Here is a 57,671-nt window from a genome sequence, read left to right on the forward strand (position 1 = left end):
CCTCTGTTCACGATGGTGTGGGCGGTGCGTACGGCGACGGGCGGGGCAAGGGGAGCCGGTGGCGGAACAGCCGGAGTACGTGAAGGTCGAACGGCCGTTGATCGAGCAGCTCGAGGCCATGGGATGGGAGCACCTGCGGGGCGCGCCCCCGGGACAGCCCGCCACCCGACCCGAGGACTCCGGGCGCAGGTCGTTCACCGACGTCGTCTACGCGGACCGGTTCCGCAACGCCGTGGCCCGGATCAACGTCCGCCCGGAGGACGGCACCTCCTGGCTCACCGCCCAGCAGCTCGACCACGTCCTCGACCGCGTACGCGGCACCGCCCCCGGCCAGGGCGCGGCCGGGCGGGGCGTCACCGCGAACTTAGAAGTCACCCGGCTGCTGAGGGAGGGCATTCCCGCCCGGACGATCCCCGGCTGGACCAAGGGCGACCCCGAGCACATCCAACTCGTCGACTGGGACGGACGGTTCGAGGACGGCAACGACTTCCTGGCCGTCTCCCAGTTCCGGGTGGAACGTCCCGGCGCCACAGCCGCCACCCCCGACCTGGTGCTGTTCGTGAACGGCCTGCCCTGGGTGGTCGTCGAGTGCAAGGCGCCGGTGACCAGCAGCCGGAAGGACGCGCGCTTCGCCCTCGACCAGGCGGTCATGGAGGTGATCGCCTACGCGGGCACGGACGCTCCCGACCCCGTGGCCGACTTCACCCGCTTCGCGCAGCTGCTCGTCGGCACCGACTGGGCACACGCCGAACTCGGCACCGTCACCGCCGAGGCCGAGCACTTCGCGCCCTGGCGGACCGTGGCACCCGCCCGGGAGGCGGAGGTCAGGGCGGAGACCGGGGTCCCGGAGGGCCGGGAACTCTCGGCGCAGCAGACGCTGGCGGCCGGCGTCCTGCGGCCCGCCCATCTCCTCACCCTTGTCAGGGACTTCACGACCGAGACCCGGCACGGCTCGCGCACCGTGAAGGCCGTCGGCCGCTTCCAGCAGTTCCGGGCGGTCCACGCGATCGCCGCGACGCTCCGCGAGCGACGCCGGGCCCTCGACGCGGGGGAGGACGTCCACCAGCGCGGCGGGGTCGTCTGGCACACCCAGGGCTCCGGCAAGAGCCTCACCATGGCCTTCCTCGTCCGCCACCTCAGGAGCACCAAGGACCTGCGCGGACACAAGGTCGTCGTGGTCACCGACCGCATCGACCTGGAGAAGCAGATCCGGCGCAGCCTCGCCGCGGCCGAGGAGAAGACCTACCGCTCACGCACAGTCGAACAGGCCCGCCAGTACCTCGCCGTCGACGTCCCCGACGTCACCTTGGTGATGCTCCAGAAGGCGCGCCGGGACGACACCGCCTGGGACGGCCGCGAGGAGAAGCTCGCCGAGACGCCGGACGAGCAGGACGTGGTCCGGAATCACGTCGCCAACCCCGGGCACGACATCGTCGTCCTGGTCGACGAGGCACACCGGGGGCACCTCGCCTGGCAGCACGCCCGGTTGCGCGCCATGCTGCCGAACGCCGTCCTGGTCGGTTTCACCGGCACCCCCATCCTCAGCAAGGCGCGCAAGACCACCGAGGACATCTTCGGCGACTTCACCGACACCTACACCCTGCGCGACGCCGAGACCGACCGGGCCGTCGTCCCCGTGCGCTACGAGGCCCACCACGTGCGCCTCGAAGTCATAGAGAAGGCCGTCCTGGACGCGTCCTTCGACGTGGAGGTGCCGGCCGACCCGGAGCGGCGGGAACGGGTGCTGCGGAAGTTCGCCCGCAAGAAGGAAGTCCTCGAAACACCGTCGGTGATCGCGGACAAGGCCGAGCACATGCTGCGCCACTGGGCGCGCACCGCACTGCCCGACCGGTTCGGCGCGCAGGTCGTGACGGTGTCCCGGAAGGCGGCCGTCCGCTACCGCGACGCGCTGCTGGCAGCCCGCACCCGTCTGGTGGAGGAGATCGACGCGCTCGACCCCCACCTGGCGCACGACCCGAGCGGCTACGACACGGCCTCGCCCGAGGAACGGGAACTGCTGGACCTGCTGCCCCACAAGACCCTGCTCCGCTCCATCGACGCCGCGGTGGTCATCTCCCAGGCCTCCTCGGGACAGACCCCGGACCCGGAGGACTGGAAGACCTGGACGGCGAAGTCCCGGCAGGACGCGTACATCGCGCGCTTCAAGCGCGGACTCGGTGATCCGCGTGCCGCCGCGGACGATCCCTCCTGGGAGGCGACGACGCACGGCAGACCCGTGGATGTCACGTACCCCGGAGGCCCTGGCACGTCGGGCGACCCGTGGCACGCCGACCGGCCCGACGCCCGGGACGACACAGCACGGGCCGAGGACGACGACCCGATGGCCTTCCTGGTCGTCCAGTCCATGCTCCTCACCGGCTTCGACGCCCCCGTCGAGCAGGTTCTCTACCTCGACTGCCCGCTCTCCGGCGTCGGACTGCTCCAGGCGGTGGCCCGCACCAACCGCCTCTACCCGCACAAGGCATGGGGCCAGATCGTCGACTACATCGGCGTCGGACCCGAACTCGCCCGTTCTCTGGCCGAGTACGACGAGGCCCACCTGCGCGCCGTGTACGGCTACGAGGACCTGTCCCTCGACCACCTGAGGCCGGACTACGAGGGTGACCAGCCGGTCCGCGACCGGATGTGGCTGGAGACCGAGGCCGCCGCCGACAGCCGGCTGGCCGACCTGCGCACACAGATCACCGAACTCCTCACGGACCGGGGCGTCACCTCGCTCACCGACCGGCGGCAGCGTGACGACCTGCTCGCCGCGCTCGCCGACCCCCTGCTGCTGGGCGAGTTCGACGAACTCGTACGCGACTTCCTGACCGCGCTCAACGCCGTCCTGCCGAGGCCCGCCGCACTGAAGTACGAGACCGACGCGCGCCTGCTGGGCGAGGTCCAGTACCTGGCCCGTCAGCGCTACCTGGACGGACGCGACGACTTCAGCCCGCGCCGCTACGGCGCCAAGGTGCGTCGGCTCATCTCCCGCCACCTGCGGGTCTCGGGCATCGAGGAACGCGTACCGTCGGTCGAACTGTCGGCGGCGGACTTCATGGAGAAGGTGGACGCCAACCCGGACCCCCGGACCAGAACCGACTACATGAGGAGCAGGCTCCGGCTCCACATCGACGCCCGCCTCGGCGCCGACCGCACGCTCCACCAGCGGTTCAGCGCCCGGCTGGAGGAGATCGTCCGCCAGATGGGCGACGACTTCGAACAGGCCGCGGCCGCGCTCGCGGCCCTGCGCACCGATGTCCTCGCGGCCGAGGACGGGGATCACGTGGACGCCGACGACGACCGGGTGCGCGACCTCGACCGGTGGACCGAACAGCCGGTCCACCGGCTGCTGAAGGAGGCGTTCGAGGAGACGGGGACTCCGGAGGGAGTGGACCTCGTCCGGGGGACCCTCGACCTCACCGCCGAGATGGCGCGGCTCGTCGGCTCCCAGGACTTCGTCGTCCTCGCGGACACCCAGATCAGGGTGCGCCGGGAACTGCGCGTCTACCTGGAGGAGAACCTGCACATGGACTGGGAGCGGGGCGGCCCGCTCGCCGGGGACCTGGTGGAGCTCGCCCGTGACCGGCACGCCGACTTCCTGCGCTACCGGCGCCGGACCGACTGACCCTACGGACCACCCTCACCCGGGCCTTTCCGCGCGGTGGTAGGAATGGCGGGTGACCGGCCCCGTCCATCCCGCCCAGCAGGCGATCGCCGCGCTGCCGCTCCCCGACGAGTGGGAGTGGGAGCTCGTCGTCCGTCCCCGGCGCCGGACCCTGGGCATCGATGTCGCTCCGGACGGCGGTGTGCGCTTCGCCGTGCCACCGGACGCCGATCCCCGCGAGGTGGCCGCCGCCGTGCGGTCCCGGCTGCCCCGGCTCGCGGACGAGGTACGGCGCCGGCGCGAGCGTCCCTCCGAACAGGTCAAGGAACTGGTGGACGGGACGGGCTTCGCCTACCTCGGCCGCCGTCACCGGTTGCGGATCGTCCCGGCGGGCGAGGGGCGGCGGGTGCGCCTGAACCAGGGTTGGCTCGAACTGCCCCGGCCCGCCCACCGGCGGGCGGGCGGGAAGGCCATCGCCGAGTGGTACAGGGCGTGCGGAGGCCGGTGGCTCGCCGTGCGCGCGCCCTCGTACGCCGGAACGATCGGGGTGTCACCGGCGGCACTGGAAGTGCGCGACCTGGGTTCCCGCTGGGGCGCCTGCGCCCCCGACGGCACCGTCACCGTCCACTGGGCCGTCCTTCAGCTGCCCGCCGCACTGGTCGACCTCGTTCTCGTCCACGAACTGTGCCACCTGCGGACGCCCGGACACGGTGCCGCGTTCCGCGGACTGGTCCGGCGCACACTGCCGGACGCCGACGAGCGCGAGCGCCGTTTCGCGGAACAGGAACCGGAACTGTGGCGCGGCGCGGTGAAGTAGCACGGCCGCCCCACCGGCGGACCGCACCCACACCGCTCACCGCGTGAAGAACTCCGCCAGGACCGGGGCCAGGACGTCCGGTTCGACCATATGGGTCTGGCCCTCCAGGGTGCGGTACGTGCCCCGGGGGACGGACTCGGCGATCGCCCGCGCGGCCTTGCGCATCCACGCCGGGCTCGCGTCGCCCGCGATCGACAGCACCGGCACCCGGACCGACGCCAGCAGCTCGCGCGGCACGCTCCCGTCGCCCATCACGGCGTCGTCGTACGCGAGGCTCGGCGCGAGCGACTCCATCCCGGCCCACATCGGCGACTGCCGCGCGCCCTGGATGACCTCCTCGCCCAGGCCGGTCAGCCGCAGGAAGAGCTCCACCGCCTCCCCGCGCCGCCCCTCGGCGAGCGCCGCCGTCAGCCGCTCGGTGTACCGTGCCCGCTCCCCGAGATCCTCCTCGGACATCGCGTACGGCGTCTCGTACACGGCGACGTGGTGCACCGGAAGTCCGCTCGCCGCCGCCCTGAGCGCCAGCGCACCGCCCGAGGAGACCCCGTACAGCGCGGCCTCGCCGCCCACCGCCCCGATCAGCGCCGCCAGGTCCTCGACCTCGCGCTCCACCGCGTACGGCGCGGTGTCCCCGCTGCCGCCCCGGCCCCGGCGGTCGTACACGACCACCCGGAACCGCTCCGAGAGGCGGGCCGCCAGCGGGGCCACCGTGCCGCCCGTCGACATCGCGCCACTGACGAGAACGACCGTGGCACCCCGCCCGGCGCTCTCGTACGCCAGGGGGGTGCCGTCACGTGAAGAGATGTTCTTGTCCATGTCACGCCAGACTGCCGCACGGCACGGCGTTGGCCGGTGAGGCGGGCGGCGCGTTCGCCCAGCACAACCCGTTTACGTGATCAGCCGACTTCCACCTCGTAGAAGCAGAGGTGGTCCTTGATCCGCGCGACGTCCGGCTTCGGCTCCGGGTACGCCCAGACCAGGTCCGCCGCGTCCGGCAGCGACCAGTAGGAGGCGGTGCCCTTGAAGGGGCAGTACGTGTGCGTCTCCGAGGGCGTCAGCAGGTCGAGCCGTACGTCCGCCGGCGGGATGTAGTACCGGTCCGGACAGCCCGTCTCCCTCAGCAGCAGCGCCCCGTCGCTCTCCGCCAGCACCTGCCCGCCGCGCACCACGCGCACGTGCCGGTCACTGTCCTCGATGGTGATGCGGTGGCCCGTGGTCACGATCGTCCCTCCTCGGGTGGCCGATTCCGTGAGTACAGCGCACGCTGGAGCGGACTTCTTCCCGAGGAGGATCCGCAGGAGGTACCCATGGGAGCCGAGGACACCGGCCGGAACCGCGGCACCCTCGCCCACCGGGCCCGCTACGCCCTGCGTCATCCGGGGCGCGTCCCCGCCCACGCGCGGCGCGCGCTGCGCGACACCTGGCTGCGGCTGCGCCACCGCGACCACATCGCCTACTACCGCGCGGTGATGGCCTGCGACACGGCCCGCGGCGCCGAGGCGGCGGTCGGCCACAACCCCTCGCGCGAGCAGTGGGCGCGTATCGGCCGGATGCAGTTCGACTACCTGCTGCGGCACGGCCTGGAGCCGCACCACCGGATGCTGGAGATCGGCTGCGGCAACCTCCGCGCGGGACGCCACTTCATCGGCCACCTGGAGCCCGGCCACTACTACGGCATCGACATCTCGCCGCACATCCTGCTCGCCGCCCAGGACACCCTCGTACGCGACGGACTCCAGGCCAGGATGCCGTACCTCGCCCTCGCGGACGACCTCACCTTCGCCTTCCTGCCCGACGGGCACTTCGACGTCGTCCACGCGCACAGCGTCTTCTCGCACTCGCCCCGGCACGTCATCGAGGAGTGCTTCGCGCACGTCGGGAGGGTGCTGGCGCCCGGCGGGTTCTTCGACTTCACCTTCGACCGCACGGAGGGCGAGGAGCACCAGGTGCTGCACGAGGACTTCTACTACCGGACGGAGACGCTGGTGGACCTGGCCGCCGGGTACGGCCTCACCGCGCGGTTCATGGACGACTGGGAGGAGCTGCCGCACCGGCAGTCGAAGATGCGGCTGACCGTGATGTCCGACCGGGCCCGTACTGTGGGTCCGTGAACATCTGTGTCTTTCTCTCCGCCGCCGACCTCGACGAACGCTACACACGCCCCGCGCGGGAGTTCGCGCGGCTGCTCGGCAAGGGCGGGCACACGCTGGTGTGGGGCGGCTCCGACGTCGGCCTGATGAAGGTCGTCGCCGACGGTGTGGAGGAGGCGGGCGGCCGGCTCTGCGGCGTCTCCGTGGAGTTCCTCGCGGCGAAGGCGCGCGACGGCGTCGACGAGATGGTGATCGCGCGTGACCTCGCCGAGCGCAAGCGGCTGCTGCTGGAGAAGGCCGACGCGGTGGTCATCATGGTCGGCGGCACCGGCACCCTCGACGAGGCGACCGAGATCCTGGAGCTGAAGAAGCACGGACACACCGAGAAGCCGGTGGTGCTGCTCAACACCGCGGGCTTCTACGACGGCCTCAAGGAGCAGTTCCGCCGCATGGAGGACGAGGGCTTCCTGCCCCGCCCGCTGACCGACCTGGTGTTCTTCGCCGAGGAGCCGACGGGCGCGCTGGCGTATCTGGAGGAGAGCCTGGGCGTGGAGTGACCGCCCGATGATGCGAGCATGGCGGGCATGGCTACACATGTGATCACCGGAGCGGGCTCCGGCATCGGCGCGGCCGTCGCCCGCCGCCTGCACGCGCGCGGGGACGAACTCGTCCTGCACGCGCGCGACGCGGGCCGGGCGAAGGAACTGGCGGCCCAGTTCCCCGGCGCCCGCACCCTCGTCGGCGACCTGGCGGACCCCGACAAGCTCTCCTGGGCCTTCTCCCACCAGTCGCTCCCGGACCGGGTGGACTCCCTCCTGCACATCGCCGGCGTGGTCGACCTCGGCCCGGTCGGCGAGCTGACCCCGAAGACCTGGCGCCACCAGCTCAACGTCAACCTGATCGCCCCCGCCGAGCTGACCCGGCACTTCCTGCCCCAGCTCCGCGCGAGCCGGGGCCACGTGATCTTCGTCAACTCCGGCGCCGGCCTGGCCGCCCACGCCGACTGGTCCGCCTACGCCGCCTCCAAGCACGGCCTGAAGGCCCTCGCGGACTCCCTGCGTCACGAGGAGCACGCGGGCGGTGTCCGTGTCACCTCGGTCTACCCCGGCCGCACCGCCAGCCCCATGCAGGCCAAGGTCCACCAGCAGGAGGGCAAGGAGTACGACCCCGCGCGGTGGATCGACCCCGAGTCGGTCGCCACGACCATCGTGACGGCTCTGGACCTTCCGGCCGACGCGGAGATCAACGACCTGACGGTCCGACCGGGGCGGTGATTTTCAGCCCCTCCGGCGTTTGAGGAGCGGGGGTCCGGGGGCAGCGCCCCCGGGATGGGACGGGTAGGGGCGGCGGGGGCGGAAAACCTCCGTACGCTCTACGGGTGAGCGAAAACAGCCAGCCCCCCTTCGGCCCCGCCACCGGCATCGGCTCCATGCCGGGCGGGGACGCCCGAGAGGCCGCCAGAACGGTCACCGGCAGCTTCGAGACCTTCCCCCACCTCCCCGAACTCCCCGCCCGCGGCCCCGGCGCGGACATGATCGGCCGCACCGCGGGCCTGCTCGTGGAGCTGTACGCCCGCGTGGAGCCCAGCGGCTGGCGCCTCGGCGACCGCCCGGGCCGCGACACCAAACGCGCCCGCTCCTGGCTCGGCGAGGACCTCGACGCCCTGGAGGAGTTCACCCAGGAGTACCAGGGGCCCCTGAAGGTCCAGGCGGTCGGCCCGTGGACGCTCGCCGCCGCCCTGGAGCTGAGGAACGGCGAGGCCGTCCTCTCCGACCCCGGCGCCTGCCGCGACCTCGCCGCCTCCCTCGCCGAGGGACTGCGCCTCCACCTCGCCGAGGTGCGGCGGCGCGTGCCCGGCGCGCGGCTCGTCCTGCAGCTCGACGAACCCTCCCTCACCGCCGTACTGCGCGGACACGTGAAGACCGCCAGCGGCTACCGCACCCACCGCGCGGTGGACCGGCAGATCGTCGAGTCCACGCTGCGGGACGTCGTCGGGGTGCACGACGGCGGGCCCGTCGTGGTCCACTCGTGCGCACCGGACGTCCCGTTCGCCCTGCTGCGCCGGGCGGGCGCGGCGGCGATCTCCTTCGACTTCTCCCTCCTCACCGAGCGTGACGACGAGGTGATCGGGGAAGCGGTGGAGAGCGGGACCCGGCTGTTCGCCGGCGTCGTCCCGGGCACGGACGGACCGTTGTCGGACCCGGGCGGTAGCGTCATGGGTGTCAGGACGCTCTGGCGCAGGCTGGGGCTGCGGCCGGGACTCCTCCCGGAGGCGGTCACGCTCACCCCGGCGTGCGGACTCGCGGGGGTCTCCCCGGAGTACGCGCGCAGGGCCCTCGCCCAGTGCGTCCGGGCGGCGAGATCCCTCGCGGACAACCCAGAGTGACGGGAGGACACACGGTGGCCGGCGACAAGCAAGCGGAGACGACGAGCGTGCCCGCCGAGGCGCGGGAGAAGCACGCCAGGCTCGCTGAGCAGATCGAGGAGCACCGCTTCCGGTACTACGTGAACGACGCCCCCGTCATCAGCGACGCCGACTTCGACCGGCTGCTGCGGGAGTTGGAGGCGCTGGAGGAAGAGCATCCGGAGCTGCGCACCCCGGACTCGCCGACCCAGAAGGTCGCGGGGGCGTACGAGACGGAGTTCACCTCCGTGCGGCACGTCTCGCGGATGCTCTCCCTCGACAACACGTTCAACGACGACGACCTCGCCGCGTGGGTGGACCGCATCCAGCGCGAACTGGGCACGCAGAAGTACCACTTCCTGTGCGAGCTGAAGGTCGACGGCCTGGCCGTCAACCTCACCTACGAGCGGGGGCGGCTGGTCCGCGCGGCGACCCGCGGCGACGGCCGCACGGGTGAGGACATCACGCCCAACGTGCGCACCATCGCGGAGATCCCGGACCGGCTGAAGGGCGACGAGGTTCCGGACCTGGTGGAGATCCGGGGCGAGGTCTACTTCCCGATGGAGAAGTTCCAGGAGCTCAACGCGCGGCTGAACGCGGCCGGCGACAAGCCCTTCGCCAACCCGCGCAACGCGGCGGCCGGTTCGCTGCGCCAGAAGGACCCCCGGGTCACCGCCTCCCGCCCGCTGCACATGGTGGTGCACGGCATCGGTGTCCTGGAGGGCTACAAGGGCATGACCCGCCTCTCCCAGGGCTACGACCTGCTCAAGAGCTGGGGCCTGCCCACCTCCGAGCACAACAGGGTGGTCGACGACCTCGCCGGCGTACGGGAGTTCATCGCGTACTACGGCGAGAACCGGCACTCCGTGGCGCACGAGATCGACGGGGTCGTCGTCAAGCTCGACGAGATCTCCCTCCAGGGCCGTCTCGGCTCCACCTCGCGCGCCCCGCGCTGGGCCATCGCGTACAAGTACGCGCCCGAGGAGGTCAACACCAAACTGGTCGACATCCGCGTGGGGGTGGGCCGTACGGGCAGGGTCACGCCGTACGCGCAGGTCGAGCCGAAGACGGTGGCCGGATCCGAGGTCGAGTTCGCCACCCTGCACAACCAGGACGTGGTCAAGGCCAAGGGCGTCCTCATCGGCGACACGGTGGTGCTGCGCAAGGCCGGTGACGTGATCCCCGAGATCCTCGGTCCGGTCGTCGACAAACGGGACGGCAGCGAGCGCGAGTTCGTGATGCCGGCCGAGTGCCCCGAGTGCGGTACGCCGCTGAAGGCGATGAAGGAGGGCGACGTCGACCTGCGCTGCCCCAACGCCCGTACATGCCCGGCACAGTTGCGGGAGCGGCTGTTCTACCTGGCCGGGCGCAAAGCGCTGGACATCGAGCACTTCGGCTATGTCGCCGCAGCGGCGCTGACCAGGCCGCTGGAGCCCGCGGAGCCGCCGCTGCGGGACGAGGGCGACCTGTTCGACCTCACCATCGAGCAACTGCTGCCCATCAAGGCGTACGTCCTCGACCAGGACAGCGGGCTGCCCAAGCGGGACCCGAAGACCGGTGAGGAGAAGGTCGCCACCGTCTTCGCCAACCAGGAGGGCGAGCCGAGGAAGAACGCGGTCGCGATGCTGGCGAACATCGCGGCGGCCAAGGAGCGTCCGCTGGCGCGCGTGCTGACCGGTCTGTCGATCCGTCACGTCGGCCCGGTCGCGGCGGAGGCGCTGGCCCGTGAGTTCCGCTCCGTCGACCGCATCGAGCAGGCCACCGAGGAGGAGCTGGCGGGCACCGAGGGGGTCGGCCCGACCATCGCCGCCTCGCTCAAGCAGTGGTTCGCCGAGGACTGGCACCGGGAGATCATCCGCAAGTGGAAGGCGGCCGGTGTCCGTATGGAGGACGAGGGTTCGGGGGAGGACGAAGGGCCGCGTCCGCTGGAAGGGCTCACGGTCGTGGTGACCGGAACGCTGGAGAACTTCACCCGGGACGGCGCGAAGGAGGCGCTGCAGAGCCAGGGGGCGAAGGTGACCGGATCCGTCTCCAAGAAGACGTCGTTCGTCGTTGTGGGTGACAACCCCGGTACGAAGTACGACAAGGCGATGCAGCTCAAGGTGCCGGTTCTGAACGAGGACGGATTCGCCGTCCTCCTCGGACAAGGGCCAAAAGCCGCGGCGGAGGTCGCTCTTTCGGCCGAGGAGTAGCGGTTGAAGGTCGGCCGATCGGCGCATATCAGATGCATACGGGTGGCTGGGGCGCATTCGGGCAACCGTCGGCGACCGGTGCCCGTACAGGCCTTCCGCGGCCTACTGTTGAGATGTGCGCCTGCCGTGCCCAGCCGCGGTCGGAGCAACCCCGTACTCGTGAGGGGTCCGGGGTAAGGGCTTTCCACCGCGGAGCCGCTGAGAGTCGTCGGGCATCGGGCCGCGTGGCGTGGGCACCGCCGGCTGGGAGAGGGACGGGAATGGAACCGACCGAGAGCGCCGCCCCGGCCTCACGGCCGCGCCTGCGCCGCATGGCGGTCGCATGGCTGCGCGGCCGTGAGGACGGGCGGCCCGCGGGGCGGCCGGGCGCACAGGGGCGCACCGGGGCGCGTACCGCGGACGCGCGCGGGACGGACACGCGCGGCGTCGGGCAGCGGGCCGCCGGGCACGGTCCCGGGCTGGCCGAGTTGTCCGAGGCGGACGCGGAACGGCACCCGTCCTGGCCCGCGTTGCCCACGGCGGTCGTCGCCGCGGCCGGTTTCGTGCTGGGCGCCGGCTTCCTGCGGGCGTTCACCGGAGGGCACGCGCTCTTCCCGTCCGGCACCGTCGGCTGGTCGCTGGCGGTGCTGACCGGAATCATCGTCGGTCATCTGGTGATGCTGGGCCGCTCCCGGTGGTGGGGCGGTACGGGTTCCGGCGCCGCCCTCACTCTCGCGGTGCTGCTGTCGTACGGGTGGGTTCCGGCCGGGATGGTCAGCCTCACCGTCGTCGTGCTGGTCGGCATAGCCCGGCGGGGCCGCTGGCGGCAGGGCGTGCTGCACGGTGCGGTGGACCTGCTCGGCATCGGCGCCGGGGCGCTGGTGCTGGCCGCGTTCGGCTGGGTGCCGTCCGTCGAGTCGCCGTCGGCCCCGGACACCTGGACGCCGTACACCGCCCCGGGGGTGGTGCTGGTCGCCGCGGTCTATCTCGCGGTCACCCGCGGTCTGCTGTGGTACCTGCACACCCCCCGCGCGGGGCTGCCCACCGTGGCCCGTACCGCGCTGGCCCGGCAGGGTCTCGTCGCTGTCGCCCTGCTCGGCATAGCGCCGCTGGTGTGTGTGGTCGCCGACGCCAAACCGGTGCTGCTGCCCCTGTTCTCCATTCCGCTGATCGCCCTCGACTCCACGCTGTGGATAGCCCGCGCGCGGGCCGAGGAGCAGCTGCGCGATCCGCTGACCGGACTGCCGAACCGGCAGTGGCTGCTGGAGCGCATCTGGACCGCGCTGGACGACGCGGAGCGGATCGACGCCCGCGCCGCGCTCATGCTGATCGACCTGGACCGGTTCCGGTCGGTCAACGACACCCTCGGGCATCTCGCCGGTGACCGGCTGCTGCTGCAGATAGCCGACCGGCTCAGACTCGCCCTGCCGCGCGGAGCGGAGGCCGCGCGGCTCGGCGGTGACGAGTTCGCCGTCTTACTGCCCGTCGCCGAATCCACGACGGCCGCCACCCGCGTCGCCCGCTCCCTCGTCGCCGCCCTCAGCTCCCCGCTCGACCTCGACGGGCTCACCCTCGTCCTGGAGGCGAGTGCGGGGGTCGCCGTCTTTCCCGACCACGCGGACGACGCGGAGGGGCTGTTGCGGCGGGCGGACGTGGCGATGTACCAGGCCAAGCGGGACCGTACGGGGGTCGAGGCGTACGAGTCCAAGCGGGACTCCAACACCCCTGACCGGCTGGGGCTGCTGGGGGATCTGCGGCGGGCGCTGGACGCCCGGGAGGTCGAGCTCCACTACCAGCCGAAGGTGCGCTTCGACGGGCAGGTCGCGGGGCTCGAGGCGCTGGTGCGGTGGGTGCATCCGGAGCGGGGGAAGGTGCCGCCGGACGAGTTCATAGCGATCGCCGAGTCGTCCGGGCTGATGCCGCACCTCACCGAGTACGTGCTGGAGACCGCGCTGGGGCAGGTCGCGCGGTGGCGGGCCCAGGGGCTGTTCGTGCCGGTCGCCGTGAACGTGTCCCCGCGCGACGTCCATGCGGCCGGTTTCGCGGGGTCCGTGGCGGCGCGGCTGGCCCGGCACGGGGTGCCGGCGGGGGCGCTGCAGCTGGAGATCACCGAGCATGTGCTGCTGGAGGACCCGCAGCGTGCGGCCGACACGCTGAACGCGTTGACCGGGCACGGGGTGAAGATGTCGCTGGACGACTTCGGTACGGGGTACTCGTCGCTGGTGCATCTGCGGCGGCTGCCGGTGAGTGAGCTGAAGATCGACCGGTCGTTCGTGGCCCGGCTGGCCGTGGACACCGAGGACGCGGAGATCGTGCGGTGCACCATCGATCTGGCGCATTCGCTGGGGCTGCTCGTCGTCGCGGAGGGGGTGGAGGACGACGAGACGTGGGAGCGGTTGCGCGATCTTCGCTGTGACGCGGTGCAGGGCTGGCTGGTGGCGGCGGCGATGCCGCCGGACGAGACCACGGCCTGGCTCCTCGCCCGCGGCTCCCGCGGCTGGCAACGCCCGGCCGCCGCGCTCCCGGCCGCGACGACCACGGCCGACGAATAGCCCAACCCCACCTTCGGCCCGCACCAGCACGGGGCATCGCACAAGACGCCGGGCTGCGAAGCCATCCCGCCCGGCGGCGACGAGGGGCGCTGCCCGCCGCTCCCGCCGCGGGCGGGGAAACGCCGCGCGACGTCCGGCAGGGCGGGCCCCCGGGAAAGGGTTTCACGGGCACGGCTCCCCGCCCCATAGGATTGGCCCCAAACCACACACACTCACCCCAGAGGATCGCTGCATGCCTGGCATCACGCGCGAGGAGGTCGCCCACCTCGCCCGGCTGGCGCGTCTGGAGCTGAAGCCCGAAGAGCTCGACCACTTCGCGGGCCAGCTCGACGACATCATCGGCGCGGTCGCCCGCGTCAGCGAGGTCGCCGACCAAGACGTACCGCCGACCTCCCACCCGCTCCCGCTGACGAACGTCATGCGACCGGACGAGGTCCGTCCCTCGCTCACCCCCGAGCAGGCGCTCTCCGGCGCCCCGGCCCAGGAGCAGCAGCGTTTCAAGGTGCCGCAGATCCTGGGGGAGGAGTAACCCGCCATGAGCGATCACATCATCAGGCTCACCGCCGCCGAGACCGCCGAGAAGATCGCCTCCGGTGAGCTCACGGCCGTAGAGGTCACCGAGGCGCACCTGGCCCGCATCGAGGCCGTCGACGAGAAGGTGCACGCCTTCCTGCACGTCGACCGCGAGGGCGCCCTGGCACAGGCACGCGCCGTCGACGAGAAGCGGGCCAAGGGGGAGAAGCTCGGTCCGCTGGCCGGCGTTCCCCTCGCCCTCAAGGACATCTTCACCACCGAGGGCATCCCGACCACCGTCGGTTCCAAGATCCTCGAGGGCTGGATCCCGCCGTACGACGCGACGCTCACCAAGCGGCTGAAGGCCGCCGACGTCGTCATCCTCGGCAAGACCAACATGGACGAGTTCGCCATGGGGTCCAGCACCGAGAACAGCGCCTACGGGCCGACCGGCAACCCGTGGGACCTCACCAGGATCCCGGGCGGGTCCGGCGGCGGGTCCTCCGCCGCACTCGCCGCGCACATGGCGCCGCTCGCCATCGGCACCGACACCGGCGGTTCCATCCGCCAGCCGGCCGCCGTCACCGGCACCGTCGGTGTGAAGCCGACGTACGGTGCCGTCTCCCGGTACGGCATGGTCGCCTTCTCCAGCTCCCTGGACCAGGGCGGTCCCTGTGCCCGTACGGTCCTGGACGCCGCCCTGCTGCACGAGGTGATCGCCGGGCACGACCCGATGGACTCCACCTCCATCGACGCCCCGGTCCCGCCGGTCGTCGAGGCCGCCCGCAACGGCTCGGTCGCCGGCATGCGCGTCGGCGTCGTCAAGCAGTTCCGCGGCGAGGGGTACCAGGCCGGTGTCGTCCAGCGGTTCGACGAGTCCGTCGAGCTGCTGAAGGAGCTGGGCGCCGAGGTCGTCGAGCTGGACTGCCCCTCCTTCGACCTGGCGCTCTCCGCGTACTACCTGATCGCGCCCTCCGAGTGCTCCTCCAACCTCGCCCGCTTCGACGGCCTGCGCTACGGCCTGCGGACCGGCGACGACGGCTCGCACTCCGCCGAGGAGGTCACCTCGCTCACCCGTGAGGCCGGCTTCGGCGACGAGGTCAAGCGCCGCATCATGCTCGGTACGTACGCCCTGTCGAGCGGCTACTACGACGCGTACTACGGCAGCGCCCAGAAGGTCCGCACCCTCATCAAGCAGGAGTTCGAGCGGGCCTTCGAGCAGGTCGACGTGATCGTCTCCCCGACGACCCCGACCACCGCCTTCGCGATCGGCGAGCGTGCCGACGACCCGATGGCGATGTACCTCGCCGACCTGTGCACCATCCCCACCAACCTGGCGGGCAACGCGGCCATGTCGCTGCCCTGCGGCCTCGCCCCCGAGGACAACCTGCCGGTGGGTCTGCAGATCATCGCCCCCGCCATGAAGGACGACCGGCTCTACAAGGTCGGCGCCGCCGTCGAGGCCGCCTTCGTGGAAAAGTGGGGCCACCCGCTGATCGAGGAGGCACCGTCGCTGTGAGCGCACTGTCCAAGGCCAAGGGCTTCAAGAGCTCCAAGTCCGGTCTGTACGTCTCCATGGCCACCTCGGCGTTCGGCGCCGTCGGTGTGTACAAGCAGATCAAGAAGGCGCGTGGCGAGAGCGACACGCTGCGGCTGCTCGACGCCGTCGTCACCGGTGCCGCGGTCGTCACCAACCTCGCCATCCTCTACCGCGAGCTGAAGCGCCTCGGCGACGACGACGTCCTGCTGGGCTGAGAGGGAAGTTTCACCGTGACCACCACGACTGACCTGGTGTCGTACGAGGACGCACTCGCGTCGTACGACCCCGTCATGGGCCTCGAGGTCCATGTCGAACTCGGCACCCGGACCAAGATGTTCTGCGGCTGCTCGACGGCGCTGGGCGCCGACCCGAACACCCAGACCTGCCCCGTCTGCCTCGGCATGCCCGGCGCGCTCCCGGTCGTCAACGCGACCGGCGTCGAGTCGGCGATCAAGATCGGTCTCGCGCTGAACTGCGAGATCGCCGAGTGGTGCCGCTTCGCCCGGAAGAACTACTTCTATCCGGACATGCCGAAGAACTTCCAGACCTCCCAGTACGACGAGCCGATCGCCTTCGACGGCTACCTCGACGTGCAGCTGGAGGACGGGGAGACCTTCCGCGTGCAGATCGAGCGCGCCCACATGGAGGAGGACACCGGCAAGTCCACGCACGTGGGCGGCGCCACCGGCCGTATCCACGGCGCGTCCCACTCCCTGCTGGACTACAACCGCGCCGGCATCCCGCTGATCGAGATCGTCACCAAGCCGATCGAGGGAGCGGGCGAGCGGGCCCCCGAGGTCGCGCGGGCCTACGTCCGTGAGCTGCGCGAGCTCATCCGTGCCCTCGGCGTGTCCGAGGCCCGCATGGAAATGGGCCAGATGCGCTGCGACGTGAACCTGTCGCTGCGCCCCCACGGCACCGAGAAGTTCGGCACCCGCAGCGAGACGAAGAACGTCAACTCGCTGCGGTCCGTGGAGCGTGCCGCCCGGTTCGAGATCCAGCGCCACGCGGCGGTGCTCTCCTCGGGTGGCACGATCATCCAGGAGACCCGGCACTTCCACGAGGACACGGGGTCCACGACCTCGGGCCGCGTGAAGGAGGAGGCCGAGGACTACCGGTACTTCCCGGAGCCCGACCTGGTGCCGGTCGCCCCGTCCCGCGAGTGGGTCGAGGAGATCCGTTCCGCCCTGCCCGAGCTGCCGCTGGTGCGCCGCAACCGACTCCGCGAGGAGTGGGGGATCTCCGGCACCGACATGCAGTCCATCCTCAACGCCGGCGCGCTGGACCCGATCGTCGCCACGATCGACGCCGGTGCCGACGCGGCCTCCGCCCGCAAGTGGTGGATGGGTGAGCTGGCCCGCGCCGCCAACGAGTCGGGCAAGGGCCTCGACGAACTGGCGATCACCCCGGAGCAGGTGGCCCGGGTCGCCGAGCTGGTCGTGAAGGGCGATCTGAACGACAAGCTGGCCCGTCAGGTCATCGAGGGCGTCCTCGCCGGTGAGGGCACCCCGGACGAGGTGGTCGACAAGCGCGGTCTGAAGGTCGTCTCCGACGAGGGTGCCCTGGGCACCGCCGTCGACGAGGCCATCGCCGGCAACCCGGGCATCGCGGACAAGATCCGCGGTGGCAAGGTGGCCGCGGCCGGTGCCCTGGTCGGCGCGGTCATGAAGGCCACACGCGGGCAGGCCGACGCGGCCCGCGTGAAGGAGCTGATCCTGCAGAAGCTGGGCGTCGACGAGGGCTGACCGGCGAAGACGGTCAAGAGGAGGGGGCGCGTCGTTTCGATGCGCCCCCTCGCTCATGAGGTCATGCCGTCACGCGGTCAGACGCGGCGGCCCACCACGCGCGCGAAGCCCAGCGTGCGGCCCCGGTCCGTGCGCAGCATCTCCGCGCTCTCCCGGCTCATCCGCACGTGGAACTCCTCCGTGCTCTCCTCGGCGACGACGTCGCACCAGAGCAGCCACTCACGCCAGCCGTCCTCCAGCCAGTCGGCCGTCTCCACGTCCACGGCCCCGCTGCGGGTCCAGTGGCGGCGCCACCAGGCGGGGCTGTGGAAGCACCAGAACGCGGGGTCCCAGTACGGCTTCATGTGCTCCGGCGGTTCGGTGCCCTCGATCTCCTCGGGCATCGACGGGACGACGACCCCGATCCGCCCGCCGGGCTTCAGCAGCCGGGTCAGCGTCGGCAGGTAGAGATCGTCGGTACCGAAGTACTGGTACGCGTCGACGGAGACGATCGCGTCGAAGCTCTCCTGACCGAAGGGCAGGTCGTGGGCCTCCGCGAGGACCGGGAACACCCGGTCGGCGACGCCCGCCTCAGCGATGCGGCGCGCGTTGTCGTCCGGCTTGATCCACAGGTCGGCCGCGGTGACCTGGACGTCGTACTCCCTGGCCAGGAAGACCGACGTCATGGCGCGTCCGCAGCCCAGGTCGAGCACGCGGGCGCCGGGGCGCAGGGTGTCGAGGCCGAGGGCCGGGGTGAGCCACTCCAGCAGCCACAGCGCGTGCGGGCCCATCCCGTTCTCGATGGTCCAGCGGGCGTCGTAGGCGCTGCTGCGGGGGTACCGGGGCAGGGTGAGGCGGCTAGCGAGGTCGTCGTGCGGGGTGTTCGATGTGATGTCCGACATCGGTGAACGGGCTCCTTGGGGCCGTGAAGGGGGAAAGGGTCGCGTCGGAGATCGGGCGGACAAGCATCAAAGCACCTGCTTCGGTCGGCGGCGGGCTGCCGTGGAGCGTCGGAGCGGCGGACGATAGCAGCCGGTCCCGACCCCCGCATCCGGGTTTCCGGGCCGCGGACGCTACGCTCCCGCGCCATGAGTGGACGTGCCGATTCCGACGACTCGACCGCGGACGTCCGGGCGGAGGACACCGAGCAGGGCGACGAGGCCTCGCGGGAGGTGCGGCGCGCCCGGTGGGTCGCGGCCGGTGCCGGTGCCGTACTCGCCCTCGCGGGTGCGGCCGCCGCTCTGCTCCGTCTCGCGGGTTCCGCGCCGGCCCTCGTCCCCGTCGCGTACGCCTGCGGGGCCGCCGTCTGCGCCCTCGCCGTGGTGCTGGGCTCCCGGGGGCGGACCCGCAGAGCGCTGTGGCTGCTGGTCGCGGGGCTCATGACCATGGCGCTGGGGGACCAGTTCGACTGAGCGGTGCCGCCGCTCGCACAGATGTGAACGGAGATGTGAACAAGGACACGAAAGCGACAAACGATCAGTTGTTCCTGCAAGGGTGGCCAGTGCGTAGCTCATGCGTTCTTTGCGGGATGTTCGGTCCGTGTACGGCTGTTCCCGGTCAAAGATCCACACCTCAGTCACTCCGGGAGCACGTTCCGTGGCAGCCCTCGCACGCTGGTGTGTCCGACGCCGTCTGATCACCGTTCTGCTCTGGCTTCTCGCCCTCGGCGGTGTCTCCGCCGGAGCCTTCGCCGCAGGCTCCGCCTACTCGAACGACTACGAGGTGCCCGGCACCGAGTCGGGGCGGGCCGCCCGGCTGCTGGAGGAGGGCTTCCCCGGCCTCGGCGGCGACAGCGACACCGTGGTCTGGCACACCCCGTCCGGCAGCGTCCGGGACCCCGGCGTCGAGCAGGCCATGACCCGCACCCTGGACCGGATCGGGGACCTGCCCGGCGTGGCCGCCGTGAGCGGTCCCTACGATGGCCAGGGGGCCGGCCGGATCAGCGCGGACGGCCGCACCGCCTACGCCACGGTCACCTTCGACGACCGGTCCGAGGACATCGACGCGGGCGAGACCGCCGCCGTGGTGGAGACGGCCGAGGCCGCCCGGACCGACGGGCTCCGGGTCGAGCTGAGCGGCAGCGCCGTCGCGCTCGGTGAGTCCTCCGGCGGGCACACGGCCGAGATCGCCGGCGTGGCCGTCGCCGCCGTCGTCCTCTTCCTCGCCTTCGGCTCGCTCGCCGCCGCGCTGCTGCCCATCGCCACCGCCCTGGTCGGCGTCGGCACCGCCTACGCCGGGATCGTGCTCCTCGGGCACGTCATGACCGTCGCCGACTTCGCCCCCATGCTCGGCATGCTGGTCGGGCTCGGCGTCGGCATCGACTACGCGCTGTTCATCGTGACCCGGCACCGGCGCGGACTGAAGCGCGGCCTCACCGTCACCGAGGCCGCCGCGGGCGCCGTCGCCACCACCGGGCGGGCGGTCGTCTTCGCGGGCGCCACCGTCTGCATCGCCCTGCTGGGCATGCTGATCCTCCGGCTGGACTTCCTCAACGGCGTCGCCGTCGCGGCCTCGCTCACCGTCGTCCTGACCGTCGCCGCCTCCGTCACCCTGCTGCCGGCCCTGCTGAAGTACATCGGCATGCGTGCGCTCAGCCGCCGGGAGCGGCGCCGGCTGGCCGAGCACGGGCCCGAGCCGGAGCTGCCGACCGGGTTCGCCGCCCGCTGGTCGGCGTTCGTGGAGCGCCACCCCAAGCCGCTCGGCGCGGTCGCGGTCGTCGTCATGGCCGTCCTCGCGCTGCCCACCCTCTCCCTCCACCTGGGCACCTCCGACCAGGGCAACGACCCCGAGACGTCCACCACCCGCCAGGCCTACGACCTCCTCGCCGACGGCTTCGGCCCCGGCGTGAACGGCCCCCTCACCCTCGTCACCCCCGTCGACGGCGCCGGGGACCGGCTCGCCCTGGACAACCTCGACACCACCCTGCGCGCGACCGAGGGCGTCGCGTCGGTGTCGCCCGCGGCCTACGGCGCGGGCGGCGACACCGCGTACCTCACCGTCGTACCGGAGTCGTCCCCGCAGTCGGAGCGGACCAGTGACCTGGTCGACCGGCTGCGCGACGACGTGCTGCCGCGGGCCGAGTCGGGCACCTCGCTCGATGTGCACGTCGGCGGTGTGACGGCCGGATACGACGACTTCGCCGACGTCATCGTCGACAAGCTGCCCCTCTTCGTCGGCGTCGTGATCGGCCTGGGCTGTCTGCTGCTCCTGCTCGCCTTCCGGTCCATGGCCATCCCGCTGAAGGCCGCCGCGATGAACGTGGCCGCCGTCGCCGCCGCCTTCGGCGTCGTCGTCGCGGTCTTCCAGTGGGGCTGGGGCAGCGAACCGCTCGGCCTCGGCAGCGCGGGCCCCATCGAGCCCTTCCTGCCCGTGATCATGGTGTCGGTCCTCTTCGGGCTCTCCATGGACTACCAGGTCTTCCTGGTCAGCCGGATGTACGAGGAGTGGCTGGAGACCGGAGACAACCGGCGCGCCGTCCGCGTCGGCCTCGCGGAGACCAGCCGGGTGATCAACTCCGCCGCCGTGATCATGATCTCGGTCTTCCTCGCCTTCGTCCTCACCGGCGACCGGGTGATCGCCATGTTCGGCATCGCGCTCGCCGCGGCCGTCGCCCTCGACGCCTTCGTCCTGCGCACCCTGCTCGTCCCCGCCCTCATGCACCTCCTTGGCGGCGCCAACTGGTGGCTGCCGCGCTCGCTGGACCGGATCCTGCCGCGCATCAGCATCGAGCCGCCCGAGGCCCGGACCGCCCATGAGAGGCTGGCCGCCGCCACGGACGCCGAGGCGGCGGACGTGCTGGCCGAGGAGGAGCAGCAGCGGGATGTACGCGATACGACTGGGTGACGACGGAGCCGAACTGCGCCCCCTGGAGCCCTGGCACGCCGAGGAGTTCCTGGCCCATCTGGACCGGGGCCGGGAGTTCATCAACCGGTACGTCCCCTTCGGCTCCCGGGCCACGGACGTGGCCGGCGCCCGGGAGGTGCTGCGGCGGTACGCCGACTGGCGTGCCGCCGACACCGCCTCGCTGCACGGGCTGTGGCTGGACGGCACGCTCGTGGGCGGGGTGCTCACCCTGAACTTCGACGCCGGGAACGGCACCTGCGAGGTCGGCTGCTGGCTGGAGCCCGCCGCCACCGGGCGCGGGCTCGTCACCCGCGCGATGCGGGTGCTCATCGACTGGGCCGTCGAGCAGCGCGGCATCCACCGGGTCGAATGGGTCGCGGCGGCCGGCAACGAGCCGAGCGTCAGCGTCGCCCGCCGGCTCGGCATGACCCGTGACGGTGTGCGCCGCGAGGCCCATCTCCACCACGGGGTGCGCCACGACCTGGAGGTGTGGTCCGTGCTGGCCCCCGAGTGGCGCGCGGCGCGCGACGATCATTAAGCGGACTCTCAGAGAGCGTCCGTACGGTGCGGAGCATGGGAACCAGGACAGTGGACGAGACCGGGGCCGGCACCGAGCACGACGAGACGGCGGTGGACGCCACGGAGCCCGACGACGTCGACGTCGACACCGACGTCGTGGAGACCGAACCCGCGGTGGACAAGGAGGAGGGCCCCTCCGGTGTCGGACAGGGCGCCGCCGCGGTCGTCTCCGCGGCGCTCGGCCTCGTCTCGCTCACCGGTGGCTGGCTGGGCACGGTGGCCGCCGCCCGCGAGACCCTCATGGGCCAGCTGGAGACGGCCGCGGACGCGGGCGTCGCCACGCAGGTCAAGGAGGTGTACGGCGACGCCTGGCACACCAGCGCGCTGTGGGCCGGCCTGTTCGCGCTGACCGCGCTGATCATGGGCGTGGCGGTGCTGGCGCGGCCCGCGTTCGGGACACCCGGCCGTACGGTCCAGGCGCCCTGGACCAAGTCGGTCGCCTGGGCGGGTGTGTCGCTCGGTGCCACCGGGCTGCTGCTGGCGGTCCTGAAGTACACCGACGTACTGCTGGGACTGCCGGCCACCGGCTGACGTACGTCCGTGAGGGGGTCTCCGGGCGCCGGAGACCCCCTCACGCGTGTCTCAGGAGGCCGGCACCGCGCGTGCCTCGGCGATGACGGCCGCCGGCTCCTCGGCCTCCGGCGCGGTGAGGGGCGTCAGCGGCGGGCGGACCGGTCCGGCTCTGGGTGAGGGGCGGGAGTGGTGGAGTCAGCGGTCGGGAGAGGGAGCGCGCACCACGTCGGTGAGCGCGTCCCCCCGCTCCAGCCGGTCGGTGTTCTTGGCGATCCCGGTCGCGCGAGCGGCGAAGGTGTCGGCCGTGTGGCCCGGGTGGTGCGGGGTCATCAGTACGTCACCCTCGCGCGGGTACCGCTCGGGCTGGAACGGCCCGACGCGGGCACGGTCCGGTACGACGGTGTCGACCCGTTCGCCCTGCGCGCCAAGGAGCTGCTGAACGGGCGGCGGCGCGTCCAGACGGTCTTCCAGGACCCCTTCGCCTCGCTCAACGCACGTATGTCGGCTGCCGATCTGATGGGTGAGCCCTGGCATACCCACCGGGACGTCGTGCCCGGCGCCAAGGCGCGCGATAAGCGGATCCGTGAACTGCTGTCCCTGACCGGCTCGCTGATGAGCCTGGTCGCGCTGGGTGCGGCGGGGGCGGTGGGCGCGCACACGTTCCAGCGCACGGTGCTGCTCGCGCCGGCGGCGGTCGCCGGTGCGGCGGGGCTGGTGGCGCAGCAACTGAGGGCTCAGGCGGCCTAAGTACCTTCTAAGGCCCCGCCCCGGCCGGAAGATACGGAACCCTCCCGATGTGGCGGACCCGCCTGGGAGACGAAGGTGGAGTCATCGCAGAGAGCGATGACCGACACCGAATCCTCCGGGGGAACACACCATGTTCGAGTACGCCCTTTACCGACTCCGCCACGACGACCTCGTCCGTCAGGGGGAGGAGCGCCGCCTGGCCCGGGAAGCCGCCCGACTCCGCCGCACCGCCCGCCGCACCACCCGGAACACCGAGGCGGAAAGCCATCCCCGCCGCCACTGGTTCGCCCGAGCCGCATGACCACGGACCGGCGACGGCACGGCGACCGGCCACCCCCTCCCTCACCACGGTCAGTCGCGCCGCCACCCCGTCGCTCCCGTGGGCGGACGTGCCGCCACCCCCGCCCACAACAAAAACCGGTGACCCCTTGCCGGAAGGTCATGCGATGCTCAGGACCGTGGAGACCAAGTCCATCAGTCCCGTGTTCGTGGGTCGCGGCACCGAGCTCGACACACTGAACACCGCCCTCACCCGAGCCGCCACCGAGCCCCAGGCCCTGCTCATCGCAGGCGAGGCCGGTGTGGGGAAGACCCGCCTCGTGGAGGAGTTCGCCGCCGCGGCCCGCCGCCGCGGCGCGATCGTCGCCCTCGGCGGCTGCGTGGAGATCGGCGCCGACGGCCTCCCCTTCGCTCCCTTCTCCACCGCCCTGCGCCAGCTCCGCCGCGAACTGCCCGACCAGCTCGCCGCCGCCGCCTCCGGCCAGGAGGAGGAACTCGCCCGCCTGCTCCCCGAGGTCGGCCCCGCCGCCCGCGAGGTCCGCCGCGACGAGCAGGGCATGGCCCGCCTCTTCGAGCTCACCGCCCGCCTGCTGGAGCGCGTCACCGCCGACCACACCGTCGTCCTCGCCCTGGAGGACCTGCACTGGGCCGACGCCTCCACCCGCCACCTGCTCGCCTACCTGTTCCGCACCCTGCGCACCGGCCGCCTCGTCGTCCTCGCCACCTACCGCTCCGACGACATCCACCGCCGCCACCCCCTGCGCCCCCTCCTCGCCGAACTCGACCGGCTCCGCACGGTCCAGCGCGTCGAACTCGGCCGCCTCAACCGCGAGGAGGTCGGCCGGCAGATAGCCGGCATCATCGCCCGCGAACCCGACCCCGACCGCGTCGACGACATCTTCGAACGCTCCGACGGCAACGCCTTCTTCGTCGAGGAGCTCGCCGTCGCCTCCGACGAGGGCTGCTGCACCGGCCTCACCGACTCCCTGCGCGACCTCCTCCTCGTCAGGGTCGAGGGCCTGCCGGAGAGCGCCCAGAGGGTCGCCCGGATCGTCGCCGAGGGCGGCTCCACCGTCGAGGACCGGCTGCTGGCCGCCGTCGCCCGGCTCACCGAGGACGACCTCATCGAGGCCCTGCGAGCCGGCGTCAACGCCGGCATCCTCACCCCCGCACCCGACCGCGACGGCTACCGCTTCCGCCACTCCCTGGTCCGCGAGGCCGTCAGCGACGACCTGCTGCCCGGTGAACGCTCCCGTCTCAACCGCCGCTACGCCGAGGCCCTGGAGGCCGACCCCACCCTGGTCCCCGCCGACGAGCGGGTGACCCGCCTGGCCAGCTACTGGTACCACGCCCACGACGCGGCCAAGGCCCTGCCCGCCGTCCTCGACGCCTCCGTCGAAGCCCGCCGGCGCCACGCCTATTCCGAGCAACTGGACCTGCTGGAACGGGCGATGGAGCTGTGGGACGCCGTCCCCGACGCCGTACGGGCCACCCTGCGCCCCCTCGACCACGCCGAGGTCTACCCTCCCCCACTGCCTGAAGGGCGTGGGGGGACCCCCAGTGGCTGCGACCCCGGGACGGCACCGCTGCGCTACCTCGACCTGATGGCCGAGGCCGCCGTCGCCGGACGCCTCTGCGGGGAACGCGAACGCTCGATGAAGATCACCAAGCGGGCGCTGCGCCTCCTCGACGAGGACCCGGACCCCCTGCGCGCCGCCTGGTTCTGGGTACAGCGCTCCCGGCTCACCCAGGCCCTCGCCCGCGGCGACGGCTGGACCGAACTCGGCACCGCACAGGACCTGGTGCGCGGACTGCCGCCGTCCGAGGTGCACGCCGAGGTGCTCGCCTCCGCCGCCGGCTGGTCCATGCTGCACGACCCCGGCCCGGACGCCATGGCCGCCGCCGAACGCGCCGTCGAGTACGCCCGCATGGTCGGCGCCCACGACATCGAGCTCAACGCCCGGCTCACCCTCGGCGGCCTCATGGTCGACGCCGGTGACATCGCCACCGGACTCGCCGAGATGTACGAGGTCAAGGACCGGGCGACCGAACTGGGCATGGACATGGTGGTGGCCCGCGCCTATGTGAACCTCCCGTCCGTCCTCGAAGGCGTCGGCCGCTCCGAGGAGGCCGCCGGGCTCCTCCACGAAGGCGTCCACGTCACCCGCAGGCTCGGACTGCTGGACTCCGAGGGCTGGGTGTGGGGCAATCTCGCCGAGTCCCTCCACACCCTCGGCCGCTGGGACGAGGCGGCCCGCGCCGCGGCCAACGCCCAGCGCCTCGAACAGAGCGCCAAGCCCCGCGCGGGGGGCTCGATGCGCCTGGCGTACCTCGCGTACGACCGCGGGGACATGGCCGAGGCGGCCCGCCGGCTCGCCGACGCCCGCACCTTCTTCGGCACGCACGACCCGATGCCGCAGTACGCCCTCCCCATGAAGTGGGTCGCCCTCGGCATCGCCGCCGCCGAGGGCCGCCTGGCCGACGCCCGCGCCGAGTTGCTGGACGCCCTCGACACCGGCCTCCCGCCCGGCACCCAGCGCTACGGCTGGCCCCTGCTGCTCGCCGCCACCACCGCGGAGGCCGACGCCCACGGCGCCCTGGCGACCGAGCCCGGCCGCCCGGAGATCCTGGACCGGATCCGCGCGGCGGCCAGGACCCTGACGACCGGCGTGCCCGTATGGCAGGCGTACGACCTGTGGCTGCGCGCCGAGCTGCTGCGCGCCGAGGGCAGGACCGCGCCGGACGCGTGGTCCGCGGCCGTCACGGCGGTCGAGCCACTGGAGCGGCCCTACGACCTCGCACGCGTCCGGTTCCGGCTCGCCGAGGCGCTGCTCGCCACCGGCGCGGGCGACGACGAGCGCGCCCGTGCCACGGAACTGCTGCGGCTGGTGACCGCCGTCGCCGACCACCTCGGCGCCGCACCACTGGCCCGGTCCGCCATGCTGCTGGCGCAGCGCGCCCGCCTCGCACTGTCCCCCGCCACTCGCGAGCCGGCCCCCGCCGCCCCGGCCGACGCGCTCGGCCTCACCAGCCGCGAGCGCGACGTCCTGCGCCTGGTGGCCGCCGGCCACACCAACCGCCGTATCGCCGAGGCACTCTTCATCTCCCCGAAGACGGCCAGCGTCCACGTCTCCAACATCCTCGCCAAGCTGGGCGTCTCCGGGCGGGGAGAGGCGGCGGCGGTGGCGCACCGGCTCGGTCTGTTCGCGGCGGAGACGGGTGAACGGCTGGCGGCGGGACAATAGGTGTGCGACCCACTCGTCCCTGGAAAGGGGAGCGATGTTCAACGCTTTCGAGGAACTGTTCGCCCCCGGCCGTAAACACACCCGCGATGAGCAGAACCGCCTGGAGCTGACCCGGGAGGACGTCGGCGACGCCGACCCCGGACGCGGGCCGATAGACCTCGCGTCCGGAAAGGTCACCGTGCGCCCGCCGGCCGTCCCGGAGGAGGAACCCGACGAGACGTGAGCGCCGCTCAGCTCACCTCCAGCTCCAGGATCCGGTCGTCGTCCTCCTTCGGATCGCCGCGCCCGTCCGTGTTGCTGGTGACCAGCCAGAGCTTGTTGCCGCTCGCCGGGGCCACCGTGCGCAGGCGGCCGTACTCGTCCTCCAGGAAGGCCTCCGGTTCCGCCGAGGCCTCCGTGCCCTTCAGGGGTATGCGCCACAACCGCTCGCCGCCCAGGCCGGCCATCCAGATCGAGCCCTCGGCGTAGGCGATGCCGCTGGGGGAGGCCTCGTCCGTGGTCCACTGGTCGACCGGGTCGTGGAAGCCGCTGTCGTCCGACTCGCCCTCCGCCTCCGGCCAGCCGTAGTTGTCGCCCGGCTTGATCGCGTTCAGCTCGTCCCAGGTGTCCTGGCCGAACTCCGAGGCGAACAGTCGCTGTCCGGTGTCCCAGGCCAGCCCCTGCACATTGCGGTGGCCGTACGAGTACACCGGGGAGTCGGGGAACGGGTTGCCCGGGGCCGGCTCGCCCTCCGGGGTCAGCCGCAGGATCTTGCCGCCCAGGGACTCCTTGTCCTGGGACAGACCCGTGTCACCGCTCTCGCCCGTGCCCGCGTACAGCATCCTGTCCGGGCCGAAGGCGATCCGGCCGCCGTTGTGGATCTCGCCCTTGGGGACGCCCCGGAAGACCGTGTCCGGCGCGCCGAGCTGCTCACCGGCCGGTTTCTCCTCGTCGTAGATCATGCGGACGATGCGGTTGTCGGAGGCCGAGGTGAAGTACGCGTAGATCATGCGGTCCGAGGCGTACTCGGGGGAGAGGGCGATGCCGAGCAGGCCGCCCTCGCCGGACGGCGACACCCCGGGCACCTCGCCCAGCTCGGTCTTCTCACCGGTCCTGCCGTCGACCCGGGTGATCGTCGCCTCGTCCCGGGAGGAGACCAGCAGGTCGCCGTCGGCCAGCGGGGCCAGGCCCCAGGGGGTGCTCAGGCCCGTGGCCACCGTGCGGACCACCTTCACCGAGCCCTTCGCGGGCGGCGTCTCCTCCGCGCTCCCCTCCGACGACGACCTCGTCGCCGTACCGCTCGGGGTGGCGCCGGCGTCCGAGCCGCCCGGCGGTCCCCCGTCGTCGGAGGAGCAGCCGGCGGTCAGCAGGAGCGCGGCGGCGGCCAGTACGGCCGTCACGGCTCGTCGTTGCACGATCTCGTCCCTTCGACGCGGCGGGTCCTACCTGTCATACACCGCTCGTGCCTCCGAAGTTCCCGATCGCGGAACCCCGAACCGCGAGACCGCCGCCGGTCCGCCGGTCAGTCCCACGAACCCTGCGCCGCGGGCAGCTCCGCGATCTCCGCGAGGTCGCGCTCCGTCAGGCGCAGGCCCGCAGCGGCCGCGTTCGCCACGGCCCACCGCTCCCGCTTGGTACCGGGGACCGGGATCACCTGGCGGCCCCGGCCCAGCACCCAGGCCAGCGCCACCTGCGCCGGGGTGACGTGCCCGCCGTGCCGGCGGGCGACGCGGCGCAGGCCGGCCACGATGGGCTGGTTCGCGGCCATCATCTCGGCCGTGAAGCGGGGGTGCCGGGCGCGCAGGTCGTCCGCCTCGAAGCCCACGCCGGGCGTCAGCGTCCCGGTCAGGAAGCCGTTGCCCAGCGGCATCGCCGCCAGGAAGCCGATCCCCCGCGACGCGCACCACGGCAGCAGCGCCCGCAGCGCCTCCGGCGACCACACCGACAGCTCCGCCTCCACCGCGCTCACCGGAAAGACCTGCTGCACCCGCTCCAGCTGCCGGATCGTCACGTCGTACAGCCGCGCCCCCGGCCGCCGCGCCGAACGCGCCCCCACCGCGCACAGCCCCAACGCCCGGACCTTTCCCGCCCGCACGAGCTCCGCCATCGCACCCCAGGTCTCCTCGACCGGGACCTCCGGGTCGGCGCGGTGCAGCTGGTAGAGGTCGATGACATCGGTCTGGAGCCGGCGCAGCGACGCGTCGCAGGCCCTTCTCACGTAGCCGGGGCGGCCGTTGGCCACGATGTGCTGATCGCCCACCAGCAGTCCGACCTTCGTGGACACGAAGGCGTCGGACCGCCGCTCCTTCAACACCCGCCCGAGCAGCAGCTCGTTGGTGAAGGGACCGTACATGTCGGCGGTGTCGAGGAGCGTCGAGCCCGCGTCCAGCGCCCGGTGCACCGCCCTGAGCGACTCCTCGCCGCGCTGCCGGGACGTGCTGTAGCCCCAGCTCATCGGCATGCACCCGAGTCCGACGGCCCCCACCGCGAGTGCCCCCGCGCCGATCGTCCTGCGCTCCACCTGGTCGTGACCCTCCCTCTCCGGCCCCCAACCTAACCTCTGCCCTCCCGCACTCCTGAACTAGCCTCCGGACCATGAACGCTGCTGACGTATGGCTTCCCATTCCGCCGGACGAGATCGCGGGCCTTCCCGAAGGGCCGCACTACCGTTTCTGGGACGGCGGTGAGGAGTTCCCCGCCGACCCGGCCGACTGCGTCTTCTACGTCGTGCCGTACATGAAGCCCGCCGGGGTCGGTGTGCGGCCGATGCCCCTGATGCGCTCCGTCCGCGTCGTGCAGACCCTGTCGGCCGGCACCGACCACGTGGAGCCCGGTCTGAGGCACCTGCCCGCCGGCGTACGGCTGTGCAACGCGCGCGGTGTGCACGAGGCCAGCACCGCCGAGCTCACGCTCGCGCTGATCCTGGCCTCCCTGCGGGGCATCCCCGATTTCGTGCGGGCGCAGGACAAGGGGGAGTGGCGCGGCGGGTTCCGGCCCGCGCTCGCCGACAAGAACGTGCTCATCGTGGGGTACGGCTCGATCGGCGCGGCCATCGAGGACCGGCTCGTTCCGTTCGAGCTCGCGCGGGTGGCGCGCGTCGCGCGCTCCGCACGCACCACGGAGCGCGGGCCGGTGCACCCGCTCATCGAACTGCCCGCTCTGCTCCCGGAGGCGGACGTCGTCGTCCTCTCCACGCCGCTGACCGAGACCACCCGGCACCTCGTGGACGCCGGATTCCTGGCCCGGATGAAGGACGGCGCCCTGCTGGTGAACGTGGCCCGCGGCGGCGTCGTCGACACCAAGGCGCTGCTCACGGAGCTGGAGAGCGGCCGCATCACCGCGGCCCTCGACGTCACCGACCCCGAACCGCTGCCCTCGGAACATCCCCTGTGGCGGGCGCCGGGCGTCCTCATCAGCCCGCACGTCGGCGGACCCACCTCCGCCTTCCGGCCGCGTGCCGAGCGGTTGCTGGTCAATCAGTTGCGCCGTTATCTGAACCAGGAGGAACCCGACAACGTGGTTCTGGCGACGGGAGCGGGGGAGCCGTAGTCCACTTCGAGTACCGTCCGCGTTTCTCCGGGCGCGTTGGGTACTCATATATCGATTGATCGTTACGGAGCGTAGAGAACCTATGTCCCTGAGTGACGATACTGGTGTATCGTCCCGACAGGGGCCGCGCCGCTGACCATCGGCGCGGGGGCAGGGCACTGCGGACAGTGAGGGGGGCGACGGGCGATGCACGGCCTATGGACGAGCGATCCGACGCGGCGGAGCCGTCGGCGACGACCGTGGCGCACAGCAGCGCGCTGCCGCGGCCACCACATCCGGTGCGGTGGCCCTCATGACGGTCCCGACCGCCACCCTCACCGGCACGGCGGCCGCAGAAGGCACGCCCACCCGGTGCACCGGCGGCGAAGGGAGTGCTGTCCGGATCATGCCGGGGGCACGGGACCCGGCACGCACCCCCTCACCGCCCGAAGGGGCGTGGGCGGCGCCCCCGGCATGATCCGGACGACACCCCCCGAGGGCCCGGGAACGGAGCGGACCGGGAGGTACCGGTGAGTGCGCCCACCCCCACCTCCACGCTCGACGGAGCGCTGCGGCAACAGCCCGCGCCGACGGCGCCGGCGGCCGGCGCACCGGCCGTCGGCCGTCGGCCTGGTCCGGCCGCCCAACTCGTTCTCGCCCTGGTCTGCGCGGCCTACGCAGTCGGCGCCGCGTTCGGCTGGGGGTCGGAACAACTCGCTTTGATCATGGGCGACTTCGGACTGAGCGCCGCGGCCGGTGCCGCCGCCGTGTCCTGTTTCGTCTACGCCCGCAGCCCCCGCACCCGGTTTCGGCCCGCCTGGCTGCTGTTCGGCCTCTCCTCGGCCATGGCCTCCCTGGGCAACCTGGTCTGGGGGTGGTACGAGGTCGTCCTCGGGCTTCCCGTGCCCAGCCCCAGCTCGGCGGACCTGTTCTTCCTGTGCTTCGCGCCGCCCGCCATCGTGGGACTGCTGGTGCTCGCCAAACGGCCCGCGAACAAGGCCGGCTGGGTCTGTCTCGCCCTGGACGCCTGGCTGATCGGCGGTTCCCTGCTCACCCTCGCGTGGAGCCTCGCGCTCGCCCAGGCCGCGCGGGCCGAGGGGCCGGGCGTCGCGCACACCGCGCTGTCACTGGCGTACCCGCTGCTCGACATCGCCCTGGTCAGCATGGTGCTCGCGTTGCACTTCCGGCGCTCGGCGGTCAACCGGTCCGCGGTCAACACCGCGATCGGCGCGCTCGCGCTGACCGTCATGTGCGACGCCCTGTTCACCTCCCCGCTGCTGCACGCCGACTACCGCTCGGGACAACTCCTCGACGCGGGCTGGTTCGCCGGCTCGCTGCTCCTGGCGTACGCCCCCTGGACCGCGCCCCGCGACGGACGGCCCGAGCGGGAGGGGCACACGCGTGTGGTCCGCGAGCACCTGCCCGGACGGTACGGCACTCCGGACCACCATCACGGCCCGCCGCCCGGCGAGCACACCCGGTACCCGCTCTCCCGGCCTATCACCGGTTCCCTCGCCGCGCTCACGCCGTACCTCGCCGCGGCCGTATGCACCCTGGGGATCCTCTACAACGTCCTCAACGGCCGCAGCGTCGACCGCGTCGTGCTGCTCACCGGGGGCACGGTGGTGCTCGCACTCGTCGTGCGCCAGGGCATCATGCTCCTCGACAACATCACCCTCACCCAGGAACTGGCGCAGAAGGAGAACCACTTCCGCTCCCTGGTGCAGGGCTCCAGCGACGTCATCATGATCGCCGCCCCCAGCGGCATCCTCCGCTACGTCTCCCCGGCCGCCGCCGGGGTGTACGGCAGGCCCGCGGAGGAGCTGGAGGGAACCGAACTGGCCGGTCTCATCCACCCGGAGGACCTGGGGTGCGTCGTGCACGAGGTGCGCCGCTTCCTCGCCGCCAGCCCGGTCGAGGAACCCACCACCCGCATCGAGTGCCGCTTCCGCTCCGGCGACGGCGGCTGGCTGAACGTCGAGTCGACCGTCAACCGGCACCACGGCGGCCTGATCTTCAACAGCCGTGACGTGACCGAACGGGTGCGGCTCCAGGCGCAGCTCCAGCACAACGCGGAGCACGACCCGCTCACCGACCTGCCCAACCGCGCCCTGTTCACCCGGCGCGTCCAGCAGGCCCTGTCCGGCCGCCGCGCCTCGGACCGCGGGGCCGCCCTCAGAGGCACGGCGGTGCTCTTCATCGACCTCGACGGCTTCAAGGGCGTCAACGACACCATCGGGCACCAGGCCGGGGACGAGCTCCTCGTCCAGGCCGCCCGCAGACTCCAGGACGCGGTCCGCAAGGGCGACACCGCCTCCCGGCTGGGCGGCGACGAGTTCGCGGCCCTGATCGTCGGCGACGGCGTCCGCGACCGGGACGCCCGCGAGCGGCACATCGTCGAGCTCGCCGACCGGCTGAGAGCGACCCTCTCCCAGCCCTACGCCATCGACGGCAACGATGTCCGGGTCAACGCCTCCATCGGCGTGGCCTTCGCCGAACCCGGCCTCGGCGCGGGCGAACTGCTGCGCAACGCCGACCTCGCCATGTACCGGGCCAAGGCCGCCGGCAAGGGCCGGGTGGAGCTGTACAAGCCGCAGATGCAGCAGGACGTGGTGCGCAGGGCGGAGCTGGCCACCCGGCTGCGCGCGGCGCTGCACCACGGCGAGTTCGCCCTGCTGCACCAGCCGGTGGTGTGCCTGGAGGACGGCCGGATCACCTCGGTCTGCGCCCAGGCGCGCTGGCGCTCCTCCCAGGGGGTGCTGTTCACCCCCGCGGAGTTCCTGCGCGTGGCCGAGGACAGCGAGAAGACCGCCGAGCTGGGCCGCTGGGTGCTGGAGGAGGCCGTCGAACAGGCCGCCGAACGGCACATGACCGGTCTGCCCGTGCCGGTGGCCGTCCGGCTGAGCGCGCACCGGCTCCTCGACCGGTCGCTGCCCCTGGGCTCGATCGAGGCCCTGCTGACCCGGCACGGGCTGCCGTCCGGCTCCCTGATCGTCGAGCTGGCCGACACCGACCCCGGGGTGTCGCTCGACGAGCTGGAGCGCCGGCTGACCGTGCTCAAGCGGCTCGGCGTCCGGATCGCGCTCGACGGCTTCGGCAGCGGATCCGCGGCGATCACGGCCCTCAGGCGGCTCCCCGTCGACGTGCTCAAGCTCGACCGGGGCCTGGTCGACGGCGTGGTGGAGTCCGCGCGGCTGCACAAGATCACCAGCGGGCTGCTGCGGATCGCCTCCGACCTCGGTCTGCAGTCCGTCGCCGGCGGCGTGGACCTGCCCGAGCAGGTCGCGGCCCTGCGCGCGATGGGCTGCACGCACGGGCAGGGCAAGGCCTTCTCCGGGCCGCTGGACGAGTACCGGCTGCGCAGGGCGCTGGCCGCCGGGCACTACCCGGTACCGCCCGGACCGGCCGAACCCGTGTTCGTCGGCGGGGGCTCCGGGGTGTACTCCACCGGAGCGACCGCCGTACTCCAGGGCGGTACGGCACTGCGTTCACATCATGAGACTCCCGTCCCACCCACTTGACAGTGGGTGTGCGCCGGGGGGAGGGTCAGTGCCATGCGCACCCGAATTCTCGTACTTGGAAAGCGCGTCGGCTGACGCTGAGCCTCGACCGCTCAGCGACCACCACCCGGCGCGCTCCCCTCGCTTGCCTTACGGCACGAGGGGTTTTTTGTTGCACAGGCACCCGCCGAGCAGCACGCGTGACCCGTACAAACTTCGCAAAAACCCTCAGCATCGAGAAGAGAATGCCGATGACCGAGCAGGCCACCGGGGCCCATCACCCGCAGCCCCGGCCCCGATCCGGAGGACAGTCCGCCCCCGTCGAGCACGTCACGGGCGCACAGTCCCTCATCCGCTCTCTCGAGGAGGTCGGCGCCGACACGGTATTCGGCATTCCCGGGGGCACCATCCTGCCGGCGTACGACCCCCTGATGGACTCCACGCGGGTGCGCCACGTGCTGGTCCGCCACGAGCAGGGCGCCGGCCACGCGGCCACCGGTTACGCCCAGGCCACCGGCAAGGTCGGGGTCTGCATGGCGACGTCCGGTCCGGGCGCCACCAACCTGGTCACCCCGATCGCGGACGCGCACATGGACTCCGTGCCGCTGGTCGCGATCACCGGGCAGGTGGTGTCCAAGGCGATCGGCACGGACGCCTTCCAGGAGGCGGACATCGTCGGCATCACCATGCCGATCACCAAGCACAGCTTCCTGGTCACCAAGGCGGAGGACATCCCCCGGGCGATCGCGCAGGCGTTCCACATCGCCTCCACCGGCCGCCCGGGACCGGTCCTGGTCGACATCCCCAAGGACATCCTCCAGGCGAAGACCACCTTCTCCTGGCCGCCCGCCATGGACCTGCCCGGCTACCGGCCCGTCACCAAGCCGCACGCCAAGCAGATCCGCGAGGCCGCCAAGCTGATCACCGCCGCGAAGCGGCCGGTCCTCTACGTCGGCGGCGGCGTCCTCAAGGCCCGCGCCACCGCCGAGCTCAAGGTCCTCGCCGAACTCACCGGAGCCCCCGTCACCACCACCCTGATGGGACTCGGCGCGTTCCCCGACAGCCACGAACTGCACGTGGGAATGCCGGGCATGCACGGTTCGGTCACCGCCGTCACCGCGCTGCAGAAGGCCGACCTGATCGTCGCCCTCGGAGCCCGCTTCGACGACCGCGTCACCGGCAAGCTGGACAGCTTCGCCCCGTACGCCAAGATCGTCCACGCCGACATCGACCCGGCCGAGATCGGCAAGAACCGCGCCGCCGACGTGCCGATCGTCGGTGACGCCCGCGAGGTCCTCGCCGACCTCGTCCAGGCCGTTCAGAAGGAGCACGCCGAGGGCAACCGCGGCGACTACACCGCCTGGTGGAACGACCTGAACCGCTGGCGCGAGACCTACCCGCTCGGCTACGACCTGCCCGAGGACGGCTCGCTCTCCCCGCAAGCGGTCATCGAGCGCATCGGACAGCTCGCGCCCGAGGGCACGATCTTCACGGCCGGCGTCGGCCAGCACCAGATGTGGGCCGCGCACTTCATCCGGTACGACAAGCCCGCCACCTGGCTGAACTCCGGCGGCGCCGGGACCATGGGCTACTCGGTCCCGGCCGCCATGGGAGCCAAGGCCGGCATGCCCGACCGCGCCGTCTGGGCGATCGACGGCGACGGCTGCTTCCAGATGACCAACCAGGAACTCACCACCTGCGCCCTGAACAACATCCCGATCAAGGTCGCCATCATCAACAACGGCGCCCTCGGGATGGTCCGCCAGTGGCAGACCCTGTTCTACAACCAGCGGTACTCCAACACGGTGCTGCACTCCGGCCCCGGAGCCGGCACCGCCGAGAAGAGCGCCGGCACCCGCGTCCCCGACTTCGTGAAGCTGTCGGAGGCCATGGGCTGCTACGCGATCCGCTGCGAGGACCCGGCCGACCTCGACAAGGTCATCGAGGAGGCGAACTCCATCAACGACCGTCCGGTCGTCGTGGACTTCATCGTCCACGAGGACGCGATGGTGTGGCCGATGGTCGCCGCCGGCACCTCCAACGACACGATCATGGCCGCCCGGGACGTCCGCCCCGACTTCGGCGACAACGAAGACGACTGAGAGCCGTCAGGACTTTCAAGCAGAGGAAGCAGATCATGTCCAAGCACACGCTCTCCGTCCTGGTGGAGAACACCCCGGGCATCCTGGCCCGGATCGCCGCCCTGTTCTCCCGCCGCGGCTTCAACATCGACTCGCTCGCCGTCGGCGTCACCGAGCACGCCGACATCTCCCGCATCACCATCGTGGTGAGCGTCGAGGAGTTCCCGCTGGAACAGGTCACCAAGCAGCTCAACAAGCTCGTCAACGTGCTGAAGATCGTCGAGCTCGAACCCGGGCAGGCCGTCCAGCGCGAACTCGTTCTGGTGAAGGTGCGCGCCGACAACGAGACGCGCTCCCAGATCGTCGAGATCGTCCAGCTGTTCCGCGCCAAGACCGTGGACGTCTCCCCGGAGGCCGTGACCATCGAGGCCACCGGCAGCAGCGACAAGCTGTCCGCCATGCTCAAGATGCTGGAGCCGTTCGGCATCAAGGAGCTCGTCCAGTCCGGCACGATCGCGATCGGACGCGGTGGCCGTTCCATCACGGACCGGTCGCTGCGCGCCCTGGACCGGTCGGCGTAAGACACGGAACGGGCGGCCGGCCGCGAAACGGCCGCCCGTATTCCGAGACTCCGAGACTTCCCTTCCCCTCACCGGCATACGGTGGGACGCAACACCTGCACTCAAGGAGAGAACCCAGTGGCCGAGCTGTTCTACGACGCCGACGCCGACCTGTCCATCATCCAGGGCCGCAAGGTCGCGGTCATCGGTTACGGCAGTCAGGGCCACGCCCACGCCCTGTCGCTGCGTGACTCGGGTGTCGACGTGCGCGTCGGTCTGCACGAGGGCTCCAAGTCCAAGGCGAAGGCCGAGGAGCAGGGCCTGCGCGTGGTGAGCCCGGCCGAGGCCGCCGCCGAGGCCGACGTCATCATGATCCTGGTCCCGGACCCGATCCAGGCCCAGGTCTACGAGGAGCACATCAAGGACAACCTGAAGGACGGCGACGCGCTGTTCTTCGGTCACGGCCTGAACATCCGCTACGGCTTCATCAAGCCCCCGGCCGGCGTGGACGTCTGCATGGTCGCCCCCAAGGGCCCGGGCCACCTGGTGCGCCGTCAGTACGAGGAGGGCCGCGGCGTCCCCTGCATCGCCGCCGTCGAGCAGGACGCCACCGGCAACGGCTTCGCGCTGGCCCTGTCGTACGCGAAGGGCATCGGCGGCACCCGCGCCGGCGTCATCAAGACGACCTTCACCGAGGAGACCGAGACCGACCTGTTCGGCGAGCAGGCCGTGCTGTGCGGTGGCACCGCGGCGCTGGTCAAGGCGGGCTTCGAGACGCTGACCGAGGCCGGTTACCAGCCGGAGATCGCGTACTTCGAGTGCCTGCACGAGCTGAAGCTGATCGTGGACCTCATGTACGAGGGCGGCCTGGAGAAGATGCGCTGGTCGATCTCCGAGACCGCCGAGTGGGGCGACTACGTCACCGGCCCGCGGATCATCACCGACGCCACCAAGGCCGAGATGAAGAAGGTCCTCGCCGAGATCCAGGACGGCACGTTCGCCAAGAACTGGATGGACGAGTACCACGGCGGTCTGAAGAAGTACAACGAGTACAAGCAGCAGGACTCCGAGCACCTGCTCGAGACCACCGGCAAGGAGCTGCGCAAGCTCATGAGCTGGGTCGACGAAGAGGCGTGAGCCTCACGCCCGAAGGGCCGGAGCGGGATGCTCCGGCCCTTCGGGCGAACCCGGGGTAACGTCGGTGGTACGGCGTTGTCCAACCCGTCCCCCACGGATGGGTGATCCTTCCGAAGCGGCGTAAGACGACGCCCTCGGCGCCACTAGACTGCTGTACAACAAACGCGTCAGGCCCACAGCGTCGTGCGTCTTCCACGCGGCTAGCACTTCTTCACCGCCTGCGGCCGTCGGGACGGCCGTCCGCATTGGACTTGTGAGGACTCACGTGAGCTCGAAACCCGTCGTACTCATCGCTGAAGAGCTGTCGCCCGCCACCGTCGACGCACTCGGCCCGGACTTCGAGATCCGCCACTGCAACGGCGCGGACCGTGCCGAGCTGCTCCCGGCCATCGCCGAGGTGGACGCGATCCTGATCCGCTCGGCCACCAAGGTCGACGCCGAGGCGATCGCCGCCGCGAACAGGCTCAAGGTCGTCGCCCGCGCCGGCGTCGGCCTGGACAACGTCGACGTGTCCGCCGCCACCAAGGCCGGCGTGATGGTCGTCAACGCCCCCACGTCGAACATCGTGACCGCCGCCGAGCTCGCCTGCGGTCTGATCGTCGCCACCGCCCGCCACATCCCGCAGGCCAACGCCGCGCTGAAGAACGGCGAGTGGAAGCGCAGCAAGTACACGGGCGTCGAGCTCGCCGAGAAGACCCTCGGTGTCGTCGGCCTGGGTCGCATCGGCGCGCTGGTCGCCCAGCGCATGTCCGGCTTCGGCATGAAGGTCGTCGCCTACGACCCCTACATCCAGCCCGCGCGGGCCGCGCAGATGGGCGTCAAGGTCCTGTCGCTGGACGAGCTGCTCGAGGTCTCCGACTTCATCACCGTCCACCTGCCCAAGACCCCCGAGACCGTCGGCCTCATCGGCGACGAGGCGCTGCGCAAGGTCAAGCCGAGCGTGCGCGTCATCAACGCCGCGCGCGGCGGCATCGTCGACGAGGAGGCGCTGTACTCGGCGCTCAAGGAGGGCCGCGTCGCCGGCGCCGGCCTCGACGTGTACGCCAAGGAGCCGTGCACCGACTCCCCGCTGTTCGAGTTCGACCAGGTCGTCTGCACCCCGCACCTCGGCGCCTCCACCGACGAGGCGCAGGAGAAGGCCGGTATCGCCGTCGCCCGCTCGGTGCGCCTCGCCCTCGCCGGTGAGCTGGTCCCGGACGCGGTGAACGTGCAGGGCGGGGTCATCGCCGAGGACGTCAAGCCGGGTCTGCCGCTGGCCGAGCGCCTCGGCCGGATCTTCACCGCGCTCGCCGGTGAGGTCGCGGTCCGCCTCGACGTCGAGGTGTACGGCGAGATCACCCAGCACGACGTGAAGGTCCTCGAACTCTCCGCGCTCAAGGGCGTCTTCGAGGACGTCGTCGACGAGACGGTGTCCTACGTCAACGCCCCGCTGTTCGCCCAGGAGCGCGGTGTCGAGGTCCGGCTGACCACCAGCTCCGAGTCGGCCGACCACCGCAACGTCGTCACCGTGCGCGGCACCCTCTCCGGCGGCGAGGAGATCTCGGTCTCCGGCACGCTGGCCGGTCCCAAGCACGTCCAGAAGATCGTCGCGGTCGGCGAGTACGACGTCGACCTGGCGCTCGCCGACCACATGCTCGTGCTGCGCTACGAGGACCGTCCGGGTGTCGTCGGCACCGTGGGCCGTGTCCTCGGCGAGGCGGGTATCAACATCGCCGGCATGCAGGTCGCCCGCGCGACGGTCGGCGGCGAGGCGCTCGCCGTGCTGACCGTCGACGACACGGTGGCCGCCGGGGTGCTCGGCGAACTGGCCGCGGAGATCGGGGCGACGTCCGCCCGCTCCGTCAACCTGGTCTGAGGTGCCCGGGGGCAGCGCCCCCGGGCCCCGCTTCGGCCCTGAACGGGCCTGGTTCTCACACGCCGGACGGGCTGAGTCGGTCAGCCTGTCCGGCGTTGTCCATGTCCCCGCGGACCCGGATCCGTCGCAGCCCGGCCGCCGCCAGTCCCGCCGCCCCCAGAAGCAGCACCGCGCCCGCGATCGCCGCTGCCTGCATCCCGCTGGTGAACGCCTCGCGGGCCGCCGCCGCCAGGGCGTCCCCCGCGCGCCCCGGCAGTTCGGCGGCGACGGCCAGCGCGCCGCCCAGGGTCTCCTGGGCCATCGCGGGGGCCGCGTCCGGGATCTCGTGGCGGTAGACGGCCGTACCGATGGAGCCGAGGGCGGCCATCCCCAGCGCACCGCCGAACTCCGTGCCCGTCTCCAGCAGGGAGGACGCGGCCCCCGCCTTCTCGACCGGCGCCGAGCTCAGGGCCAGGTCGGTGAGGAGCGACATCACGATGACGATGCCCGAGGCCATCACCCCGCACGCGGCCAGCACCAGCCACAGCGAGTCCGGCCCGGCCAGGGCCAGCAGCCCGTAACCGCCCGCCGAGATCACGAAGCCGGCCGTCACGGCGTGGGAGCGCTCGACGCCCCGCTGGACGAGCTGGGCGGCGGCCGGTGCGGCGGCGCCGATCAGCACCGACGGCAGCAGGCTCCACAGGGCGGCCTCCAGCGCGCTCTTGCCGAGGACCGACTGCAGGTACTGGGTGGTGAAGAAGGCCGAGCCCATCATGCCGAAGGCCGACAGGGTGTTGAGGGTGAGCGCGGGGGTGAAGCCGTGCCCGCGGAAGAGGGCCGGCGAGATCATCGGTGAGTCCGTGGTGCGCTGCCGGTGCACGAAGAGCGCCGCGAACAGCAGGCCGACGGTGATCGAGACGACGTAGCGGACGTTCCAGCCCTCGGAGGGCAGTTCCTTCAGGCCGTAGACCACGGGCAGGACCGCCGCCATCGACAGCGGGACGCTCAGCAGGTCGAAGCGGCCGGGGGAGGGGTTCTTCGACTCGGGGAGCAGCACCGGGCCGAGGACCAGCAGCAGGGCCATGGCGGGCAGGTTGACCAGGAAGACCGAGCCCCACCAGAAGTGCTCGACGAGGACGCCGCTCATCACCGAGCCGAGCGCGATCCCGGCCGTCATCACCCCGGACCACAGCCCGATCGCCTTCGCCCGCTGAGCGGGGTCGGTGAACATCGTGCGCACCAGCGCCATCGTCGACGGCATCAGGGTGGCGCCGCCGATGCCGAGGACCGCGCGGGCCGCGATCAGTGTCCCGGCGGTGTGCGCGTAGGCCGCGAGGAGCGAGGCGGCGCCGAAGGCCGCGGCCCCGAAGAGGAGCAGCCTGCGGCGGCCGACGCGGTCGCCGAGGGCGCCCATCGTCATCAGCAGGCCGGCCAGGACGAAGCCGTAGATGTCGAAGATCCACAGCTGCTGGGTGCCGCTCGGTTCCAGGTCGGCGCTGATCTCGGGGATCGCGAAGTAGAGGACGGAGACGTCCATCGAGACCAGCAGCAGCGGAAGCATCAGCACGGCGAGCGCGGTCCACTCGCGGCGGCCGGCGCGGGGCGGATTCGTTGTCATGGCGGTGACTGTACGCACGTCTTATACACTTGTCTAGAACGGTCGTATAAGACGTGTGTATGGAGGGGTGGGTAAGGTGACGCCATGGGACACCGTGAGGATCTGCTGGAGGGCGCCAAGCGCTGCCTGCTCGCCAAGGGCTTCGTGCGCACCACGGCGCGGGACATCGTCAAGGAGTCGGGGACCAACCTGGCGTCCATCGGCTACCACTACGGGTCGAAGGACGCGCTGCTCGCGCAGGCCTATGTGTCCCTGGTCGAGGGGATGGGCGGCGCCTTCGAGGGCGACGGGACCGTGGACGAGACCGTGCCCGGCTCCCTGGAGCGGTTCGAGCGGGTGTGGTCGAACATCATCGGCACCATGAGGGAGCCCGGCTCGGTGTGGCGGCTCAGCATGGAGGTCCTCGCCCTCGGGGACCGGCTGCCCGAGGTGCGTGACCATCTGGCGGCGGCGCAGCGCGAGGCCGGGCGCGGTCTGGTCCCGCTGCTGATGGGCGGCCGGGAGGAGGACGTGTCCGACGAGACCGCGGACACGGTCGGCATGTTCTACGTGACCTTGATGACGGGCCTCATCGCCCAGTGGACCTTCGACCCGAAGTCGGCGCCCGACGGCGGGCAGCTCGCCGCCGGCCTGCGCCGGGTCATCGAGGCCGCTGCTACAGACGCGCGGCCTTGAGCGTCATGTGCAGCAGCAGCCGGTCCTCGCCGTCGTCCAGGTCGAGGCCGGTGAGCTGCTCGATCCGCGACAGCCGGTAGTACAGGGTCTGGCGGTGGATGCCCAGCTCGGCGGCCGTGCGGCCGGCCTGGCCCGCGCGGTCGAGGTAGGCCTCGGCGGTGCGGGCCAGTTCGGTGTGCGCGGGGGAGAGCAGGGGGCCGACGGCGGGGTCGTGGGCGGCGCCCGGGGGCAGCGCGGTCAGCAGCCGGAAGGGGCCGATCGACGCCCACCGGGCGACCGGTCCGAGCCGGGGTTCGGCCAGTGCCGCACGGGCCGACGAGGACGCCTCCTCCCAGGCCGCGCCCAGTTCGGCGAGACCCGCGCGGGGCGCGGCGATCCCGGCGGCCACCGGGGGACCGCCCGAGCCCGCCCGCTCCAGCAGCCGTGAGGCCGCCGTCGCCGCCGGGGCCAGTACGTCCGTCGAGCGCAGCCGCAGCAGCAGGGCCAGCGACAGGGCGGTGGCGCCCCACGGCAGGGTGCACAGCGCCGTCGCCCCCGGCACCGTACGGACCGAGGGGGCGTCGTCCGGATCGGCGACGGGCCAGGGAGCGACACAGACCACCGTGTGCGGACCGTCGGCGCGGCCGCCCAGGGCGGTGCGCAGCTCGGCGACGGCCATCTCCCGCTGCCAGTCCCGCTCCGCCGTCAGCACCGCGCGCAGTTCCCGCGTGAGGTCGGCGCCGTGCTGGGCCTCGTCCGCGAGCAGCGCGCCGATCCGCGCCGTCACCCGCATGGCCGCGTCCAGTTGCCGCTCCGAGGGGCCGGGGTCGTAGTCGAGCAGCCAGACGTAGCCGAGGACGACTCCCCGATGGCGTACCGGCAGGCAGATCCGTCCCCGGTGCACGCCCGCCTCCGGGGCGCGCGGGATGCGGACCGGGCCGGTCGCCCGGGTGATGCCGAAGCCCTCGAACCAGGCGCGGACGGCGGCCGTCGAACGACGGGTCAGGATCGAGCGGGTGCGCACCGGGTCCAGCGCGGACGGATCGAGGTCGCCCTCGCTGTCGTACGCCCCGAAGGCGATCAGCTCGAAATCGCGGTTCTCCAGGGTCGCCGGAGCGCCCAGCAGCTCCGAGATCTCGTCCACCAGTTCCTGGTAGTCGTCCCTGTGTTCCGACGTCACCCGGGCATTCTGCCGCACGATCGCGGAGCCTTCATACATCTGTCTGAGATCTGCGGCACGGATGCGTGACAGCTGTCGATGGCCCACGATCGGGGGCATCCGTAGGTTTCACGGTGGTTCTCCGTGCCGTACCCGAATCGTCGGGTGACGGCCTCATGCAGCTTGTGGAGGTGCCCCGTGCTGGGTCCCGTGATTCTCGCCGCGTCGCGCAGCGACCGGATGCGACGCCTGATCTCGGCGGCCCCGGTGACCAAGCAGGTCGTCGACCGCTTCATCCCCGGGGAGACCGTCGACCAGGTCCTGCCGATCATCCGGGAACTCACCGGCAACGGCCTGGAACTCACCATGGACGTCGTCGGCGAGGACATCACCACCCCCGAGCAGGCCGCCGCCGCCCGCGACGCGTACCTGGAGCTGATCGGCCGGCTGAAGCCGCTGGAGCTCGGCACCCGCGCGGAGATGTCCGTCAAGCTGTCGATGTTCGGCCAGGCGCTGGACGGCGGCCACGAGCTGGCCCTCGCCAACGTCCGTCCGGTCGTCGAGGCCGCCGCCGAGATCGGCACCACGGTCACGCTGGACGCCGAGGACCACACCACCCTCGACTCGATGTTCGCCATCCACGAGGAGCTGCGGAAGGACTTCCCGCAGACCGGCTGCGTCATCCAGGCCTACCTCTTCCGCACCGAGGAGGACGCGCGCCGCCTCGCCGCGGCCGGCAGTCGCGTACGGTTGGTGAAGGGCGCCTACAAGGAGCCCGCCGAGGTCGCCTACCAGCAGAAGCACGAGATCGACAAGGCGTACGTGCGCATCCTGCGGACGCTGATGGAGGGCGAGGGCTACCCGATGATCGGGTCCCACGACCCGCGCCTGATCTCCATCGCCCAGGAGCTGGCCCGCACCGCCGGACGAAAGCTCGACGAGTACGAGTTCCAGATGCTCTACGGCATCCGCGGCGACGAGCACCTGCGACTGGCCGCCGAGGGCCACCGCATGCGCGTCTACACGGCCTACGGCACCGACTGGTACGGCTACTTCATGCGCCGTCTGGCGGAGAAGCCGGCGAACCTCCGGTTCTTCGCCCGCAGCATGATCACCAAGGGCTGACACCACACCGCTCACGACAAGGAGTTACGCCACCCATGGACGCTGTGACCCAGGTCCCCACCCCCGTCAACGAGCCGGTGCGCGGCTACGCCCCCGGGACGCCCGAGCGCGCCCGGCTGGAGGCCAAGCTCAAGGAGCTGGCCGACAACCCGATCGACCTGCCCTGCACCATCGGCGGTGAGCAGCGGATGGGCGGCGGCGAGCGCTTCGACGTCGTGCAGCCGCACAACCACAAGGCCCGCCTGGGCACCTACGCCAACGCCACGCAGGCGGACGCCCAGGACGCCATCGACGCGGCCCTCGCCGCCGCGCCCGCCTGGCGCGCGATGGCCTTCGACGACCGCGCGGCGATCATCCTGCGCGCCGCCGAGCTGCTGGCCGGCCCCTGGCGCGAGACCATCGCCGCCTCCACCATGCTGGGCCAGTCCAAGACCGCCCAGCAGGCCGAGATCGACAGCCCCTGCGAGCTGGTCGACTTCTGGCGCTTCAACGTCCACTACGCGCGCGGCATCCTCGCCGAGCAGCCCCCGGCCAACTCCCCGGGCGTGTGGAACCGCCTCGACCACCGCCCGCTGGAGGGCTTCGTCTACGCGATCACGCCGTTCAACTTCAGCGCGATCGCCGCCAACCTGCCCACCGCGCCGGCCCTCATGGGCAACGTGGTGGTCTGGAAGCCGTCCCCGACGCAGACCCACGCCGCCGTGCTGCTCATGCGGCTCCTGGAGGAGGCCGGGCTGCCCAAGGGCGTCATCAACCTCGTCACCGGTGACGGCCTGGAGGTCTCCGAGGTCGCCCTGAACCACCGCGACCTGGCCGGCATCCACTTCACCGGCTCGACCAAGACCTTCCAGCACCTGTGGAAGACGGTCGGCCAGAACATCGAGAAGTACCGCACCTACCCGCGCCTGGTCGGCGAGACCGGAGGCAAGGACTTCGTCGTCGCCCACCCGAGCGCCGACCGCGCGGTCCTCAAGACCGCGCTGACCCGCGGCGCCTTCGAGTACCAGGGCCAGAAGTGCAGCGCCACCTCGCGCGCGTACATCCCGGCGTCGATCTGGAACTCCGGCTTCAAGGAGGAGTTCGCGGCCGAGGTCGACGGCATCAGGATGGGTGACGTCACCGACCTGTCCAACTTCATCGGCGCCGTCATCGACGCGCGGTCCTTCGCCAAGAACAAGGCCGCCATCGACCGCGCCGAGGAGGACCCGTCCTGCACGATCGTCGCGGGCGGCTCCTACGACGACTCGGTCGGCTACTTCGTCCGCCCGACCGTCATCGAGTGCGCCGACCCGGAGAACGAGGTGTTCCGCACCGAGTACTTCGGCCCGATCCTCGCCGTGCACGTCTACGAGGACGACAAGTACGACGAGATGCTGACCCAGATGGAGTCGGTGTCCGACTACGCCCTCACCGGCTCGGTCATCGCGAACGACCGCGCGGCGGCGGCGTACACGATGGAGAAGCTGCGCTACGCGGCCGGCAACTTCTACATCAACGACAAGTCGACCGGCGCCGTCGTCGGCCAGCAGCCCTTCGGCGGCGGCCGTGCCTCCGGCACCAACGACAAGGCCGGCGCCCCGCAGAACCTGATGCGCTGGACCCTGACCCGCGCCATCAAGGAGACGCTGGTCCCGCCGACCGACTACGGCTACCCGCACATGGGCTGACGCCCACCCCGACCCCGGACGGGCCAGGTCACCCCCCGACCTGGCCCGTTCGGTGTTTTCGCAGGTGGGAGCGGTGCGACCCGGGCTGCCGTCTCAGATAGTAGGAAGTCCGAGTAATTGTGCAGACAGATGCGGTCCGCTCCTCTAGTTTTGTATGAGCCGAACGAATCGCTCGACCAAGCGAACGGCGGTCGTGAGCCGGACCCCGCGCAGGCAACCCCTGCGGTCCGCCGCTCCCCGCCCCACTCGGCGTCTCGCACCCCCCTTTCCGTACTCCACGTATGCCGAAGGAGTCGATGACCCATGGCCGAGACGACCGTCCGCCGCCGCGTCCGTCACACCTCCCGCACCAGCGAATCCGACCGCAGGAACGCCGCCGCCGCGCTCCAGCGCGCCCTCGACCGCAGGGACAACGGCGGTTCGACCGGCCACTGACACGCCGGTGGCGTCCGCATGCCGGACACCGCATGTCATCCCGTGGGACGAGGAGTAGGGTGCCCGCATGTCTCGCAGCATCAATCTCGCAGTGATCCCCGGTGACGGCATCGGCCAGGAGGTCGTGGCCGAAGGTCTCAAGGTCCTCTCCGCCGTCCTTCCGCAGGATGTGAAGCTGGAGACCAAGGAGTACGACTTCGGCGCCAAGCGGTACCACGCCACCGGTGAGACCCTCACCGACGCCGACCTCGACGAACTGAAGCGGCACGACGCCATCCTGCTCGGCGCCATCGGCGACCCGTCGGTCCCCTCCGGCGTCCTGGAGCGCGGCTTCCTGCTCAAGCTCCGCTTCGCCTTCGACCACCACGTCAACCTGCGGCCGAGCAAGCTCCTCCCGGGTGTCGCCACGCCGCTCGCCGGCCAGCCCGAGATCGACTTCGTGGTCGTGCGCGAGGGCACCGAGGGCCCCTACACGGGCAACGGCGGCACCATCCGCAAGGGCACGCCGCACGAGGTCGCCACCGAGGTGTCCGTCAACACGGCCTTCGGTGTCGAGCGCGTGGTCCGCGACGCCTTCGCCCGCGCCCAGGCCCGCCCCCGCAAGAAGCTCACGCTGGTCCACAAGAACAACGTGCTGACCTTCGCCGGCCACCTGTGGACGAACGTCTTCAACAAGGTGGCCGAGGAGTACCCCGAGGTCGCCACCGACTACATCCACGTCGACGCCGCGACGATCTACCTCGTCACCGACCCGGCCCGCTTCGACGTCATCGTCACCGACAACCTCTTCGGCGACATCATCACCGACCTCGCCGCGGCTGTCTCCGGCGGCATCGGCGTCGCGGCCTCCGGCAACATCAACCCGGACCGCGTGTACCCGTCCATGTTCGAGCCCGTCCACGGCTCGGCCCCGGACATCGCCGGCCAGGGCAAGGCGGACCCCAGCGCCACGGTCCTGTCCGTCGCCCTCCTGCTGCGCCACCTCGGCCACGACGCCGAGGCGGCCCGCATCGAGGACGCCGTCTCCGCCGACCTCGCGGAACGCGGCGGCCTGCCCGCCCGCTCCACCTCGCAGATCGGCGACGCGCTCGCCGCACGAGTAGCCGGCTGACCCGGCGCCCCTCGAAAACATTCGAAGCCGCCGGGTCGCATCCGCACCCGGCGGCTTCCCCTGTCCCCGCCGGGTGCCACCATCGACCACCGGGCCGCATCCACCCTGTTCCGTCCGCCGTCGCCTCCGGGCGATAATCGGACGCGGAGCCGCGGAATGAGGGAATGCTCGGACGTCCTAGTACTGGCCACCGGCCGTACGGGAGTGTGCGCGGCCCGTCACTACAACCGGTGAAGGACAACCACTCATGACGACGCCCACGATCGAGCTCAAGCCCTCGGCGCACCCGCTCTCGGACGCAGAGCGCGAGGCGATCCTGGCCAGCCCCGGGTTCGGCCGCCACTTCACCGATCACATGGTGACGATCAAGTGGACCGAGGGCCGCGGCTGGCACGACGGCCAGCTCGTCCCGTACGCGCCGATCTCCCTCGACCCCGCGACCACCGTCCTGCACTACGCGCAGGAGATCTTCGAGGGCCTCAAGGCCTACCGGCAGCCCGACGGTTCCGTCGCCACCTTCCGCCCCGAGAAGAACGCCGAGCGCTTCCAGCGCTCCGCCAAGCGCCTCGCGATGCCCGAGCTGCCGGTCGAGACCTTCATCGAGGCGTGCGACGCCCTCGTCACCCAGGACCAGGCATGGGTGCCCGCGCACGGCGGCGAGGAGTCCCTCTACCTGCGCCCGTTCATGATCGCGACCGAGGTCGGGCTGGGTGTGAAGCCCGCCAACGAGTACCTGTTCCTGGTCATCGCCTCCCCGGCCGGCGCCTACTTCCCGGGCGGTGTGAAGCCCGTCTCCATCTGGGTCTCGGAGGACCGCGTCCGCGCCGTCCCCGGCGGCATGGGCGACGCCAAGACCGGCGGCAACTACGCGGCCTCCCTGCTGGCCCAGGCCGAGGCCGCCGCCAAGGGCTGCGACCAGGTCTGCTACCTCGACGCGGTCGAGCACCGGTGGGTCGAGGAACTGGGCGGCATGAACCTGTACTTCGTGTACGGCGACAGGATCGTCACCCCCACCCTCAGCGGCTCCATCCTGGAGGGCGTCACCCGTGACTCCCTGCTGGGCGTCGCCCGCGACCTCGGCTACGAGGCCGTCGAGGAGCGCGTCTCCGTGGAGCAGTGGCAGCGCGACTCGGAGAACGGCATCCTCACCGAGGTCTTCGCCTGCGGTACGGCGGCCGTCATCACCCCGGTCGGCACGGTCAAGCGGGCCGGCGCCGAGTGGCGGCAGAGCGGCGGCGAGCCCGGCGAGGTCACCACCCGGCTGCGCCGGGCGCTGCTGGACATCCAGCGGGGTACGGCCGAGGACAAGCACGGCTGGATGCACCGGCTGGCGTAGAACGCAGGGCGTAGGCGTCGGCGGGGCCCGGGACTTCGCCCCCGGGCCTCCTGGCCCCCGGCTCCCCGGGCCCCGGCCCCCCGATCCTTGCCCACCCGTCACCCGCCCCGGTCCGCCAAGAGGCGGGCCTCCCCGGGGCTTCGCCCCCGTACCCCTCCCGGCCTAAACGGCTTCCTCCTCGAACGCCGGGCGGGTCACGGAGGGTGTCGTGCCCCGGTTCCCTCCGCCGGTGCCGGGGGCCGACATCACGTACGCCGCGCCTCCCACCACCCCCGACAGCAGGAAGCTCGCGTCCACCCCGCCCGTGAGCGCCACCAGCGGGCCCTCGTACGACGGCAGGGACACCGCCAGCACGCCGACGATCGCGCCGAGCGCCCAGGACGCCGTGGCCGGGATGTTCCAGCCGGCGGTGTACCAGTAGATCCCGCCCCGTGCGCGGCGGTTGAAGACCTGGAGCGCGTCGGCGTCGTACACCCCGCCGCAGCGGACGAAGCCGATCAGTGTGATCACCGCCCACGGTGTGCCGATCGCGGTGAGCAGCAGCACGAACGACGTCATCGCGTCCTGGGCCGTCGACAGGTAGTGCCCGGTGAACACGCAGACCGTGGCGACCACGGCGACGACGTACGTGGCCGTCGCACGGGAGGCGCGCGGCACGATGGCGTCCAGGTCGAGGCCCATCGAGTAGAGCATCAGACCCGCGTTGCCGACCGAGCCCGCGGAGGCGGCCAGCAGCAGCGGCACCAGGTACCAGCCGGGAGCGGCGTCGACCAGTGGACCGGCGTAGTCCAGCGCGGCGCGCGCCGCGTACGCCGTGAAGGCGCCGAACAACTGCGGCACCAGCAGACCCAGCATCAGCCCCAGCCAGGTCGCGCGCAGCACCCGGCGGGAGGAGAAGCGGGCGGGGGAGACGTAACGGGTGTAGTCGCCGAGCAGGGTGATGAAGGCGATCGGCCCGGACAGTCCGGCCGCCACCGCGGACAGCAGCCAGGTCGGCCAGTACCCGCCCAGCAGATAGCCGCCGGCCTCCGGCAGCGCGGCGGTGGTGAAGCCGGGCGCGTAGGCGACCACACCCAGGACCAGCAGGGCCGTCATGCCGAACGCCAGCACCCGCGACATCGCGAGGAGCACCCGGTAGCCGTAGACCGCGCCCGCCACGGTCGCCGCGGCGAGCAGCCCGTAGACGACGGTGTAGGACGCCTCGCCGGACGGCAGTCCGACCAGCCGTCCGAGCACGCCCACCATCACGTCCCCGCCGATCCACACGGTCAGCGCGGTGTACCCGAGCGCCAGCAGCAGCCCGACCACGGAGCCCACCAGTCGCCCGCGCACGCCGAACTGGGCGCCGGAGGAGGTGGACAGGTTGGTCGCCGTGCGCAGCGAGACCAGCGCCAGCGGGGCGGTGAACAGCGTGCCGACGACCGTGCCCGCGATCACCGAGCCGACCGACGACCACCAGTCCAGTCCGAAGGACGGCGGCAACCAGCCGAAGACGATCACGCCCAGACAGAGGTTGGACCCCAGCAGGATCGAGACGAGGTCCCGGGGCCCGCTGGTGCGTTCCGCCTCGGGGACGGTGTCGACTCCGCGCTGTTCCATCAGCATGACTGGTCTCCTCCGAACGGCCGCATGGTGTTAGAGCGACGTTCAATGTGACGGTTGGCTGCGGTCGCCGTCAACGGTTCCGTTGTAGGAATTCCGCGTTTAGAGTGATGCTCTAAATGTAGGAAGGTAGAGGAGGTGTCGCGTCGTGAGACTGACCCCCACGGAACGTGACCGGCTGCTGCTCTTCGGGGCCGCCGAGCTGGCCCGGGCCCGCCGGGCCAGGGGGCTCCGGCTGAACGTCCCCGAGGCGACGGCCCTGATCGCCGACACCGTGTGCGAGGCCGCCCGCGACGGCGCGCGCCTCGCCGAGGCCGTCGAGCGCGCCCGGTCGGTGCTCGGGCCCGACGACGTGCTGCCCGGAGTGGCGGACGTGGTCACCGAGGTGCACGTCGAGGCGGTCTTCGACGACGGCTCCCGGCTCGCGGTCGTCTCCGGCCCGATCGGCGGCGGATCGGGGGAGCGTGCTCCGGGAGCGCTGCTGCCCGGCCCGCCGCACACCGAGCCCGAGCCGGTGGTGCGGCTGACGGTCGCCAACACCGCCACCGTGCCCGTCTCGGTGACCTCCCACTTCCATTTCTTCGAGGCCAATCCGCGCCTGGACTTCCGGCGGGCCGACGCCTACGGCATGCGGCTCGCCGTGCCCGCCGGGTCGTCCGTGCGCTTCGGGCCGGGCGAGACCCGCGAGGTCGGACTGGTGCCGATGGGCGGCGCACGTGTCGCCGTCGGCTTCGCCGGACTGGTCGACGGACCGCTGGACGCTCCGGGCGCCAAGGAGGAGGCGCTGCGCCGGGCGGCGGCCTGCGGATACCTCGGTGCCGCACACGGCGGGCCCGAAGGAGGCGGACGGTGAGCCGCTCGAAGGGACGCGGGATCAGCGAGTCCGTCCGGACCGACCCCTACGCCTACGCGGCCACCCACGGCCCGCGCGCCGGGGACCGCGTCCGGCTCGGCGACTCCGGGCTGACCGTCCGCGTCGAGTCCGACGCCCAGCGGTACGGCGACGAGTTCCTCGCCGGCTTCGGCAAGACCGCCCGCGACGGGCTGCACCTGAAGGCCGCCGCCGTACGGGAGACCTGCGACGTCGTGATCAGCAACGTGGTGGTGATCGACGCGGTGCTGGGGATCCGGAAGGTCTCCATCGGGATCAGGGAGGGGCGGATCCACTCGATCGGGCGGGCCGGGAACCCCGACACCCTCGACGGCGTGGACGTCGTGGTCGGCACGGGCACCTCGATCGTCTCCGGCGAGGGACTGATCGCCACCGCCGGAGCCGTCGACACCCACGTCCATCTGCTGTCGCCGCGCATCATGGAGGCGTCGCTGGCCTCCGGGGTGACCACGGTCATCGGCCAGGAGTTCGGCCCGGTCTGGGGCGTCGGCGTCAACTCGCCCTGGGCGCTGCGGCACGCCTTCGGCGCCTTCGACGCCTGGCCGGTCAACATCGGCTTCCTGGGCCGGGGTTCCTCGTCCCACGAGGCGCCGCTGATCGAGGCGCTCGCCGAGGGCGGCGCGTCCGGCTTCAAGGTGCACGAGGACATGGGCGCCCACACCCGGGCCCTGGACACCGCGCTGCGCGTCGCCGAGGAGCACGACGTCCAGGTGGCCCTGCACAGCGACGGACTGAACGAGTGCCTCTCCGTCGAGGACACCCTGCGGGTGCTGGAGGGGCGCACCATCCACGCCTTCCACATCGAGGGCTGCGGCGGCGGACACGTCCCCAACGTCCTGAAGATGGCCGGCGTGCCGAACGTCATCGGCTCCTCCACCAATCCCACCCTGCCCTTCGGCCGGGACGCGGTCGCCGAGCACTACGGCATGATCGTCTCCGTCCACGACCTCAAGACCGACCTGCCCGGCGACGCGGCCATGGCCCGCGACCGCATCCGTGCCGGGACCATGGGCGCCGAGGACGTGCTGCACGATCTGGGTGCCATCGGCATCACCTCCTCCGACGCCCAGGGCATGGGCCGCGCGGGCGAGACGGTCCGCCGCACCTTCGCCATGGCCGGGAAGATGAAGGCCGAGTCCGGCGCCCCCACGGACCACGACAACGAGCGGGTGCTGCGCTACATCGCCAAGCTGACCATCAACCCGGCGATCGCCCACGGCCTCGCCCACGAGGTGGGCTCGATCGAGACCGGCAAGCTCGCCGACATCGTGCTGTGGCGGCCGGAGTACTTCGGCGCCAAACCCCAGCTCGTGCTCAAGGCCGGCTTCCCCGCGTACGGGGTGACCGGCGATCCCAACGCGGCGACCGACACCTGCGAACCGCTCGTCCTGGGACCGCAGTTCGGGGCGTACGGCGCCACCCCCGCCGACCTCTCGGTCGCGTTCGTCGCCCGGGCGGCCGTCGAGCAGGGCCACGACACGATGCCGACCCGGCGCCGCAGGGTCGCGGTGCGCGGCACGCGCGGCATCGGGCCCGCCGACCTGCGCCTCAACTCCCGCACCGGGACCGTCGACGTCGACGCGCGCACCGGACTCGTCACCCTCGACGGGGAACCGCTCCGCTCCCGGCCCGCCGACTCGGTCTCCCTCAACCGCCTCTACTTCCTCTGAGGACCCCCATGAACACGCCCGCATCCGACGGCTTCCGCATGCCCGCCGAGTGGACCCCGCACGAGCGCACCTGGATGGCCTGGCCCGGCCCCAACCACACGTTCGCCGAGGAGGGCGAGCTGGCCGCCGCCCGCGCCGCCTGGGCCTCGGTGGCCCGCGCGGTGCGCCGCTTCGAACCGGTGACGGTGGTGTGCGGCACCGGACAGTCGGCCGGGGCGCGGGCCCTGCTCGGCCCCGGCATCGACACCGTCGAACGGGACCTCGACGACGCCTGGATGCGGGACATCGGACCCACCTTCCTCACCGACCGCGCGGGCCGGCTGGCGGCCGTCGACTGGACGTTCAACGGCTGGGGCGCCCAGGAGTGGGCCCGCTGGGAGCACGACGCGAAGGTCGCCGCGCATGTCGCCGACCTCGCGGGGGTACGGACGTACGCCTCGCCGCTGGTCAACGAGGGTGGCGGGATCCATGTGGACGGCGAGGGCACGGTGCTGCTCACGGAGACGGTCCAGCTCGGTCCCGAGCGGAACCCCGGCTGGTCCCGCGCGGAGGTCGAGAAGGAGATCCACGCCCACCTCGGCACCCGCAAGGCGATCTGGCTGCCGCGCGGCCTCACCGGGGACTATCCCCCGTACGGCTTCGGCACCCTCGGCCATGTGGACATCGTCGCCGCCTTCGCCCGTCCCGGCGTGGTCGTCGTCCATGTGCAGCCGGACCCCGCGCACCCCGACCACGAGGTCACCGAGGAGACCGTCGGTCTGCTCGGATCGCAGACGGACGCGCGGGGCCGCCGCCTCCAGGTCGTCGAGGTGCCCGCGCCGACCGCCCTGGAGGCGGACGGCCACTGGGCCGACTACTCCTACATCAACCACTACCTCTGCAACGGCGGCGTGGTGCTCTGCGGCTTCGACGACCCGCGCGACGAGATCGCGGCGGGGATCTTCCGGCGCCTGTTCCCCGAGCGGACGGTGACCCTGGTGGACGCGCGGACGGTCTTCGCGGGCGGCGGGGGCGTCCACTGCATCACCCAGCAGCAGCCGAAGGGCCTCGTCGGGTAGAACGTACGGGTGAACGTACTACTCTGCGCCACCTGCGGAACACGGCTGACCGAGCCGGTCCGCCGGCTCGACGAGATGCCCGAGCACCCCGGCTGGGACGGACTCCCTGGCCCGGACGGCCGACGGCACGCCCCGCCGAGCGTCCCGCGCGGGACGTACGTCGTCGACCCGCTGCCCTTCGGGGCGCCGTTCGAGCCGGTCGGCCCCGACGAGGAGTACGACGGCATCGTGCCCGGCGGCATGTGGATGTCCGACGAGCGGGGCTTCCTGGTCTCCGCCGGGCCGCGCGGCACCTATGTGCTGCACCCGGACGACGTCGTGGACATCGCCCCGCACTCCGACGGGCACCGCCTCATCGGCTGCTGCGGTCCCGATGGGCGGGCCGGGGTCAACCACGTCTGCGGGTGCGGGGCCGAAGTGGCGATCGTGGCCGCGGACTGCACCAGCGGCTACGAGACCAGGCTCGTCCCGGACGCCGTTCGCGTGGAGGCGGCCCGGTGACCACGCGCCGCCGCACCCCCGCCCCGCCCCGCGAGGACGTCCTCGCCGCCGCCATGGCGATGATCGCCGAACGCGGCCTGGAACAGCTGACCATGGCCGCCCTCGGCCGCGAAGTCGGCATGAGCAGCGGTCACTTGATCTACTACTTCCGCTCCAAGGACGAACTGCTGTTGCGCACCCTGGAGTGGAGCGAGGGCCGCCTCGGTGCCGAGCGCGCGCGGCTGCTCGCCCGCCCCGCCACCGCGCGCGAACGCATCGACGCCTACGTCGGCCTGTACGTACCCGACGGCCACCGCGATCCGCACTGGACGCTGTGGCTGGAGGTCTGGAACCGCTCGCAGAACGCCGACGCCGACGCCCGCGACCGGCAGGCCGCCATCGAGGGCGCCTGGCACCGCGACCTGGTGGCCCTGCTGGCCGAGGGCATCTCCCGGGGCGAGTTTCGCCGCGTCGACGCCGACCGCTACGCGGCCCGCCTCCGCGCGCTGCTCGACGGCCTCTCCATCCATGTGGCGATCGGCCTGCGCGGCACGGACCGTCCTCAAGTCCTGGAACACGCACGGGAGTTCCTCGCCGAGACGCTCCTCGCGGACGGCTGAGCTCCTGCCCGGGGCGTACGCGAACCGGCGGATCGGCCGGACAACCCGGTCCCGGACGGCACCGACGCCCTGCGGGACGTCCTCGTCCGCCGCCCGCGCCGGCCACGCACCGCCCGCATCCTGAGACGGATCGTGAGCGCGGGGGCGGATTGTGCCAGACTGCCCCCGTGCTCTCGTTCGCCACGATTATTGGCAGCAGGCGCGCCGGTCCGCAGTGACCGCACGTACGACACCGTACGGGCGGACACCGTCGTCCTCGACCCGCGCGCAGACCTCTCGCACCCGCGAGAGGTTTTTCTGTTTCCCGGCCCCACCCGCGGCCGGGAACGGGGCGCGAGGGACCATGGGGGAACGGTGGAACCGGTCATTCCGGTAGACCGAGATCAACTCAGGAGCCTTCAGACCATGACCGCAACCAGCGAGCCCGACGACTCGTTCCACGTCTTCGACACCACCCTGCGCGACGGCGCCCAGCGCGAGGGCATCAACCTCACGGTCGCCGACAAGCTCGCCATCGCACGGCACCTGGACGAGTTCGGCGTGGGCTTCATCGAGGGCGGCTGGCCCGGCGCGAACCCGCGGGACACCGAGTTCTTCGCCCGCGCCCGGCAGGAGATCGAGTTCCGGCACGCGACGCTGGTCGCCTTCGGCGCCACCCGCCGCGCCGGCACCAGCGCCGCGAAGGACCCCCAGGTCAGGGCGCTCCTCGACTCCGGCGCACAGGTGATCACGCTGGTCGCGAAGTCCCACGACCGCCACGTCGAGCTCGCCCTGCGCACCACTCTCGACGAGAACCTGGAGATGGTCCGCGACACGGTCTCCTTCCTCACGGGGGAGGGCCGCCGGGTCTTCGTCGACTGCGAGCACTTCTTCGACGGTTACCGAGCCAACCCCGAGTACGCGAAGGCGGTGGTCCGCGCCGCCTCCGAGGCCGGCGCCGACGTGGTCGTCCTGTGCGACACCAACGGCGGGATGCTCCCGGCGCAGATCCAGGCCGTGGTCGCCACCGTGCTCGCCGACACCGGCGCCCGGCTCGGCATCCACGCCCAGGACGACACCGGCTGCGCGGTCGCCAACACCCTCGCCGCCGTCGACGCGGGCGCCACCCACGTCCAGTGCACCGCCAACGGCTACGGCGAGCGGGTCGGCAACGCCAACCTCTTCCCGGTGGTGGCCGCCCTGGAGCTGAAGTACGGCAAGAAGGTCCTCCCGGACGGCCGGCTGCGCGAGATGACCCGCATCTCGCACGCCATCGCCGAGGTCGTCAACCTCACCCCCTCCACCCACCAGCCGTACGTCGGTGTCTCCGCCTTCGCGCACAAGGCCGGACTGCACGCCTCCGCGATCAAGGTCGACCCGGACCTCTACCAGCACATCGACCCCGAGCAGGTCGGCAACACCATGCGGATGCTCGTCTCCGACATGGCCGGGCGCGCCTCCATCGAGCTCAAGGGCAAGGAGCTCGGCATCGACCTCGGCGGCGACCGCGAACTGGTCGGCCGGGTCGTCGAGCGGGTCAAGGAGCGCGAGCTCAAGGGCTACACGTACGAGGCGGCCGACGCCTCCTTCGAGCTGCTGCTCCGCGCGGAGACCGAGGGCGGGCCGCTGAAGTACTTCGACGTCGAGTCCTGGCGCGCGATCGTCGAGGACCGCCCCGACGGCACCCACGCCAACGAGGCCACGGTGAAACTGTGGGCCAAGAGCGAGCGCATCGTCGCCACCGCGGAGGGCAACGGCCCGGTCAACGCCCTGGACCGCGCCCTGCGGGTCGCCCTGGAGAAGATCTACCCGCAGCTCGCCAAGCTGGAGCTGGTCGACTACAAGGTCCGCATCCTGGAGGGCAAGCACGGCACCCAGTCCACCACCCGCGTCCTGATCTCCACGTCCGACGGGGCGGGGGAGTGGTCGACGGTGGGCGTCGCCGACAACGTCATCGCCGCGTCCTGGCAGGCCCTGGAGGACGCCTACGCGTACGGGCTGCTGCGGGCCGGGGTGGAACCGGCCGCGTAGGAAGCACCGAGGACGACGGGCCCGGCGGGTTCGGTGGGCCCGACGGGCCTGTCGGGTCCGGCGGGACGGCACGGGAATTCCCGCCGGGCTCGATGTCTGTTTACCACCCATTTGGGTACTTGCGAACGTATGGAGGCCGCACCGACGCGTATCCACATACGTCTGATACGCCTGCTGATCATGCCGGTGGCCGCCGCACTGGCGGTCCTGATGGCCGGTGCGCCCGGGGCCCAGGCGGCCACGGACCTCTCCGAGGTCGCCCGCGCACTGCGCGAGAGTCCCGTCTACGTCGACCCCGAGGCCCGGGACATCCTGGCGGAGTCCGACGCCGAGGCCCTCGCCGACAGGATCGAGGACGCGGACGAACCCGTCTTCGTGGCGGTCCTCCCGGCGGACTATCCCACGCGGAACCTCTTCCAGAACCTGCGCACCGAGACCGGCGTCACCGGTCTGTACGGCATCCGCCTCGGCGACGAGTTCGACGCGCGCGCCGACAGCAGTGTGCTCAGCAACCAGGGTGTGCGGAACCTGGTCCAGTCCGTGCAGGGCGCCGGCGACGCCAAGGCCCAGCTGAACGACTTCGTCGACAACGCGCTGCGCAGCACCGGCGGCTCCGCGCCGGACTCCTGGAGCGACGGGTCCGGCGGTGGCGTCCCGGTCGGCGGGCTGATCACCGTCGGAGCGCTGGTCGCGGCCGGCGGCGCGGGCATCTACGCGGTGTCCCGCCGCAACCGGCGGCGCCACGAGCAGGAGCGGCGGGCCGCGCTGGAGAAGCTGCGGGTGGTGGTGGACGAGGACATCACCGCGTTCGGCGAGGAACTCGACCGCCTCGACTTCCACCCGGCCGAGCCCGGCGCGGACGACGCGATGCGCGCGGACTACGAGCGTGCGCTGGACGCCTACGAGAAGTCCAAGTCGTTCATGGCCGCGGCCCGCGAACCGGAGGACGTCCGGGCCGTCACCCAGGCCGTGGAGGACGGCCGCTTCGCCC

Annotated in this window: 48 protein-coding genes (1 of these 48 only partly in view); 39 read left to right on the forward strand and 9 right to left on the reverse strand. The window is 71.9% G+C overall.

Annotation, left to right across the window (positions count from 1 at the left end; genetic code table 11):
* Positions 1–58: 58 nt before the first annotated feature.
* Together ACF1DX_RS27580 and ACF1DX_RS27585 are read left to right on the forward strand one after the other, a co-directional pair.
* Positions 59–3,628 (forward strand): type I restriction endonuclease subunit R, encoded by a 3,570-nt coding sequence (locus ACF1DX_RS27580; RefSeq protein ID WP_391793842.1) that lies wholly within the window; start codon positions 59–61, stop codon positions 3,626–3,628.
* Positions 3,629–3,680: 52 nt separating this feature from the next.
* The gene (locus ACF1DX_RS27585) at positions 3,681–4,424 is read left to right on the forward strand and encodes a M48 family metallopeptidase (protein WP_391793843.1); all 744 of its coding nucleotides are present in this window, start codon (positions 3,681–3,683) and stop codon (positions 4,422–4,424) included.
* 36 nt (positions 4,425–4,460) lie between these two features.
* Here ACF1DX_RS27585 and ACF1DX_RS27590 read toward each other — a convergent pair whose 3' ends face one another.
* Both ACF1DX_RS27590 and ACF1DX_RS27595 read right to left on the reverse strand, forming a co-directional pair.
* Positions 4,461–5,240, reverse strand: coding sequence for an alpha/beta fold hydrolase (locus ACF1DX_RS27590; RefSeq protein ID WP_391793844.1), 780 nt, complete (start codon positions 5,238–5,240; stop codon positions 4,461–4,463).
* Between the two features lie 80 nt (positions 5,241–5,320).
* Entirely contained in the window at positions 5,321–5,644 is a 324-nt protein-coding gene (locus ACF1DX_RS27595) for a DUF427 domain-containing protein (RefSeq protein ID WP_391793845.1), read from the reverse strand.
* A gap of 87 nt (positions 5,645–5,731) precedes the next feature.
* On the opposite strand from ACF1DX_RS27595, the gene ACF1DX_RS27600 reads away from it, so the two are divergent.
* From ACF1DX_RS27600 to gatB, 10 genes are all read left to right on the forward strand, one after another.
* Complete coding sequence (locus ACF1DX_RS27600) at positions 5,732–6,535, forward strand: class I SAM-dependent methyltransferase (protein WP_391793846.1); 804 nt, start codon at positions 5,732–5,734, stop codon at positions 6,533–6,535.
* Positions 6,532–7,071 carry a TIGR00730 family Rossman fold protein gene (locus ACF1DX_RS27605; RefSeq protein WP_391793847.1) on the forward strand — a complete coding sequence of 180 codons (540 nt, stop codon included), beginning with the start codon at positions 6,532–6,534 and terminating at the stop codon, positions 7,069–7,071. The genes ACF1DX_RS27600 and ACF1DX_RS27605 overlap by 4 nt, the downstream gene beginning before the upstream one ends.
* An 18-nt stretch (positions 7,072–7,089) precedes the next feature.
* On the forward strand, positions 7,090–7,788 hold the full coding sequence (locus tag ACF1DX_RS27610) for an SDR family oxidoreductase (protein WP_391793848.1): 699 nt from the start codon (positions 7,090–7,092) through the stop codon (positions 7,786–7,788).
* Between the two features lie 104 nt (positions 7,789–7,892).
* Positions 7,893–8,900 (forward strand): methionine synthase, encoded by a 1,008-nt coding sequence (locus tag ACF1DX_RS27615; RefSeq protein WP_391793849.1) that lies wholly within the window; start codon positions 7,893–7,895, stop codon positions 8,898–8,900.
* A 14-nt stretch (positions 8,901–8,914) separates the two neighbouring features.
* Positions 8,915–11,110: an NAD-dependent DNA ligase LigA gene (gene ligA, locus ACF1DX_RS27620; RefSeq protein ID WP_391793850.1), complete on the forward strand. Its 2,196-nt coding sequence runs from the start codon at positions 8,915–8,917 to the stop codon at positions 11,108–11,110.
* Between the two features lie 260 nt (positions 11,111–11,370).
* Positions 11,371–13,641, forward strand: a complete 2,271-nt coding sequence (locus tag ACF1DX_RS27625) for a putative bifunctional diguanylate cyclase/phosphodiesterase (RefSeq protein WP_391793851.1) — start codon at positions 11,371–11,373, stop codon at positions 13,639–13,641.
* A gap of 232 nt (positions 13,642–13,873) precedes the next feature.
* Positions 13,874–14,170 carry an Asp-tRNA(Asn)/Glu-tRNA(Gln) amidotransferase subunit GatC gene (gene gatC / locus ACF1DX_RS27630; protein ID WP_004925108.1) on the forward strand — a complete coding sequence of 99 codons (297 nt, stop codon included), beginning with the start codon at positions 13,874–13,876 and terminating at the stop codon, positions 14,168–14,170.
* 6 nt (positions 14,171–14,176) lie between these two features.
* Positions 14,177–15,673, forward strand: coding sequence for an Asp-tRNA(Asn)/Glu-tRNA(Gln) amidotransferase subunit GatA (gene gatA / locus ACF1DX_RS27635; protein ID WP_391793852.1), 1,497 nt, complete (start codon positions 14,177–14,179; stop codon positions 15,671–15,673).
* Positions 15,670–15,909 carry a hypothetical protein gene (locus tag ACF1DX_RS27640; protein WP_361738770.1) on the forward strand — a complete coding sequence of 80 codons (240 nt, stop codon included), beginning with the start codon at positions 15,670–15,672 and terminating at the stop codon, positions 15,907–15,909. The genes gatA and ACF1DX_RS27640 overlap by 4 nt, the downstream gene beginning before the upstream one ends.
* A 15-nt stretch (positions 15,910–15,924) precedes the next feature.
* On the forward strand, positions 15,925–17,439 hold the full coding sequence (gatB, locus tag ACF1DX_RS27645) for an Asp-tRNA(Asn)/Glu-tRNA(Gln) amidotransferase subunit GatB (protein WP_391793853.1): 1,515 nt from the start codon (positions 15,925–15,927) through the stop codon (positions 17,437–17,439).
* A gap of 77 nt (positions 17,440–17,516) precedes the next feature.
* Here gatB and ACF1DX_RS27650 read toward each other — a convergent pair whose 3' ends face one another.
* The gene (locus ACF1DX_RS27650) at positions 17,517–18,320 is read right to left on the reverse strand and encodes an SAM-dependent methyltransferase (protein ID WP_391793854.1); all 804 of its coding nucleotides are present in this window, start codon (positions 18,318–18,320) and stop codon (positions 17,517–17,519) included.
* A gap of 186 nt (positions 18,321–18,506) precedes the next feature.
* Here ACF1DX_RS27650 and ACF1DX_RS27655 point away from each other — a divergent pair, with 186 nt between their 5' ends.
* From ACF1DX_RS27655 to ACF1DX_RS27670, 4 genes are all read left to right on the forward strand, one after another.
* Entirely contained in the window at positions 18,507–18,830 is a 324-nt protein-coding gene (locus ACF1DX_RS27655; protein WP_391793855.1) for a hypothetical protein, read from the forward strand.
* Between the two features lie 184 nt (positions 18,831–19,014).
* A complete protein-coding gene (locus ACF1DX_RS27660; protein WP_391793856.1) occupies positions 19,015–21,261 on the forward strand; it encodes an MMPL family transporter in 2,247 nt (748 codons plus the stop codon).
* Positions 21,239–21,799, forward strand: a complete 561-nt coding sequence (locus tag ACF1DX_RS27665; RefSeq protein WP_391793857.1) for a GNAT family N-acetyltransferase — start codon at positions 21,239–21,241, stop codon at positions 21,797–21,799. Before ACF1DX_RS27660 ends, ACF1DX_RS27665 begins: the two co-directional genes overlap by 23 nt.
* Before the next feature lie 35 nt (positions 21,800–21,834).
* A complete protein-coding gene (locus tag ACF1DX_RS27670) occupies positions 21,835–22,371 on the forward strand; it encodes a hypothetical protein (RefSeq protein WP_391793858.1) in 537 nt (178 codons plus the stop codon).
* Positions 22,372–22,548: 177 nt separating this feature from the next.
* Here ACF1DX_RS27670 and ACF1DX_RS27675 read toward each other — a convergent pair whose 3' ends face one another.
* Positions 22,549–22,683: a hypothetical protein gene (locus ACF1DX_RS27675; RefSeq protein ID WP_391793859.1), complete on the reverse strand. Its 135-nt coding sequence runs from the start codon at positions 22,681–22,683 to the stop codon at positions 22,549–22,551.
* Here ACF1DX_RS27675 and ACF1DX_RS27680 point away from each other — a divergent pair.
* The 4 genes from ACF1DX_RS27680 to ACF1DX_RS27695 all read left to right on the forward strand — a co-directional run bounded on the left by ACF1DX_RS27680 (position 22,669) and on the right by ACF1DX_RS27695 (position 26,847).
* A complete protein-coding gene (locus ACF1DX_RS27680; protein WP_391793860.1) occupies positions 22,669–23,100 on the forward strand; it encodes a hypothetical protein in 432 nt (143 codons plus the stop codon). The two genes, ACF1DX_RS27675 and ACF1DX_RS27680, sit on opposite strands and share 15 nt — an antisense overlap.
* Before the next feature lie 130 nt (positions 23,101–23,230).
* Positions 23,231–23,401: a hypothetical protein gene (locus ACF1DX_RS27685; RefSeq protein WP_391793861.1), complete on the forward strand. Its 171-nt coding sequence runs from the start codon at positions 23,231–23,233 to the stop codon at positions 23,399–23,401.
* Between the two features lie 145 nt (positions 23,402–23,546).
* Positions 23,547–26,624: an AAA family ATPase gene (locus tag ACF1DX_RS27690; protein ID WP_391793862.1), complete on the forward strand. Its 3,078-nt coding sequence runs from the start codon at positions 23,547–23,549 to the stop codon at positions 26,622–26,624.
* A 34-nt stretch (positions 26,625–26,658) separates the two neighbouring features.
* The gene (locus ACF1DX_RS27695; protein WP_385052299.1) at positions 26,659–26,847 is read left to right on the forward strand and encodes a DUF6191 domain-containing protein; all 189 of its coding nucleotides are present in this window, start codon (positions 26,659–26,661) and stop codon (positions 26,845–26,847) included.
* 7 nt (positions 26,848–26,854) lie between these two features.
* Here ACF1DX_RS27695 and ACF1DX_RS27700 read toward each other — a convergent pair whose 3' ends face one another.
* On the reverse strand, positions 26,855–28,018 hold the full coding sequence (locus tag ACF1DX_RS27700; protein ID WP_391793863.1) for a PQQ-dependent sugar dehydrogenase: 1,164 nt from the start codon (positions 28,016–28,018) through the stop codon (positions 26,855–26,857).
* A 107-nt stretch (positions 28,019–28,125) separates the two neighbouring features.
* Positions 28,126–29,124 carry an aldo/keto reductase gene (locus ACF1DX_RS27705; RefSeq protein WP_391793864.1) on the reverse strand — a complete coding sequence of 333 codons (999 nt, stop codon included), beginning with the start codon at positions 29,122–29,124 and terminating at the stop codon, positions 28,126–28,128.
* A gap of 74 nt (positions 29,125–29,198) precedes the next feature.
* Between ACF1DX_RS27705 and ACF1DX_RS27710 the strand changes: the two genes are divergently transcribed.
* The 6 genes from ACF1DX_RS27710 (at position 29,199) to serA (ending at position 39,264) form a co-directional block, all read left to right on the forward strand.
* On the forward strand, positions 29,199–30,152 hold the full coding sequence (locus tag ACF1DX_RS27710; protein WP_391793865.1) for a 2-hydroxyacid dehydrogenase: 954 nt from the start codon (positions 29,199–29,201) through the stop codon (positions 30,150–30,152).
* A gap of 509 nt (positions 30,153–30,661) precedes the next feature.
* Positions 30,662–33,652, forward strand: a complete 2,991-nt coding sequence (locus tag ACF1DX_RS27715; RefSeq protein WP_391793866.1) for a putative bifunctional diguanylate cyclase/phosphodiesterase — start codon at positions 30,662–30,664, stop codon at positions 33,650–33,652.
* Positions 33,653–33,882: 230 nt separating this feature from the next.
* Entirely contained in the window at positions 33,883–35,733 is a 1,851-nt protein-coding gene (locus ACF1DX_RS27720) for an acetolactate synthase large subunit (RefSeq protein ID WP_391793867.1), read from the forward strand.
* A 35-nt stretch (positions 35,734–35,768) separates the two neighbouring features.
* Positions 35,769–36,293: an acetolactate synthase small subunit gene (ilvN, locus tag ACF1DX_RS27725; protein WP_030866294.1), complete on the forward strand. Its 525-nt coding sequence runs from the start codon at positions 35,769–35,771 to the stop codon at positions 36,291–36,293.
* A 117-nt stretch (positions 36,294–36,410) separates the two neighbouring features.
* Positions 36,411–37,409 carry a ketol-acid reductoisomerase gene (gene ilvC / locus ACF1DX_RS27730; RefSeq protein ID WP_030866292.1) on the forward strand — a complete coding sequence of 333 codons (999 nt, stop codon included), beginning with the start codon at positions 36,411–36,413 and terminating at the stop codon, positions 37,407–37,409.
* 265 nt (positions 37,410–37,674) lie between these two features.
* A complete protein-coding gene (serA, locus tag ACF1DX_RS27735; protein WP_391793868.1) occupies positions 37,675–39,264 on the forward strand; it encodes a phosphoglycerate dehydrogenase in 1,590 nt (529 codons plus the stop codon).
* 55 nt (positions 39,265–39,319) lie between these two features.
* Here serA and ACF1DX_RS27740 read toward each other — a convergent pair whose 3' ends face one another.
* Positions 39,320–40,861 (reverse strand): MFS transporter, encoded by a 1,542-nt coding sequence (locus ACF1DX_RS27740; protein ID WP_391793869.1) that lies wholly within the window; start codon positions 40,859–40,861, stop codon positions 39,320–39,322.
* A gap of 84 nt (positions 40,862–40,945) precedes the next feature.
* On the opposite strand from ACF1DX_RS27740, the gene ACF1DX_RS27745 reads away from it, so the two are divergent.
* Positions 40,946–41,536 (forward strand): TetR/AcrR family transcriptional regulator, encoded by a 591-nt coding sequence (locus tag ACF1DX_RS27745; protein WP_391793870.1) that lies wholly within the window; start codon positions 40,946–40,948, stop codon positions 41,534–41,536.
* On the opposite strand, the gene ACF1DX_RS27750 is transcribed toward ACF1DX_RS27745, so the two are convergent.
* Positions 41,517–42,734 (reverse strand): PucR family transcriptional regulator, encoded by a 1,218-nt coding sequence (locus tag ACF1DX_RS27750; RefSeq protein ID WP_391793871.1) that lies wholly within the window; start codon positions 42,732–42,734, stop codon positions 41,517–41,519. The two genes, ACF1DX_RS27745 and ACF1DX_RS27750, sit on opposite strands and share 20 nt — an antisense overlap.
* A 138-nt stretch (positions 42,735–42,872) precedes the next feature.
* Here ACF1DX_RS27750 and ACF1DX_RS27755 point away from each other — a divergent pair, with 138 nt between their 5' ends.
* The 5 genes from ACF1DX_RS27755 to ACF1DX_RS27775 all read left to right on the forward strand — a co-directional run bounded on the left by ACF1DX_RS27755 (position 42,873) and on the right by ACF1DX_RS27775 (position 48,348).
* Positions 42,873–43,799, forward strand: coding sequence for a proline dehydrogenase family protein (locus ACF1DX_RS27755; RefSeq protein ID WP_391793872.1), 927 nt, complete (start codon positions 42,873–42,875; stop codon positions 43,797–43,799).
* Between the two features lie 35 nt (positions 43,800–43,834).
* Complete coding sequence (gene pruA / locus ACF1DX_RS27760) at positions 43,835–45,466, forward strand: L-glutamate gamma-semialdehyde dehydrogenase (protein ID WP_391793873.1); 1,632 nt, start codon at positions 43,835–43,837, stop codon at positions 45,464–45,466.
* Positions 45,467–45,769: 303 nt separating this feature from the next.
* Positions 45,770–45,901: a hypothetical protein gene (locus ACF1DX_RS27765; protein WP_107062132.1), complete on the forward strand. Its 132-nt coding sequence runs from the start codon at positions 45,770–45,772 to the stop codon at positions 45,899–45,901.
* Positions 45,902–45,968: 67 nt separating this feature from the next.
* The gene (locus ACF1DX_RS27770; RefSeq protein ID WP_391793874.1) at positions 45,969–47,012 is read left to right on the forward strand and encodes a 3-isopropylmalate dehydrogenase; all 1,044 of its coding nucleotides are present in this window, start codon (positions 45,969–45,971) and stop codon (positions 47,010–47,012) included.
* 247 nt (positions 47,013–47,259) lie between these two features.
* Positions 47,260–48,348, forward strand: a complete 1,089-nt coding sequence (locus ACF1DX_RS27775) for a branched-chain amino acid aminotransferase (protein ID WP_391793875.1) — start codon at positions 47,260–47,262, stop codon at positions 48,346–48,348.
* Positions 48,349–48,510: 162 nt separating this feature from the next.
* Here the strand turns inward: ACF1DX_RS27775 and ACF1DX_RS27780 are convergent, their stop codons facing one another.
* Positions 48,511–49,953: a cytosine permease gene (locus tag ACF1DX_RS27780; RefSeq protein WP_391793876.1), complete on the reverse strand. Its 1,443-nt coding sequence runs from the start codon at positions 49,951–49,953 to the stop codon at positions 48,511–48,513.
* A 145-nt stretch (positions 49,954–50,098) separates the two neighbouring features.
* On the opposite strand from ACF1DX_RS27780, the gene ureA reads away from it, so the two are divergent.
* The 7 genes from ureA to ACF1DX_RS27815 all read left to right on the forward strand — a co-directional run.
* On the forward strand, positions 50,099–50,803 hold the full coding sequence (gene ureA / locus ACF1DX_RS27785) for an urease subunit gamma (protein WP_391793877.1): 705 nt from the start codon (positions 50,099–50,101) through the stop codon (positions 50,801–50,803).
* Complete coding sequence (locus ACF1DX_RS27790) at positions 50,800–52,512, forward strand: urease subunit alpha (RefSeq protein ID WP_391793878.1); 1,713 nt, start codon at positions 50,800–50,802, stop codon at positions 52,510–52,512. The genes ureA and ACF1DX_RS27790 overlap by 4 nt, the downstream gene beginning before the upstream one ends.
* A gap of 8 nt (positions 52,513–52,520) precedes the next feature.
* Positions 52,521–53,570, forward strand: coding sequence for an agmatine/peptidylarginine deiminase (locus ACF1DX_RS27795; RefSeq protein ID WP_391793879.1), 1,050 nt, complete (start codon positions 52,521–52,523; stop codon positions 53,568–53,570).
* Positions 53,571–53,579: 9 nt separating this feature from the next.
* Positions 53,580–54,071, forward strand: a complete 492-nt coding sequence (locus ACF1DX_RS27800; protein ID WP_391793880.1) for a hypothetical protein — start codon at positions 53,580–53,582, stop codon at positions 54,069–54,071.
* Positions 54,068–54,670, forward strand: coding sequence for a TetR/AcrR family transcriptional regulator (locus tag ACF1DX_RS27805; RefSeq protein WP_391793881.1), 603 nt, complete (start codon positions 54,068–54,070; stop codon positions 54,668–54,670). Before ACF1DX_RS27800 ends, ACF1DX_RS27805 begins: the two co-directional genes overlap by 4 nt.
* A 405-nt stretch (positions 54,671–55,075) precedes the next feature.
* Positions 55,076–56,680, forward strand: coding sequence for a citramalate synthase (gene cimA, locus ACF1DX_RS27810; RefSeq protein WP_391793882.1), 1,605 nt, complete (start codon positions 55,076–55,078; stop codon positions 56,678–56,680).
* 129 nt (positions 56,681–56,809) lie between these two features.
* Positions 56,810–57,671: the 5' portion of a hypothetical protein gene (locus tag ACF1DX_RS27815; RefSeq protein ID WP_391793883.1), read on the forward strand. Its footprint extends 539 nt past the window's final position; only the first 862 of its 1,401 coding nucleotides appear in the window; it begins with the start codon at positions 56,810–56,812; its stop codon lies off the right edge, out of view.

The organism is Streptomyces sp. NPDC014676 (genome assembly GCF_043084105.1).
Taxonomy (GTDB): domain Bacteria; phylum Actinomycetota; class Actinomycetes; order Streptomycetales; family Streptomycetaceae; genus Streptomyces.

Coding starts and splice junctions, on each gene's coding strand:
- pruA (WP_391793873.1), top strand. CDS start 43,835: ATGGACGCTGTGACCCAGGTCCCCACCCCCGTCAACGAGCCGGTGCGC.
- ACF1DX_RS27670 (WP_391793858.1), top strand. CDS start 21,835: ATGGGAACCAGGACAGTGGACGAGACCGGGGCCGGCACCGAGCACGAC.
- ACF1DX_RS27780 (WP_391793876.1), bottom strand. CDS start 49,953: ATGCTGATGGAACAGCGCGGAGTCGACACCGTCCCCGAGGCGGAACGC.
- ACF1DX_RS27775 (WP_391793875.1), top strand. CDS start 47,260: ATGACGACGCCCACGATCGAGCTCAAGCCCTCGGCGCACCCGCTCTCG.
- ACF1DX_RS27740 (WP_391793869.1), bottom strand. CDS start 40,861: ATGACAACGAATCCGCCCCGCGCCGGCCGCCGCGAGTGGACCGCGCTC.
- ACF1DX_RS27695 (WP_385052299.1), top strand. CDS start 26,659: ATGTTCAACGCTTTCGAGGAACTGTTCGCCCCCGGCCGTAAACACACC.
- ACF1DX_RS27710 (WP_391793865.1), top strand. CDS start 29,199: ATGAACGCTGCTGACGTATGGCTTCCCATTCCGCCGGACGAGATCGCG.
- ACF1DX_RS27590 (WP_391793844.1), bottom strand. CDS start 5,240: ATGGACAAGAACATCTCTTCACGTGACGGCACCCCCCTGGCGTACGAG.
- ACF1DX_RS27665 (WP_391793857.1), top strand. CDS start 21,239: ATGTACGCGATACGACTGGGTGACGACGGAGCCGAACTGCGCCCCCTG.
- ACF1DX_RS27675 (WP_391793859.1), bottom strand. CDS start 22,683: ATGACCCCGCACCACCCGGGCCACACGGCCGACACCTTCGCCGCTCGC.
- cimA (WP_391793882.1), top strand. CDS start 55,076: ATGACCGCAACCAGCGAGCCCGACGACTCGTTCCACGTCTTCGACACC.
- ACF1DX_RS27610 (WP_391793848.1), top strand. CDS start 7,090: ATGGCGGGCATGGCTACACATGTGATCACCGGAGCGGGCTCCGGCATC.
- ACF1DX_RS27720 (WP_391793867.1), top strand. CDS start 33,883: ATGACCGAGCAGGCCACCGGGGCCCATCACCCGCAGCCCCGGCCCCGA.
- gatC (WP_004925108.1), top strand. CDS start 13,874: ATGCCTGGCATCACGCGCGAGGAGGTCGCCCACCTCGCCCGGCTGGCG.
- ACF1DX_RS27795 (WP_391793879.1), top strand. CDS start 52,521: ATGAACACGCCCGCATCCGACGGCTTCCGCATGCCCGCCGAGTGGACC.
- ACF1DX_RS27750 (WP_391793871.1), bottom strand. CDS start 42,734: ATGTATGAAGGCTCCGCGATCGTGCGGCAGAATGCCCGGGTGACGTCG.
- ACF1DX_RS27625 (WP_391793851.1), top strand. CDS start 11,371: ATGGAACCGACCGAGAGCGCCGCCCCGGCCTCACGGCCGCGCCTGCGC.
- ACF1DX_RS27690 (WP_391793862.1), top strand. CDS start 23,547: ATGCTCAGGACCGTGGAGACCAAGTCCATCAGTCCCGTGTTCGTGGGT.
- ACF1DX_RS27650 (WP_391793854.1), bottom strand. CDS start 18,320: ATGTCGGACATCACATCGAACACCCCGCACGACGACCTCGCTAGCCGC.
- ACF1DX_RS27770 (WP_391793874.1), top strand. CDS start 45,969: ATGTCTCGCAGCATCAATCTCGCAGTGATCCCCGGTGACGGCATCGGC.
- gatA (WP_391793852.1), top strand. CDS start 14,177: ATGAGCGATCACATCATCAGGCTCACCGCCGCCGAGACCGCCGAGAAG.
- ACF1DX_RS27745 (WP_391793870.1), top strand. CDS start 40,946: ATGGGACACCGTGAGGATCTGCTGGAGGGCGCCAAGCGCTGCCTGCTC.
- ACF1DX_RS27600 (WP_391793846.1), top strand. CDS start 5,732: ATGGGAGCCGAGGACACCGGCCGGAACCGCGGCACCCTCGCCCACCGG.
- ACF1DX_RS27685 (WP_391793861.1), top strand. CDS start 23,231: ATGTTCGAGTACGCCCTTTACCGACTCCGCCACGACGACCTCGTCCGT.
- ilvN (WP_030866294.1), top strand. CDS start 35,769: ATGTCCAAGCACACGCTCTCCGTCCTGGTGGAGAACACCCCGGGCATC.
- ACF1DX_RS27655 (WP_391793855.1), top strand. CDS start 18,507: ATGAGTGGACGTGCCGATTCCGACGACTCGACCGCGGACGTCCGGGCG.
- ACF1DX_RS27765 (WP_107062132.1), top strand. CDS start 45,770: ATGGCCGAGACGACCGTCCGCCGCCGCGTCCGTCACACCTCCCGCACC.